Source organism: Rhizobium favelukesii (assembly GCF_000577275.2).
Taxonomy (GTDB): Bacteria; Pseudomonadota; Alphaproteobacteria; order Rhizobiales; family Rhizobiaceae; genus Rhizobium; species Rhizobium favelukesii.
Window position 1 is genome coordinate 1,795,599 of the sequence record NZ_HG916852.1, and the last position, 56,555, is coordinate 1,852,153.

Below are 56,555 nucleotides of genomic sequence, written 5' to 3' on the forward strand. Positions count from 1 at the left end.
ATCGGAGATAGTCCATATGGCCCGGGAGACACTTCCGAAAGCCCTCACGCTCGTATTCGGGTCTGAGGGATGCTACAGCGATGCCCAGACCGACAGCGGTGGTCCAACCAAATATGGGATCACCCATAAGACGCTGGCGGCGCATCTCGGCCTTGCTCACGTACCGCCTGAACGCGTCAAGGCAATGACAATCAACGAGGCCGCCGAGATCTATGAACAGTCGGCGAGGTTGCGAACGTCATCTATGCCGCATTCACGCAATGGCGGATGATCGGCGGTGCGATCGAACCGGCTCGCCTCGGCACAAAGGCGGCGATCGAGGCTGCGGCTTCCGTCGAAGACGCTGAGGCCGCTGCCAACGCGGTAGTCTAGCCCTGACAACAGGAAGCCCGCCGGGGTCCGGGCGGGCTTCCGTACGCATTACAAGAGAAACTGACCGCATCCGGTCGGGTTGATAAAACCACAACCATCCATTGCTCGCACTTCGTCCATTGGGCGTAGATTGCCTACCTTTCGGTGAAAAAAATCGACGCTACGGATGCGTCACTCGCAATTCTTCCTCGCTAATCAAAATGAGAAAGTGTTCTTCATCTAGACGAGTGACGACGTCCCCGTCGTCTGTCAAATAGTCAACTCTTCCCATTCTAAAGTCGCCAAATCTGGATTGATCGGTCCTGATCTGCTCGATGACCGTGCATAGCTTTCCGGCTCGGCTGGCGCATTGGAATCGCCTCGTCTCTTCATATCGTGCCATTGGCCTACTCCCAGTTTGCAGGGGGCGAGATAGTGCGGCGGCTCCGAATCTTCAATTTCGCTAATAGGCGTATTAAAATGGGCGCTTGCGCGGAAAAGAAAGGGGTAAGCGTCCCATTCCAAGCTGGTGGTTGCTCGCGCCCGGCTTGTTCTAACATCGGCTGATGACGGCCGGTTCGTCCGGGAAGCCATTTGCCTAGGGCAAACGCCCACACAACACGAGCGCTAGGAGAGCGCCCTTACGAGTTGCGCCAAAACCGAAGGGCTAAAAATCGCCAGCGCTAGAAGAAGAAACAAAGCGGCCAAGCCGAGTCTTGCGCTGATCATACCGATAGCCCCTGTGGTCAAGACAAGAATCGACGGTCGGTGCATCTCGTAGCCGTTGCGAGGATTAGCAAAAGCGCGATGAAAGCGTAAGCCGCGCCACGAGCGAGTCTGAGAGAGACGCGGCGCATGAAGCCGTAAGCTTGGCCCGTTTCGTCCGGCGGTAGATTTATTTGGTCTGCCATGCCCCCCTCGTAGTCACGGTGCGGTAACTATTGCACTTCAATCGAGAATAGCAAAGTACAATTAGCGCTCGCCTTCGGCAGGCTTTTTCTTTTCCAACAATCTGGAGCGTCCCATGGACCGCAAGGCGTTTTACGACACGCTGCGAGGCAGCGTGCTATTCCCGAATGGCTTCTCGACTGATCAGGTGAAAGGCATAGAGGCGCTTCTAGACGCGGCCAAAAGCCTCGCTGCAGACGAGATGGCGTATGTCTTGGCGACCGCCTATCACGAAACCGCCACCACGATGGAACCCATCGCCGAGTACGGCAAAGGGAAGGGGCGCAAGTACGGCGTGCCTGGTCGCAATGGCGGACAAGTTCCTTACGGTCGTGGCTTCGTCCAGACGACGTGGGACCCGAACTATGAGCGCACCGATCGCGAGCTCGGGCTCGGCGGGCGGCTGATCGCCAGCTACAACCTGCTACTTACCGATATAGCGATAGCCGCTCAGCCTCGAGCTTACAGCCCGCCGATACTTCCTCGAATCCCTCCTGAAGAATGAGCAGGGCTCTAGGTATGCCGGCCGGCGCAAGAACCTCGTATGGGTTCAGCCAACGCTCATTGCGGAGATCGAGTACCGCGCTTGGACCCATGACGGGAACCTGCGCCACTCCTCATACAAAGGGCTGAGAGACGTGCAGGACAACGCTGCGGTTTATGATCTTCCAGGTTGAAGGCTGATGCGGTAAATGCTTCGTTCAATCCGGCAGCCGCCGAAAGGAATTCGAAGACGGAGCCGCCGGTCTCAGGGCATTCAAAAACATGCAAGTCGCGAACACAAATCCGATCATCGCTTGACTCTGACGATGGGTCTGTAACTGGGCGATGCTGACGTATCCGCGAGAATCCATAAAGAGAAGGCACGCACCAAATACCATCAACCAAAGCCAAATCGAGTAGTCGCCAACGAACTTTTCGACAACCTGGGCAACGGTTGAGATTATCCCGCCGTCTTTATCTGCCATCGCTCACGCCAATAGACTAAAAACCGCTCGGAAAGTCCTTTGGCAATGATAGCCAGCAACGTCGATATTAGATGTATATTTTCGACGCGCAGAAAAATAGTGCGCTCCAACGCGCATAGGAATTCTGGACAGATCGAGCGTTCGCCCATCTCATCCAAGCGCCTTACTTTAAGCCTGTGGAAGAACGTTCTGGAAACGCTTATTCAGAATGGAAAAAGGACATTATTCAGAATGGACCCCCTTGCGATTTATCTAGGATGGTTCTAAACGACCGCCACGGTTCGATTTTTCGACCGCGTGAGGCCTCGTGGCGGAGTGGTGACGCAGAGGACTGCAAATCCTTGTACCCCGGTTCAATTCCGGGCGAGGCCTCCAAATCTGTCTAGATATCGACAAGTTATTGATTTTGCGACCGCGTTTCTCCGGGCGCGGGCTGAACGTGGCCTATTCCGCCATGCCTATCCGGCCTGATCCGTTTTCGGGCCGTCGCCGCATCTGGCGTCAGAGCTTCTTGCTGCTTCTATCTGCGAAATTTCCAGCGTGACCTCGCCAACCAACCTACTCCAATCGGATTAGGACCTAGGTCCGTCTAGGCCGGCCCTGATCTCAGCGCTATTGTTTCTCTCGCTGGTCTGCCGAGGACAGTGGGGCTTTGAAGGTCGGACCCACTCCTGAATTAGCGCTTGCCGCCCACGGCAGACAGGGCGGGGGTAGTTTTCAGTCCCGACAATGCTGGAGGGGCCGGCCAAAGTGGCTGGTCCTCTCCCGGCTTCTAGTATCACCATCCCGACTAGGCCTCAGCGGTATGGACAGGACGCTCCTTCCTGCGTCACCAAAGTCAGCTTGCCGTGGCATTTGCTCCATCAACATGGTGAGAATCCATACGGCGCTAGCGTTGATGCATGCTTTTCATAGCCAAATCGTCGAATTGTCGAACTTTCGATAGGTCGCTAAGTTTCAGTTCCAGTTCTTAGGAGCGCCTCCGATGCCGGCGACCCAAATGCCGCAACTGATCTTTGCCTTGAGCGTGGCGCGGGAAATGGCGGAGCGCGAGCTGCACGCGGACATGCTTGTCATCCTGATCGATGAGGCTCTGAAAGAGGCGAAGGAAGAAGCGCTGCGCCACGGCATTCTGGTCGACATAGAAGAAGAAACGGAGCTGCAATAGCCCTCGGCGGCAAACCGGATGTGCCCCGGCCGCGGCTGTTTCGGGCCCCGGCCGGGTTGTCGACCTAAGAGGGGCTGGGGAGGCTCCGAGATCGACGCCGACAGGCTACAGATCTCGTCCGACGGCCGGAATTGGTGTTTAAAGGTATGTTTCGTCGTTTGTTCTTGCCTAAAAAGAACCTCGCGGCGAATGTCGACCCATCGCCGCACCGAAAAGCTAGGACCCGCGAAGCTTGGGACTTGCAGTCGCCACAACGGCAAGACAGGCCTATAATTCAATCGCCTCGTTCGCCGCAATTCGGCGTTCAGTTGATCCGTTGTAGTGACGGCATTGGTGACACGCCGGTTGTCGCGACATTCGGGGCGCCGACGCTCACAAAGGGAATGAGGAGTATGAGGGCCAGCAGCGCGCAGATGAAAAAGCTGCCCAGCACGAGTGGTCTGATTGCCATTTCCCGTCCATCGAATCCCAAGGGAACGACACTATCCGGCGAAAAACTGACAATGGCCTGAAGGCAGGCAGTCAGCTCGTTTCACGATCAAAAAGCCCGCAGCAGAAGATCCCAACCAGCGTAGCGATGATGAAGAAGTCGAACAACGAGAGATATTCGATGATGTTCGGCATGGCCTGCTCCTCCTCAATTCCTCCGGTTGCAATAATATCACAGCACGCTCCTTTGTTCCATGAAGGATTGCGGTGGGGCCGCTTCGGCAGCCTTGGCACCCCGAATTCTTGCCGCAGCCATTCGTGAAGCCTTGAAAGGCCAGTGTGCTAAGATTAAGAGACGTGCAGACAAAGCCGCTTCCACCGGGCGAGAGGACATAATGAATTTCGAATCAGCACGCGCAAACATGGTCGACAACCAGCTCCGTACGACGGACGTCACCTCGCATTCCGTGCTGACGGCCTTCCTCACCGTGCCGCGCGAGGACTTCGTTCCTGAGAAGGCGAAGCCGCTTGCCTATATCGATCGTGACGTCGAAATCTGCCCGGCAGCTTCCGGCAGGCCGGCGCGCTATCTGATGCAGCCGTCGCCGCTTGCAAAGCTGCTTCAGCTTGCGGCGGTCACGAAGGATGACGTCGTGCTGGAGATCGGCGCTGGCAGTGGCTACGTATCGGCTCTTTTTTCGCACCTTGCTGGAACAGTGATCGCGGTCGAAGAGGATGAAACGCTCGCAGCGGAAGCCAAAACCAACCTTGCCGGCTACACAAACGTGTCGGTCGTCACGGGAACGCTCAATGCAGGCAACCCGGCCGGTGCTCCTTATGATCTGATTTTCATCAGTGGCTCGATCGAGGAAGTTCCTGCGGCCTTGCTCGCACAGCTTCGCGACGGTGCCCGTCTGGTCACGGTACAGGGTTATGGCGGCTCCGCACGCGCGAAGGTCTTTGTGAGCGAGCGCGGCACGGTTTCCGAAAACGTCTACTTCAACGCCTCCGTTAAGCCGCTTCCGGGCTTCGCCAAGGCGCGCGAATTCGTCTTCTAATCCTTGGCGTTCGGTCAGTCATTTTCAGCGGGCGCCTATGGCGCCCGTCTTTCTTTCTCGTCATCGAATGGTCACGCCGCGAAACGACGGCAGAAAGCTGTGCACTCCAGCATTCATTTGATTCCCGATGATTTTTTCAATCATCGGCTATCCTAAGCTATGGGTGATTCGGATGCCCATTCCACGCACTCCGGTCGTTTTTCGGAATAACGGGGATAGATATGGCTCAGCCAAGCGTAGCGCGTGAACCGTCCATGGAAGAGATTCTGGCGTCGATCCGCCAGATCATCGAGAGCAATGACCCGGGTGCGGGCAGGGCGCTCTCCGCGTCGCTGCCAGCGGTTTATGGCGCCGACGAGGACGATCGTGATTCGGACATCCATTTGACGGTGGACGAGGCCTACGCTGGCGTGGAATTCCCCGAGACCGCCGCCCAGTTCGATCCGCGTTTTGTCGCTGCCAACTCGGCAGGCTCGGCTCCTCTGCCGGAGGCGCCGCCGCGTGCGATGTCTCTCGCTGATGTCGCCGCGCGCGTCCGTGCGGCGTCGGAGCGGAACGCTGCGCAGTTGCAGCGCGAAGTGCCGCCGGCATTTAGGCAGCCGGAAGCAAGTGGCACGGAACTGAGGACCGAAGCGCCGGAAACTGTTGGCGAGGCGTCGACTCCTGCGCCCGCTTCGCGATCTGCGGACGCCCCTATGGCTCCCATTTCAGCTCCTGCGCCGAAAATCGTCGCCGTGCGCCAGCCCGTGGAAGTACCATTCGAAATGCCTCAGGTCGCTGCCATGGAGCCACGACCGGCTGTTGCTGACGCGGCTGAGGTATCCGTTCCCGCTATCGCCGCACCGACGGCGGAGGAGATGCTGCCAAGCCGCATTGAGGATGAGCAACAGCCAGTATTGCTCTCACATGATGCGGGCCTTCAGGTCGCCCGGTCCTTCGAGGAACTCGCTGCCGCCATCGATGGCGCCGAGCGTCGCTCTCTCGATGAGATCGCGGAAGACATGCTGCGCCCGATGCTGCGCGAATGGCTTGATGATAATCTGCCAACCCTGGTCGAGCGCCTCGTGCGTGAAGAGATCGAACGAGTGGCGCGCGGCCCGCGCCGCTGATCGGAAACGCCTTTCCTCAAAAAGCCGCTCCGGTCTCCGGGGCGGCTTTTTCATTGACTTGCCTGAAGCCATCCTATTTACAACCCGCATCTAAGAACCTCCAGATTTTGGTCCCCAAATGCTCGACAAGACCTACGATTCCGCTGCCGTTGAACCGAAAATCGCTGCAAAATGGGATGAGGCAGACGCCTTCCGCGCGGGCGCCAATGCCAAGCCGGGCGCCGAGACCTTTACCATCGTGATCCCACCGCCGAACGTGACCGGCTCGCTGCATATGGGGCACGCCCTGAACAACACGCTTCAGGACGTCATGGTCCGCTTCGAGCGCATGCGTGGCAAGGATGTGCTCTGGCAGCCCGGCATGGACCATGCCGGCATCGCCACCCAGATGGTCGTCGAGCGCAAGCTGATGGAACAGCAGCTGCCGGGTCGCCGCGACATGGGGCGCGAAGCCTTCATCGAGAAGGTCTGGGAATGGAAGGCGGAATCGGGCGGCCTCATCTTCAACCAGCTGAAGCGCCTTGGTGCCTCCTGCGACTGGTCGCGCGAGCGCTTTACGATGGACGACGGGCTTTCCGCTGCCGTTCTTGAAGTCTTTGTAACCCTTTACAAGGAAGGGCTAATCTATCGCGACAAGCGCCTTGTCAACTGGGATCCGAAGCTTCTGACGGCGATCTCCGACATCGAGGTCGAGCAGCACGAGGTCAACGGAAACCTCTGGTATTTCCGCTATCCGCTGGAGCCCGGCGTTACTTATCAGCATCCCGTTGCCTTCGACGAAGACGGTAAGCCGACGGAGTGGGAAACCCGCGACTACATCGTTGTCGCCACCACTCGCCCGGAGACGATGCTCGGTGACACCGGCGTTGCCGTCAATCCGAAGGATGAGCGCTACAAGCCGCTGGTCGGCAAGCATGTGATCCTTCCGATCGTCGGCCGCCGCATTCCGATCGTCACTGACGACTATCCGGATCCGACGGCCGGCACCGGGGCTGTCAAGATGACGCCGGCGCATGATTTCAACGACTTCGACGTTGGCAAGCGCACCGGATTGCGCGTCGTCAATGTACTCACGGCCGATGCGCGGATCACGATTAAGGACAATGAGGATTTCCTGGAAGGCATTCCTGATGCGGCAGCGCTGCACGGCGCCTGGGAAGAGCTCGAAGGCAAGGATCGTTTCGAGGCCCGCAAGATCATCGTCCGCATCTTTGAAGAGGGGGGTCTGCTCGACAAGGTCGAACCACACAAGCACATGGTTCCGCATGGCGACCGTGGCGGTGTTCCGATCGAGCCGCGCCTGACGGAGCAATGGTACGTCGACGCCAAGACGCTCGCAGCACCGGCGATCGCGTCGGTTCGCGAAGGCCGCACCAAGCTCGTTCCGCGCAGCTGGGACAAGACCTATTACGAGTGGATGGAAAACATCCAGCCCTGGTGCGTCTCGCGCCAGCTCTGGTGGGGCCATCAGATTCCGGCCTGGTACGGTCCGGATGGTCAGGTCTTCGTCGAAAAGACGGAAGAGGAAGCCCTGCAGGCGGCGATCCAGCACTATCTCTCCCACGAAGGCCCGATGAAGGCCTATGTCGAAGACCTGCTTGAGAACTTCAAGCCAGGCGAAATCTTGACGCGTGACGAGGATGTTCTCGACACCTGGTTCTCGTCTGCGCTCTGGCCGTTTTCGACGCTCGGTTGGCCCGACAAGACGCCGGAACTGGAACGCTACTACCCGACCAACGTTCTCGTCACCGGCTTCGACATCATCTTCTTCTGGGTCGCCCGCATGATGATGATGGGCCTGCACTTCATGGAGGATGACGACGGCGTTCCGGTCGAGCCGTTCCACACGGTCTATGTTCACGCGCTGGTTCGCGACAAGAATGGCCAGAAGATGTCGAAGTCCAAGGGCAACGTCATCGATCCCTTGGAACTGATCGACGAGTACGGCGCCGACGCACTGCGCTTCACGTTGGCGATCATGGCAGCCCAGGGTCGCGACGTGAAGCTCGATCCGGCCCGCATCGCCGGCTACCGCAACTTCGGCACCAAGCTCTGGAATGCGACGCGCTTTGCCGAGATGAACGGCGCCAAGAGCGATCCGCATTTCGTGCCCGAAGCCGCCGAGTTGACGATCAACCGCTGGATTCTCACGGAACTTGCCCGTACGGAACGTGACGTAACGGAAGCTCTGGAGTCTTACCGCTTCAACGATGCGGCAGGCGCTCTCTACCGCTTCGTCTGGAACCAGGTCTGCGACTGGTATCTCGAACTGCTGAAGCCGGTCTTCAACGGCACGGATGAGGGCGCCAAGAAGGAAGCGCAGGCTTGCGCCTCCTACATCCTCGAAGAGATCTACAAGCTCCTGCATCCCTTCATGCCTTTCATGACGGAAGAGCTGTGGGCACACACTGCAGGCGAAGGCCTCGAGCGCGACACGCTGGTCTGCCATGCCGAATGGCCGGCGCCGTCCTATGCCGACGACGCCGCAGCAGACGAAATCAATTGGCTGATCGATCTCGTTTCCGGCATCCGCTCGGTTCGCGCCGAAATGAACGTGCCACCATCTGCGGTCGCGCCGCTGGTCGTCGTCGGTGCGAATAGCCTGACGCGTGAGCGCCTTGCTCGCCATGATGCAGCCGTCAAGCGCCTTGCGCGTGTCGACGGCATCTCGCTTGCCGGGGAGGCGCCGAAGGGGGCGGCGCAGATCGTCGTCTCCGAAGCGACTGTCTGCCTTCCGCTCGGCACGCTGATCGACCTTGCCGCGGAGAAAGCGCGCCTCGAGAAGGCGATCGCCAAGGCCGATGGCGAGATCGCGCGCATTAACGGCAAACTCTCGAACGAGAAGTTCGTCGCCAATGCCAATCCTGAGGTGGTCGCCGCCGAGCGCGATCGCCTGGAGGAACTGCAAGGCCAGATCGCTAGCTTGCGGGTTGCACTCTCCCGTGTATCCGAAGCTGCGTAAAATCAACGCTTAGTAGCATGGAATTTTACGACGCCCGATGCCGAATCGGGCGCCGTTTGTTGAAGGTCGACATGAATCTCCGGATTTGGCATCCGGATTTACCGATATTCCTGAGCCCCACCTTGATTCCACACGTTTTCTTGTCGCCGCTGGCGAAAAACATGAGTGTTGTTTCCCTGTTACAGGAGGCAGCTAATGTGGAATGGTCGACCTCAGCAGTATGGGTAATTTTACCATCCATAGAATTTTGTTCTAAATTGCCGAAATATTGACGTGCCCGTCAATTCTTTACGTAAAACATCCGTTAGCCCAGTTTCCAATCACGCCAGATCACAAAGTTGCCATTTATCGGCATCGCCTGCACAGTCCCGCCATTGCAATTGCCTGAGTGGGGGAGACACATTGGCATCTCGTATGATTTCGGCAGGCGTTCTGTCGCTTGCCCTATTTTCGACGCTGGCGCAGCCGTCCTTCGCGGGCGGCCTTGATCGCGGCGGGTACAATATCGATCTGCTGTTTGACCAGTCGCGTTTTTCCGCGCAGTCGGCTGTGATTTATGTCATGCCGCAGCGTGAATTGGAGAATGTAAAGGACAACACTGCTCGCCGCGGAAATCTGAGTGGTCGGCCGAATTCGGCAGATGAGACGGAAAACTATGCCGTGCCCTATGTAGGCTTCAAGGCCGGGTATGAGGCGGTTGATTGCCTGTTCGACTACTCCGAACCATTCGGTGTTCACACCAATCCGGGCGTGAACTGGGCTGGCGCAAACAGCAACGTTGAGACGAAGGTCGATACTGAGAACTACGCGGCCACATGTTCATACAAGTTTGATGTGGGTCCCGGTCAACTTCGGCTCATCGGGGGCGCTTTTTATCAGCGGCTCGATGGTTTTCAGGAGAAACTCGTAGCTGTTCTCCCGCCGCGGTTCGGCACCGGCATCGGTCGCCTTGACATAGCAGACGAGTCCGGAGGATGGCGTGCTGGCGTCGCTTATGAGATTCCGGAATATGGCGTGCGCGCAAGCCTGGTGTACAACAGCAGGGTGAAATACGACGACTTGACGGGCACGTTGAACCTTTCGCAGGTCGCAGGCGGTGCCATCATTCCAGTTGCCGGCTCTGCCGAGGCGCCTGACTCACTTGAGCTGAAACTTCAGTCCGGTATTGCACCCGATTGGTTGGCTTTTGGATCTGTGAAGTGGACGAACTGGAGCTTGCTGCAGTCGATCCCTTTTTGCCCGACGAACGGGCTTGCCTGTCCGGCTGGAGGGATAACGTCTCTCGATCTAGCCTATCGTGATGGATGGACAGTTGTGGGAGGCGTTGGCCATAAGTTCAATGACCAATGGACGGCTGCGCTTAGCCTTACATGGGATCGTGGTACGAGCGATGGCTATGGCTCACAAACGGACACATGGCTGGTTGGCGCAGGTGCGGCGTACAATCCGACTGAGAATGTCGAATGGCGCGTTGCTGGAAGCCTCGGCGTCATGACCAGCGGTGAGTCAGGAACTTTCACGAGGGATGGCGTCACCTACGGAAATGATGCCACTTACACCTTCGGCAATGATCTTGTGGCTGCCGTATCGACCAGCATCAAGGTGAAATTCTAAGTTACAAAGATGAGCCTCAGGAAAGCCCGGCAAAATTGTCGGGCTTTTCTTTATGTACGGGTCGTTAAGCATGCCGTTTCCACGTCTCATTTTGTGACGATTCAGCAACAGTTTTTTACCAGCATTTGAGTAAGATGATCCCACGGTGAAATTGTCCATTTCCCGCCACAAACTAGGCGCAGCGCTATAGGCAGGCGAGGGAATGACAGGCGTAGGGTGCGCGTAAAAGAGTACGATGAGCGAGTTCGTAACGGGTACAGTCAAGATGGGTGAAGCGTACGGCGAAGATGCCGCTGCCGACGCCATTTTCCTTTTCCCGCAAGGCGATGCCGCCCCAGAACTTCGCTCTGACGTTGCGCTTCCGAACCTCTCTTTCTTCTCGTTTTCAAACCGATCGGCATTATCGGAATCGGCTTCCGGTAACATCGACACAGGTTTGGTCACAATTGGTGATTACCCTTTCTTTGACGGCGGAAAGGCGCATAGCCGGGCCGCGGGAGTGAGGCAGATGGCATCGCGCCGGACAGCGGGCGGAGAGTGTCGATGCGCTGGGAATTGAGGCTCTCGCGGGAGGGCGAAAGGCTAGATGCGACGCGGGCAAGCGGGCCCTTGAGCCCACCGCGGGATCGCTCGCCGGGAGGAATGCATCCGCGGATAGAAAGTCCGCACGGGTGGAAGCGAAAGAAACCGAGTGAAATGCTGACGTCCGAGTTCAGACCTTTCAGACGAATGCTCATGGGGCTTTCCATTGCCTGTTGCGCGGCAATTGCATCGCCCGCGAGCGCATTCGACATCAAGTCAGGCGTTTCGAAGGAGTCCGGTCCCTTCGATCTCTTCAAGTTCGGCTTCAAGGCTTATAAGAACGGTCAGAAAGAAGAAGCGGTCGAGGCTTACAAATATGCCGCCGAGAAGGGCCATACGGGCTCGCGATGGGCACTTGCCAACATGTATGCCGATGGCGATGGCGTCGCGCAGGATGACTTCGAAGCCTTCAAGATCTATAGCGAGATTGCCCAGCAAGGGGTGGAGCCCGGCTCTGAAGACACTGGCTTCTTCGTCAACGCGCTGCTGTCGCTTGCCAACTATTACAAGCGCGGTATTCCTGGCAGCCCTGTTAAGACCGATCTCAACCAGGCGCGTCAGCTTTATTTCCAGGCTGCTTCCACCTTCGGTGTGCCCGAGGCGCAGTTCCAACTGGCACAGATGATGCTAGCGGGCGAAGGCGGCAGCACCAGCACGCAGCAGGCAAAGAAGTGGCTCAACCAGGCTCGCAAGAGCGGCCATCCAGGTGCCATGGCCGTCTTCGGCAATATCCTCTTCCAGGAGGGGCAGGCAGCCAATGGGCTGGCGCTGATGACCGCCGCTCTCGATCGCTGCAAGCCGAAGGACTGTGGCTGGATGGAGTCCCTGCAGGAGCAGGCCTTCTCCGTCGCGACCGAAAGCGACCGCCGCTCGGCCGTCGCACTTTCTCACAAGATCGCCGTCAACGGCGCCGACTAGAGAATGCCTCCCGAAAATTGGGAGCCGGCGACAAGCAATCCGAAGGATCGCGACGCGCTCTAGGCGCCGGTTGTGAAATCGAAATACGCAACGACAGGCACGTGGTCCGACGGCTTCTCCCAGGCACGGACATGCTTTTCAATCGCAGATGATGTCATGCGGTCTGCAGCCTCGGGCGAAAGCATCAGGTGGTCGATGCGAATGCCGTTGTTCTTCTGCCAAGCGCCCGCCTGATAATCCCAGAACGAGTAGAGTTGAACGGCATCCGTCGTCGCGCGCACGGCATCGGTCAATCCAAGGCCTTCAAGTCGGCGGAATGCCTGCCGTGTCTGCGGCAGGAACAACGCGTCGTTCTCCCAGACCTTGGGTTCGAAGCAGTCGTGCGGCTCCTGGATGACGTTGTAGTCGCCGGCAAGGATCAGGATTTCCTCGTAAGCCAAGCGCTCGGCTGCGAATGTGCGCAGCCGCTCCATCCATGCGAGCTTGTAGGTATATTTCTCGGTCTCGACCGGATTGCCGTTTGGCAGGTAGAGGCAGCAGACGCGCGCGACGCGATTGCCGGGCAGCGAAAACACGGCTTCGAGGAAGCGGGCCTGCTCGTCAAGCGGATCGCCTGGCAGCCCGCGGCTCACCTCGTCGGGCTTGGTTTTCGAAAGAATCGCCACACCGTTGAAGCCTTTCTGGCCGTGCGTCTCGACATGATAGCCCATCGCTTCGATTTCGAGCCTGGGAAAACCCTCGTCGATCGTCTTGATCTCCTGCAGGCAGACGATATCGGGATCCGAGTCCTTCAGCCATTGCGTCAGGTTATCGATGCGCGCCTTGACGCCGTTGATGTTCCAGGTCGCGATCTTCATGGGGTGTCCTGTTCCGCTTCGTCGGTCTCTTGTATCGTGCTCCGTCGAGCGCGGACAAGACTATAAACCGGCCGCAAGGGATTCTTCGGCCGGTTCAATGTGGATACCTGGAGAAGGATCAGATCGAGAAGCTTGTGCCGCAGCCGCAGCTTGCAACCGCGTTCGGATTCTTGATCTGGAAGGACTGTCCGAGCAGGCTGTCGACGAAATCGATCTCGGATCCCGCCATATAGACTAGGGAGAGGCTGTCGATTAGCACCTTGGCGTCGTTCTTTTCGACAACGGTATCGTCGTCCTGCGCGTCATCGGCAAGGTCGAACTTGTAGGAAAAGCCCGAACAGCCGCCGCCTTCCACGGAAACACGCAACGCGCTCTTTCCGGGTTCGGTGCCGACGATCGCCGCGATTCGTTTTGCCGCGGCATCGGAAAGGGTTACACTTGCGTCCGTCATGTTTGCTCCTGCCGGGGTCAAGAACCGGAGAGAATAACTGTTAGCCGCTAGTTTCAAGCGACTGATTTCAAAGCTACTTACGCTTCATACCACGAAAGCGCATGTTTGGCTAAAGTGGCAGCGAAAGCGGCGCTTTGCCGTTTATGCTCTCTATAGGTATGAAGAGCGCAAGGCGGCGTCAATGGGCGGCTGCATATCGAGTAACGGTGACAAATGACGATCGACAGGCATGCTTTGGGATATGGCAATAGCGACAGGGCGGTTTATGCGGCCGATCCCTGGGCGACGCGCGGGAGGCTCTATCCCGAGGACCTTAGCCCCACCCGTTCCGATTTTCAGCGCGACCGCGACCGCATTGTCCACACGACGGCATTTCGCCGGCTGAAGCACAAGACGCAGGTGTTTATCGCTCAGGATGGCGATCACTATCGCACCCGGTTGACGCACACGATCGAGGTTGCGCAGGTGGCCCGCGCGCTTGCCAGGGCACTGAAGCTCGACGAGGACCTCGCCGAAGGCGTGGCGCTCGTCCATGATTTCGGCCACACGCCCTTCGGCCATACGGGCGAGGATGCGCTGCACGAAATGCTGCTGCCATACGGAGGCTTCGACCACAACGCCCAGTCGCTGCGCATTGTAACCAAGCTGGAGCGCCGCTACGCCGATTTCGATGGCATCAATCTGACGTGGGAAAGCCTGGAAGGGCTCGTCAAGCACAACGGCCCACTCCTGACCAAGGAGGGTGCTGGCACGCGTGGGCCGGTTCCGCAGCCGATCCTGGACTATTGCGAGATCCACGACTTGGAACTGGATACCTATGCAAGCCTCGAGGCGCAGGTCGCCGCGATCGCAGATGATATCGCCTATAACACGCACGACATCGACGATGGGCTTCGCTCCGGCTATCTGACCTTCGACATGCTGGAGGAGATTCCGTTTCTGGCTGGTCTGATGGCGGAGGTGCGGGAACGCTACCCAAACCTCGAGTCCAGCCGCTTTACCCACGAGATCATGCGGCGCCAGATCACCCGTATGGTCGAGGACGTCATTTCCGTCGCGCAACAGGGCCTTGCGGAGATCGAGCCGAAGAACGCAACGGATATTCGCCAGGCCAATCGCGTGATTGCGACATTTTCCGACGACATGTTTGAAACCGACCGGCAGATTAAGGCGATGCTTTTCAAGCGCATCTACCGTCATCCGGACATCATGCGCATCCGCGCCGGCGCAGCGCAGATCGTGACCGATCTCTTCGGGGCCTATATGGCCAATCCGAAGGAGATGCAGAGCCACTATTGGGTGGATCACATCGCCGGCCTTGCCGAAGCCGCGAGGGCGCGCCATGTCGGCGACTATCTGGCGGGGATGACCGACACCTACGCGATCAGCGCCCACAGGCGATTGTTTGACCACACTCCGGATTTGCGATAGGCAGCGGTCGCCCGGCGGGACCGGACAAATGCCTTGTGGCAGAGCCTATGCATGGAAGAGTGCGATGAACCTTTTTACCGATTTCGACGCCAGGATTAAAACCGCCCTTGAACAGATCGATCTGGTCAAGGAGAAGCGATCCGAGGTGGATTTCGGCCGCATCGCGATCGAGCCGCCGCGCGACCCGAGCCACGGTGACGTTGCGACCAACGCAGCGATGGTGCTGGCAAAGCCGCTCGGCACCAATCCGCGCGCTCTGGCAGAGATCATTACGGCGAAGTTGAAGGAAGACGCCGACGTCGCGGACGTCTCGGTAGCTGGCCCCGGCTTCATCAACATCAAGCTTTCCGTCGGCTACTGGCAGCGCCTGCTTGCCTCGATGATCGACGCTGGCACGGACTACGGCCGCTCGGCGCTTGGCGCCGGCAAGCGCGTCAACGTCGAGTATGTGTCGGCGAACCCGACCGGTCCCATGCATGTCGGCCATTGCCGTGGCGCCGTGGTCGGCGACGCGCTCGCCAACCTGCTTTCCTTTGCCGGCTTCGATGTCGTCAAGGAGTACTACATCAACGACGCCGGCTCGCAGATCGACGTGCTGGCGCGGTCGGTTTTCCTGCGTTATCGCGAAGCTCTCGGCGAGAAGATCGGAGAGATTCCGCCAGGACTTTATCCGGGCGACTATCTCATTCCTGTCGGTCAGTCACTGGCCCGTGACTACGGCGTCAGGCTGCACAACATGACCGAAGATCAGTGGATGCCGATCGTCAAGGATCGCACGATCGATGCGATGATGGCGATGATCCGCGAGGATCTGGACGCGTTGAACGTGCATCATGACGTGTTTTTCTCTGAGCGCACGCTGCACGCCCATGGCGCTGCCGCGATCCGCACCGCGATCAACGATCTGACGTTCAATGGGCATGTCTATAAGGGCACGCTGCCGCCACCGAAGGGCCAGTTGCCCGAGGACTGGGAGGACCGTGAGCAGACGCTGTTCCGCTCAACGGAAGTCGGCGACGATATGGATCGGCCGCTGATCAAGTCGGACGGCTCCTACACCTATTTTGCTGCCGACGTTGCCTACTTCAAGAACAAATTCGACCGTGGCTTCAACGAGATGATCTATGTTCTCGGCGCCGACCACGGCGGCTACGTCAAGCGCCTTGAGGCGGTCGCCCGCGGTGTTTCCGAAGGTAAGGCGAAGCTGACGGTCCTCCTTTGCCAACTCGTGAAGCTGTTCCGTAATGGCGAGCCGGTGAAGATGTCGAAGCGCTCGGGCGACTTCGTCACCCTCCGCGAAGTTGTCGAGGAGGTCGGCCGCGATTCGGTGCGCTTCATGATGCTATATCGCAAGAGTTCGGAGCCGTTGGACTTCGATTTCGCCAAAGTAACGGAGCAATCGAAGGACAATCCAGTCTTCTACGTACAGTATGCGCACGCGCGCTGCATGTCGGTTTTCCGGCAGGCGAAGGAGGTGTTTCCGGACCTTGACGTGACGCTTGGCGAGCTTGCGAAAGCGGCAGCGCGGATCGCGGATCCCGCGGAATTGCAGCTGGTTGCGAAGGCAGCAGAATTTCCCCGGTTGGTCGAGTCTGCGGCACAGTCACAGGAGCCGCACCGCGTCGTATTTTACCTCTATGACCTGGCAAGTTCTTTCCATGCGCACTGGAATAAAGGCAAGGATCAAGTAGACTTACGATTTATTAACGATAAGAACCGAGAATCGAGTATAGCCAGATTAGGGCTGGTGTACGCCGTTGCGTCGGTTTTGAAGTCGGGACTTGCCATTGCGGGTACCGCTGCGCCGGATGAGATGCGGTAGCGTCACCATTTACCCACAATGCTCTGGCATAAACCTTAGCAGTTGCGAGTGGGATGAGTATGGCAGACAAACAGCGGGCGTATGACACGCGTAAGAATACGGACCACTTTGCCGACGATGACCCTTTGGCGGAACTTGCCCGTATCGTTGGCTTTGAACCGCGGGTAGCAGCCAATACCGTTGAAGATGCACCCCGACAGGAACCAGCATTCAATCTCGAAGATGAGTTGCTGCGCGAGTTCGAGCGCTACGACGAGCCTCAGTCCGCAGCTTCCTTCGATCGGCTGCCTGAGCCCGTGTTCGAGCAGCCGACTGCCTATGAGGCTTCCGCCGATGAAGCTGGTGTCGCGCCCGCTGCCGAGGCCGAACCTGATTTTGTCATCGAGCCCGAAGGTTCCCCCGAAGTTGCCGTTGAGCCGGAGGTTCTTCAGCCGCCGGAAGTGGCTTCCAACCTGACCGCCGCCGCTTGGGCGTCAAGCGCCCTGCGTGAGGGTGAACCAATCTCCGGTGGCGCTCGTGATCTGATCGAAGAACTCGAGATGTCGATCGGCGCATCGCCCGCTTCGGCTGCGCCCGTCGTGCCGGTGGCGTCTGCCAAGGCTCCGCAGTGGTCTGCGGCCAGCATCCGGCTGCCGATCGCCAACTTCCATCCGGCGCGCCGCGATGAGCCTTTTGCCCCGGTCGTTCCCGTGGCTGTTTCTGCGCCTGAACCGGCTGCTGCGTCGGAGGGCATTGCCGCTTTTGAAGTGCCTGTTGCCGCGGGCTTCCCCGCTGAAATCGATCGTCACGAAGAGCCCGAGGTGGTCCACGATGAGCGTGAGGTGCTTCCAGAAGCGCCGGTCGTTGAACCTCTCATCGATCACCGCGCCTTCGATCTGGCTGCTGCCGCGAAGGATGATGGTGCCGTTCAGGCCGATGCTGCGCTGACGGAAGCAGCGCCGACTGAGATCGACGATATTGCCTTCGATATCGATGCACTCCTCGCCGACGTGTCGCATTACCCCGTTCCGGAGCGCCAGATCACGCCTGCGACAGACGTCGCCGAGATGCCGCGCTCGCCGGAGCCGGTCCGCGTAGCGGCACCTGTCGTGGCTCCGATGCCGAAACCGGTCGAGCCGCCTGTGCTCGCCTCCACTGCCAAGGCTGAACCGGAAGGTGATGATCCTTTCGCCGGCCATGACTTCGAACTCGATCTTGAAGGTATCGAGCTGGAATTGGCCGATTTTGACTTTGCTGAGCCAGTGAAGGTGCAGCCGCACGCGGCCGAACCACCGAGAGTTCAGACACCGCATGTCGAGGCCGTTGGACTGCAGCCGGTCGCCCCAGTGCCCGCTTTCCAGTCGGCGCCCGCTCCGGTTGTTGCCGCCGCGCCGATCCGTCAGGCCCCGGTAGAGGCAGCTTTCGTCGAAAAGGCGCCCGCTACGCCCGTATTCTCGGCCGATGCCGGAGACGACCTCCCGTTCGATCCGTCGATGATCTCGGATGCGGAGTATCATCCGGAAGCCGTCGAAGAAATGCACGTGCCCGTGCTGCCGCCCGTCGAGCAGCGGGAACCGGTGGTGACGACCTCAGACTTCGATTTCGACGTCGACGCCGAGATCGCCAACCTGCTTGCGCCGGCCAAGCCGGTGGAAACGCCTGCGAAGCCAGTCGTCGAGGAATGGCGGACCCGTGCGCCGATCTCTGTCGCGCCGAGCGCAGCGCCAGCCGTGTCTGTCGCCAAGCAGGCTCCGTTACAGAGCTTGGACGAGTTCGAACGCGCCCTTGAAGAAGACTTCCGACGGAGCGTCAACGAGCCGGTCCAACGCCGCGAGAACGTTTCCCAGGTGCAAATCCAGTCGGCAGGTGAAGCCGAGGATATGAGCCGTGCACGCTCGATGAAACGGATGCTGGCTGCCGCTGCAGCGATCGTCGTGTTCGGCGGCGTCGCCTATGCAGGCTATACGTTCCTAGCCCGTGATGGAGGCCTTGGTATTGCCTCCGGCGAGCCGCGCGTGATCACTGCAGACAAGGACCCGGTTAAGGTCGTACCGGAAAATCCGGGCGGAAAGACCGTGCCGAACCAGGACAAGGCTGTTTACGACAGCGTCGGCGGTGCCGCGGCCGAAGCGCCGAAGCAGAAAGCACTGGTGTCGAGCGACGAGCAGCCGGTCGACGTCGTTCAGCGCACGCTGACGCCGGAGACGCTGCCCGAGGACAACGACAGCGACATCGCAACGCCACCAATGGCGACACCGGTCGGTGACACCCAGGATCCGCGCCTGCTGCCCAGCCAGGATACGGCCGCTGTCGACGAAGCTGACAATGCAAACCAGGCTCCGTCGGTTTCCGCCCGCAAGGTCCGCACCATGATCGTCCGGCCGGACGGTACTTTGGTTGCCCGCGACGAGCCGGCTCCGGAAGCAGCCCCGACGCTGCCGAAGGCAACTCCCGTTCAGACGCAGAAGATCACCGCTGGCTCAAAGCCGGCTGGCGGCACTGCTGCGAATTTCCCGGCATCGGGGCAGGTCGCCGCCGCCGACATTCGGTCGACCCCGGTTGAAGAAACCAAGCCGACAGCCGCGCAGGCTCCCTCGGAAAATGCGCTGGCCAAGGCGGCGGCCGCCTCTCCGGCGAACGTCGACCCGCCGGTGCGCGCGGTGAAGAGTTCCACGGTGAGTGACACCGCGCCGGCTCCGGCAGCGCGTCCGGCTAGGACTGAAGCGAGGAAGGCAACTACCGAGGCGCCCGCGGCACCTGCAGCACAGAAGCCGAAGGAAGTTGCCGCTGTTTCGCCGGCTGCAACCCAGGCCCAACCTGCTACGGCCGCTGGTGGCTACGGCGTCCAGATCGCATCGCTTCCTTCCGAGGAAGAGGCGAAGAAGTCCTACGCGAGCCTTTCGAAGAAGTTTGCAAGCGTGCTTAGCGGCCGCAGCTACGAGATTCGCAAGGCCGAGATTGCAGGGAAGGGCACGTTCTACCGCGTTCGTATCCCTGCGGGCTCCAAGGACGAAGCCGCGGCTATCTGCGAAAAGTACCGTGCCGCAGGCGGCAGCTGCCTTATCTCGAAGTAAGCTATCGGCAAGCATTCAATCGAAGCGGCGGGTCTCTGGTCCGCCGCTTTTTTTGTGAATGCCGGTTGACGCGGCTCGTATTTTTGCCGGGCACCTCTATGATTCGGGTATGACCGAATCAAAAGCAATGATCCTTGGCTGTAGCGGCCTTTCTCTTACTCCCGAAGAAAAGGCGTTCTTCAGCGCGGAGCGTCCTTGGGGCTTCATTCTGTTTGGACGCAATATTTCGGAGCCGCAACAGATCAGCGATCTCGTCGCGGAGATGCGAGAAGCAGTCGGTTGGCACGCGCCGGTTCTGATCGACCAGGAAGGTGGACGCGTCCAGCGCATCCGACCGCCGATCTTCCAGCACTATCCCACGGGGCAACAGCTTGGCGATATCTATCGGCAGAACAGAGAAAAAGGCCTCCGCGCCGCCTGGCTGATGTCGCGGCTGCACGCCTTCGATCTTTCGAGCCTTGGGATCAATGTGGACTGCCTCCCGGTGCTGGACGTTCCCGTGGAGGGCAGCAGCAACGTGATCGGCAACCGCGCTTACGGTGGCGATCCGATGACAGTCACGGCCATGGGACGTGCCGCAGCCGAGGGTTTGAAAGCGGGCGGTCTTCTCCCTGTCATGAAACATATGCCGGGCCACGGTCGCGGCTTTGCGGATTCCCATCACGAGCTGCCGGTCGTCGCGGTTTCGCGTGCAGAACTCCAGGTGCATGATTTCCCTCCGTTCATTGCCATGAAGGACGAATTGATGGCGATGACGTGCCATGTGGTCTTTGCAGCCGTCGATTCCGAGCACCCGGCAACCACCTCGCGCAAGGTCATCGCCGGTATTATTCGCGAGTACATCGGCTTCAAGGGTCTGTTGCTTTCCGATGATACATCGATGAACGCCCTTGCCGGCACGATCGGAGAGCGCGCCGCCAACATCATCGCGGGCGGATGTGATATCGTGCTTCATTGCAACGGCCACATGGACGAGATGCAGCAGGTTGTCGAAAATGTGCCGGTCTTGCAGGGCCAGTCGCTCTTGCGCGCACAAGCAGTGCTGAAGGGCTTCCCGAGCGCTGACAAGGCCGAGCAGGCTTCGATCCGCGCCGAATTCGATGAGATGTTTGCGACTGTCTGATCGCAGAAGGGACAGGGCAGGGTGGATACGGTCAAAGGCACGGAACGGCTGCTGACGGCGACGCCGATGGACAAGTTGTGGCAGGAGAACGGCGCCGAGCGCGCGAGCTCCGATCCCGCGCTGCTGATCGATGTTGCCGGCTTCGAAGGCCCGCTCGACCTTTTGCTCTATCTCGCCCGCAATCAGAAGGTCGATTTGTCCCGCATCTCCGTTCTTGCGCTGGCGGAGCAATATCTGCAGTTCATCGAAAGCGCGAGGCGGATCCGGATCGAGCTGGCAGCCGATTATCTCGTCATGGCCGCCTGGCTTGCCTACCTGAAATCGCGCCTGCTGATCCCGCAGCAGGCCAAGGACGACGGCCCTTCCGGCGAGGAAATGGCGGCAACGCTCGCCTTCCGCCTGAAGCGTCTCGAAGCGATGCGCGAGGCTGCGAGCGGTCTCGTCAACCGGAACCGCCTGGGCCGCGATATCTTTGCTCGTGGTGCGCCGGAGCACATCCCGGACAGGCATCCGTCGGCGTACACTGCCAGCCTCTACGATCTGCTGACGGCTTATGCGTCGCTCCGTCAGCGTCAGGCGGTAACGCAGGTGACGATCGCACGTCGCACTGTCTGGTCGCTGACCGACGCCCGCGAGCTTCTGACCCGCATCATCGGCGAGATCAGCGACTGGACAGCATTGGAATCCTACCTCCTGCGTTACATGGCGTCGCCGGAAGACAGGGTGACAGCAATTGCCAGTGCGTTCGCAGCTTCCCTCGAGCTCGTTCGCGAAGGTAAGCTCGAGATCCGTCAGGATGGAGCTTTCCAGCCGCTCTATATGAGACGAGGCCCTAAACATGGAACGCTGCAGGTCGTCGAACAGGAGCGACCGGCGTGACCGATCTGGAAGACGAACACATCGATAGTGCAATGGTGGAAGAGACAGAGGACGACGTTCGTGCAGAGACTGAGGCGGAGCGCATTGCCGAGGCATTGGTCTTCGCATCTGCGCAGCCCGTCTCCGAAGGGTTCATTGCCGATCGCCTGCCGCGTCCGTTCAACGTCCGTGGGATCATGCTGCGCCTGAAGGAGCAGTATGCCCATCGCGGCGTCAATCTCGTGCAGGTGGATGATGCTTGGGCCTTCCGTACGGCGGCAGACCTCTCCTTCGTCATCCGGCGCGACGAGAACGAAGCCAAGAAGCTGTCGCGAGCGGCCTTGGAGGTACTGGCGATCATTGCATATCACCAGCCGGTGACGCGCGCCGAAATCGAGGATATCAGAGGCGTCCAGACCTCCCGCGGCACACTCGACGTCCTGATGGAGGCAGGCTGGGTTCGGTTTCGCGGTCGCAGGCGTACGCCGGGTCGTCCCGTTACGCTGGGCACGACGCGCGATTTCCTTGATCATTTCGGCCTGGAAGAACTGCGCGATCTGCCAGGACTTGAAGAATTGAAGGGCGCAGGGCTGCTCTCCGGTCGCATCCCGGCCAACTTCAATATACCATCGCCGACAATGAACGACGAGTTGACCGAAGACGAAGATCCGATCACGCAGCTCGATCTCGAGGAACTCGGCCTGCTTGCGCCCGGCGGCGCGTCCGAAGACTAATCGGATTTGTCTTGGTTCCGCCACGCATCGCGAAAACAATGCCGATCACAGTTTTTCGAATGTGTCTTCTCTTGTCACAGAGGGCGATACCGTGACATTAAGCGACAATCCAAGGGGAACTTTGATGTTGGAATTGGTGTAGGAAGCTCTTACATCTGGAAACATCGCAACAGGGAGTTAGCGTAATGGGTTCATTTAGCATGTGGCACTGGCTGATCGTTCTGGCCATCGTGCTTCTGTTGTTCGGTCGCGGCAAGATTCCGGAACTGATGGGCGACGTTGCCAAGGGCATCAAGAGCTTCAAGAAGGGCATGAACGACGAAGACACCACGCCCGAGTCCACGACTGCCAAGACCGTCGATCACAAGGCCGACGAAACGAAGTAATCACCTCCGGGCAAACGTAGCCCCCACGTTTCCCGCTCAGGAGCCTTGAATGTTCGATATTGGCTGGACCGAGCTGCTTGTCATCGCGGTCGTACTGATCGTGGTGGTTGGTCCCAAGGACTTGCCGCCGATGCTGCGTGCGTTCGGCAAGATGACACAGCGTGCCCGCAAGGTTGCGGGCGAGTTTCGCGCCCAGTTCGACGAAGCATTGCGTGAAGCCGATCTGGACGAAGTACGCCAGACGCTGACGGACGCGCAGAAGCTGAACCCCGTCAACAGCTTGCGTGAGGCAATGAACCCGCTTCGCCAGATGGGCAACGAAATCAAGGCCGACCTGCAGAAGGCGACGACGGTCGAGAACAAGACCGAGGTTCCGTCCGCTGCGGTATCGGTGCCTGACCCGTCGATGAGCCTACCTGAGACGCCCCCGGTCATGCCGCCGCCTTCGCCTCAAGCCGCCGTAGCCGCTGAAATGCCTGGAGCCGCTGTTACCGAGAAGCCAAAGGCCGTGCGCAAGCCACGCGCCAAGGCTGCGGATAAGGCTGATGCCGCAGCGGCCATCGCCGTTGTTCCGGCCGAAAAGACGAAGCGCGCGCCTGCCAAGGCCGCGGCACCAAGCACGGCCACCGCAGCAAAGAAGCCGACGGTCGCCGCCGTTGAGGCCACAGCCGCTCCGAAGAAGACGGCAGCGAAAAAGAAGAAGGACGACGCATGAGCGGTGACATCGAGGACAAGCCACAGCCGCTGATCGAACACCTGATGGAGCTGCGCACGCGGCTCATGTGGTCGATTGGCGCGTTCTTCGTCGCTTTCATCGTGTGCTTCATCTTTGCCAAGCATCTCTTCAATGCCCTTGTCTATCCCTACAAGTGGGCCGTTATCTGGGCGCATCTCGATGTGTCCAAGGCACAGCTCATCTACACGGCGCCCCAGGAGTTCTTCTTCACACAGGTGAAGGTCGCCATGTTCGGCGGTCTGGTGATCGCCTTCCCGATTATAGCGGCGCAGATCTACAAGTTCGTGGCGCCCGGTCTTTACAAGAACGAGCGCGCTGCCTTTCTTCCGTTCCTGATTGCCTCGCCGGTTCTGTTCCTCATGGGCGCATCGCTGGTCTACTTCTTCTTCACGCCGATGGTCATGTGGTTCTTCCTGACCATGCAACAGGCGCCGGGTGAGGGCGATGTCGCGATCTCGCTGCTTCCAAAGGTCTCTGAATACCTCAGCTTGATCATGACGCTGGTGTTCTCGTTCGGCCTTGTCTTCCAGCTTCCCGTCGTTACCACGCTACTGGCGCGCGTCGGCCTGCTGACGTCGGACTGGCTTCGGGAGAAGCGCAAGTTCGCGATCGTGCTCGCCTTTATCGTCGCAGCGGTGCTGACGCCGCCAGATCCGATGTCCCAGATCGGCCTTGCACTGCCGACCATCCTTCTCTACGAGATTTCCATCTACGCGGCGCGACTCGTGGAGCGCCAGCGTGCCCGCGAGGCGGTCGAAGAGGCTGAAGGAACCACGGACGTTGCCAAGTCGGACAACGTCTGACCGATCTGCTTCAATGAGCGCTTCCAAGCATCCGGTCGAGGCCCAGCCGGGCTTTGGCCGGCTTATCTTTTTACAACGACCCTGGAACGACGATGCTCGATATCAAATGGATCCGTGAGAATCCCGAAGCGCTCGACGCGGCACTCGCCAAGCGTGGTGCCGAGCCTTTGTCCGAAAGCCTGATTGCGGTCGACGAAAAGCGCCGTTCGGCCATTCAGAAGGTCCAGGACATGCTGTCCCGCCGCAACGCCGCCTCCAAGGAGATCGGCGCTGCGATGGCGCAGAAGAACAGCGAACTTGCCGAAAAGCTCAAGCTCGAGGTGGCCGACCTGAAGGTGCTGCTTCCGGCCGAGGAAGAGGGCGAGCGTCAGGCGACGGACGAACTGAATGATGCACTGTCGCGCATTCCGAACGTCCCGCATGACGACGTGCCGGTCGGCAAGGACGAGCACGACAATGTCGTTGCCCGCGTCGTCGGCGAGAAACCGCGCTGGAACCATACGCCGAAGGAACACTTCGAAATCGGCGAAGCGCTTGGCTACATGGACTTCGAGCGGGCCGCAAAGCTCTCCGGATCGCGCTTCACCGTGCTGACCGGTCCGCTTGCGCGGCTGGAGCGCGCGCTCGGCCAGTTCATGATTGACCTCCATACGGGCGAGCATGGCTACACCGAAGTCAGCTCGCCGCTGATGGTGCGTGACGAGGCGGTGTTCGGAACAGCGCAGCTGCCGAAATTCGCGGACGATCTCTTCAAGACGACGGACGGCCGATGGCTGATCCCGACCGCCGAGGTGACACTCACCAATCTTGTCTCCGGTGAAATCCTCGACCAGGAGAAGCTGCCGCTTCGTTTCACCGCGCTGACGCCGTCCTTCCGTTCGGAAGCCGGCTCAGCTGGGCGCGACACGCGTGGCATGCTGCGCCAGCATCAATTCTGGAAGTGCGAGCTCGTCTCGATCACCGATGCCGAGAGCTCGCTTGCCGAGCACGAGCGCATGACCGCCTGCGCGGAAGAGGTGTTAAAGCGCCTCGGCCTGCATTTCCGCACGATGACGCTCTGCACCGGCGATATGGGCTTCGGTTCGCGCAAGACCTACGACCTCGAGGTCTGGTTGCCGGGCCAGAACACCTACCGCGAGATCTCGTCCTGCTCCGTCTGCGGCGATTTCCAGGCGCGGCGCATGAACGCGCGCTATCGCGGTAAGGAGGACAAGGCAACGAAGTTCGTTCACACACTGAACGGCTCCGGCACCGCCGTTGGCCGCTGCCTGATCGCCGTTCTGGAGAATTACCTGAACGAGGATGGTACGGTGACTGTTCCGGACGTTCTGCTGCCATATATGGGCGGTTTGAAGAAGATAGAACGGGCGGCCTGAGCCGATGCGCATCCTGCTCACCAACGACGACGGCATTCACGCAGAAGGCCTCGCGGCGCTGGAGCGGATTGCGCGCACGCTGTCTGACGATGTCTGGATTGTTGCGCCGGAGACTGACCAGAGCGGCCTTGCGCATTCGTTGAGCCTTTCTGAACCGCTGCGGCTGCGCAAGATCTCTGACAAGCATTTCGCGCTGCGCGGAACCCCGACCGATTGTGTCATCATGGGCATCAAGCAGGTCATGGACGTCAAGCCGGACCTCGTGCTTTCCGGCGTCAACTCGGGCTCGAACGTCGCCGACGACGTCACCTATTCGGGCACCATCGCAGGCGCTATCGAAGGCACGATGCAGGGCGTTCGCTCGTTTGCGTTGAGCCAGGCCTATTTCCACCAGGATGGAGCAAGGACTGTCCCCTGGGAGGTCTGCGAGGCGCATGCGCCGGCACTTCTCGAGAAGCTGATGTCACTCGAATTGCCCGAGGGCACATTCCTGAACCTCAACTTTCCGAATTGCCGACCCGAAGAGGTCGAGGGCGTGGACGTGACGGCGCAGGGCAAGCTTGCCTTCAACCTGCAGGTCGATGCCCGCGCCGACGGACGTGGCTTTCCCTATTACTGGCTCAGGTTTGGGGAGCGTGCCGGCGCCTTCGTCGAGGGCACCGATATCCACGCCCTGAAGCATCGCAAGATTTCGGTAACTCCTTTGAAACTGGATCTGACTGATTATTCCGTACGGGACCGCGTGGCGCGGGCGCTTTCGAGTACGGAGTAGATTGTTTTGACGGCACGGCTGGTCGAGAAGGAAGGGTTTGCGGCGCTCGTCTTGAGGCTGCGGGCCGAAGGCGTTTCCGATCTGGATCTTTTGACCGCGGTCGAGCAGACGCCGCGCTCTTTGTTCGTGCCGCCGCAGTTTGCGGAGCACGCCTATTCGAGCCGCACGATCCCGATCGAATGCGGCTCATTTCTCGAGGGCGTCGATCTGGCGGTCAGGATCCTTCACCACCTGAAGATCAAGCCGGGCCAGCGTGTGCTTGAGGTCGGCACGGGCAGCGGCTTCATGTCGGCCGTCATGGCCCGCATGGCCGAACGCGTGCTGACGATCGACCGTTACAAGACACTGACGACGAATGCGCAGCGCCGCATCGACTCGCTCGGGCTCCGAAACGTCATCATCCGCCAGGCTGACGGCAGCGCCGGCCTGCAGGGCGAGGGAACCTTCGACCGTATCGTGGTCACCGCTGCGTTCAATTCGATGCCGCGGTTCTACACCGACCAACTGGTCTCAGGCGGCTCGATGATCGCGCCGCTGATGATCTCAGAGAATGAATGTCGCCTCGTGCGGCTCACGAAGACGGGCAGCCGCTTCGAGCGCGAAGAACTGTTCGATACGCCCTATCTTCCCATTGTCCCGCGCCTGGCGTCTCAACTCTGAGGCGAGGCGGTGGCGTAGGCTGCTATGGTTAGCATTCTCTCAAAAAAATCTCGCAGATTTCGGTACCTTAACCGCGTGGTAATACTAACGCGCTTTAATAAACCCACAAATGGTTGCGTTCATCAGTGGGTCGAGTCATGCGTTTCAGTCTTTCGCCAAGAGTAGGCAAGTCTGCCGGTAATGTCCTGATAGCGGCTTTGCTGGCGAGTGCCGCAACGGGTTGCAGTTCCGATGTGACACGTTTCGGTGGTCTTTTCTCGTCATCCGGTCAGGATCAGATGACGACCAACTCAATCCCTCGCAGAAATATGCAGGCCGATCCGGTGCCGCAGGCGGATTTGGAGCAGGGCGGGTACTCGGCAAGCAATCAAGCGATGAACCAGCCGTATCCGGCACAGTCCACTTATGGCGCCTCCAGTGCTCGCATGGCCTCGGCACCGGTCTCTGTTCAGCGTTCCGACCTTGCTGCACCTTCGGCAGTGGCGCCTGCAGCGCCGTCCCGCGAAAAGCAGGTGGCTCTCGCGCAGCCCTTCCCAGCAGCCGCTGCTCCGAAGAAATCGGCGCCCATTCTCGCTCCGCCAAAGATGGCAACCGACTCGATCGTCACGGGCACGACCCCGAAGGTGTCCGGTTGGTCGGCAACCAACGCGCCATCTGTCACGCTTCGTCCGGGCGAGACCATCGCGACACTTGCCAATCGCTATGGTGTGCCGGAGAAGGAAATCCTTCGTGCCAACGGCTTCAAGACGGCGGCAGCCGCGAAGCCTGGCCAGATCATCCTGATCCCGACCTTCAACGGCGGCAATGCGGCCAAGGCATCCGCTCAGACGACCAACCTTTCCAAGGGCGGACACTTGCCTCAGCCGGGCAAGCAGCAAGAGCAGAACGTTGCCGTCGTTCCGGGCGCGAACTCCGCTCGCGACAAGTCGGTTGCAAGCGCAGATCCGGCGGGCAAGCTTGCGGCTGGTGCAGGCAAGGGGCCCAAAGGCGCTGGCGGCACCTATGTCGTCAAGCCTGGCGACTCGCTTGCCAAGATCGCCAAGGCGACAGGCAACAGCATCGACGACCTGAAGGCTGCCAACAACCTCTCTGCTGGTTCGATCCGCATCGGTCAGGAGCTCAATCTCCCGGGCGGTTCGCAGGATGGAATGAAGACAGCCTCCATTCCGGCAAAGGCAGAGCCGAAGCCGGTCGCTCAGCCCGCCGCCGCAACGACGACTGCCGCCGCGCAGCCGGCAACCTACAAGGCTCCGGTCGCGACCGAGACTGTGGACGAGGCTGCGAAGAAGGAAGTGGCTTCGGCGGCACCCGAGGCGACCGGCATCGGCAAGTATCGCTGGCCGGTTCGTGGTGCGGTGATTGCTGCCTACGGCGCCAACGTCAACGGCAGTCGTAACGATGGTATCGACATCTCCGTGCCGCAGGGGACGCCGATTAAGGCCGCCGAAAACGGCGTGGTCATCTACGCCGGCAATGGGCTGAAGGAACTCGGCAATACGGTTCTCGTCCGCCACGACGACGGTACGGTCACCGTCTACGGCAACGCTGATACCTTGAGTGTCAGCCGCGGCCAGAAGATCCAGCGCGGCCAGACCGTCGCCGTTTCCGGCATGAGCGGCAATGTCAAGCAGCCGCAGGTTCACTTTGAAGTCCGAAAGGATGCGACCCCGGTCAACCCGGTTACTTTCCTCGAGTAGGTTATGCGTTTGAGGATGCTCGAAAGCCCGGCCCAAAGCCGGGCTTTTGTCATTCGGCACGGTCGAGGGCGATGCGCATACGGCCAGCCAGATCCTGAATGTACTGCCAGGCAACGCGGCCAGAACGCGCGCCGCGCGTGGTGGCCCATTCCAGCGCCTCCGCATGCATCTTCTGGCGATCGACGGGTAGCTTGAAGTGGTCGGCATAGCCGTCGATCATCGTCAGATAGTCGTCCTGGCTGCATTTGTGGAAGCCGAGCCAAAGGCCAAACCGGTCGGACAGTGAAACCTTTTCCTCGACGGCTTCGGAGGGATTGATTGCCGTCGACTGCTCATTCTCCATCATGTGGCGTGGCAGCAGGTGACGCCGGTTCGAGGTTGCATAGAAGAGCACGTTGTCCGGCCGCCCCTCGACGCCGCCGTCAAGGGCTGCCTTGAGCGATTTGTATGCCGTGTCATCGTGGTCGAATGAAAGGTCGTCGCAGAAGACAATGACGCGATGGGGCGTATCCTTGAGAAGATCGAGCAGCGTCGGGAGGCTCGCAATGTCTTCGCGATGCACTTCCACCAGCTTCAGCGATACTCCGCTCTCACGCCGCACATCTTCGTGAACAGCCTTGACCAGCGACGACTTGCCCATGCCGCGCGCGCCCCAAAGGAGAACGTTGTTTGCCGGGTAGCCGTCGGAAAAGCGCACCGTGTTTTCGTGGAGGATGTCACGCACGTGGTCCACGCCTCGGATTAGCTTCAGGGCCACGCGGTTCGGTCGTGCAACGGGCTGAAGGTGCTGACGGGCAGGGGACCAGACGAAGCAATCGGCCGCGTTCCAGTCGTTGATCGCAGGCGCCGGGCCAGCCAACCGGTCGATCGCATCCGTCAGTCGGCGCAACTCCGCCAGAATGGTGTTGTTGAAGTCTTCGGCCATGGGCCTTCCTCCTGAATTCTGGTTGCAACCAGCGTACTGTGTCTTTTGCCTGCGGCCTAGCATGGCCTTTTGCGAGCGGAAAGGTTATGAGGCAGCGGAATCGGTACGGTTTCCGGCTGTTTCTGTTGCATTCGCAAGGACCATAATTATAGTCCGGCCACCCGAGAAAAGGCGGAGTTCCGCCCACGGAAAGTTTTGAGGAGTTTAGCATGTTCATCACCCCGGCATTTGCCCAGGCTGCCACCGATAGCGCGGCGTCGCCGTTCGGCTCCGGCTTCGAAATGATTATCCTGTTCGTGCCGCTGATGGTCGTCTGGTATTTCCTGTTGATCCGTCCGCAGCGCGCCCAGGCCAAGAAGCGCGAAGAAACGCTGAAGGCGATCCGTCGCGGCGATCAGATCGTCACTGGTGGCGGCCTTGTCGGCAAGGTCACCAAGGTTGTTGACGACAAGGAGCTCGAAGTGGAGATTGCAGACGGAGTGCGCGTTCGCATCGTCCGCACCGGCATCTCGGAAATTCGCGTCAAGGGTGAGCCGGTAAAGGCAGACGCTGCGTAGTATTGCGAACCCAGTTGTGAACCGGGCTGGGCCGGGTCGGAAATAGTCGAGAGAAAATGCATCGTTTTTCCCGCTTGAAGGCTGTTCTGATCTGGGTTTTGGTGGTGGCGGCCGTGGTAGTCGCGGCCCCAAATTTATTGTCAGACGGGCAGCGTTCTAAGCTGCCCGCATGGCTGGCTCACAGCCATGTTGCCCTCGGCCCGGATGTGCAGGGCGGTTCCCATCTGCTTTTCCAGATCGAACGCGCCGATATCGTCAAGGAACGGCTTGAACGCACCGTCGCGGATATTCGTGGCAAGTTGCGCGAATCTAACATTCGCTACACCGGCCTGACCGGCAACGACCAGGACGTCACCGTCAAGATTACCGATGCCGGCCAGGTGGACGCTGCAATCAATGCCTTGAGCGCGCTGACAGCGAGCAGGAAGAGCGGCTGGTTCGGCGGCTCGATCCAGAACTTGACCCTGGAGAGGGGCAACGTCGGACAGCTCACGCTGCGAATTTCCAAGGATAGTATCGACGAAGGCATCGCGGCTGCCCAGGCGCAGTCTCTGGAGGTTGTCGAGCGTCGCATTGCCGGCCTCGGGATCAAGGATTATTCTGTTCGCGCAGATGGCCGCGACCGCATCGACGTCAAAGCCCTGGGCTCGATCGACGTTGAGCGGCTGAAAAATATTCTGAACGAACCCGCTCAGCTTTCCGTCCGGATGATCGACGACAGCATGTCGGGTCAGCAGGCCCTTGCCGGTCGCTGGCCAGCGACCTCCGAGGTGCTCTATTCGCTGGACGATCCGCCCGTTCCTTACCTCGTCGATCGCACGGATTTCATAACAGGCAAGAATCTCGTCGATGTTCAGGCCGTCGTCGATGCGCAGACGAAAGCGGTTGCTATTAGCTACAAGCTGGATTCTGAGGGAGCCGAACGCCTCGCACAGAAGACGCGCCAGAACATCGGCCGACACCTTGCCATCCTCTTCGATGATCAGGTCATGGCGGCGCCGATGATCAATGCCCCGATCGTGGATGGCATGGGCACGGTACCGGTCAGCTTCAGCGAGGACGGCGCCCACGATCTTGCGCTGATGTTGCGAGCCGGCGCTCTGCCGGCGACGTTGACGACCGTGGAGGAGCGCACCGTCAGTACTGCCCTCGGCGCGGAATCGAAGCGCGCCGGTTTGGTGGCCGGCTTCGTCGCTGCGGTCCTTGTCATCGGTTTGATGTTTGCGTTCTATCGCAAACTGGGCATCATCACCGGCATCTCGCTTGTCTTGAGCCTCGTCCTCATTCTCGCCGTGCTGAGCGCAATCGGTGCGACCCTGACGCTGCCCGGCATCGCTGGCATTGTCTTGATCATAGGCATGGCTGTGGACGCCAACGTGCTCGTCTACGAGCGGATTCGCGAAGAGGCAAAAGCAGGTCACTCCTTCGCGGACGCGATCGACAACGGCTTTTCCCGCGCCTTTTTGACAATCCTTGATGCCAACGTCACGATCATCATTGCGGCCGTCATTCTCTACTATCTCGGCAGCGACACCGTTCGCGGTTTTGCTGTGACGCTTGCGGCCGGAATCCTGACGACGGTTTTCACGACGTTCACGCTGACCCGCTGGATCGTCGTCACCTGGCTTCACCGCAAGCATCCGCGGCATCTGCCGAGGGATGTTCAGACAGGCATTTTCGACCGTGCGAACATCCGTTTCATGGGCATCCGAAGGTACACCTTCACGGTGTCGGCCGCACTTTCGATCTTGGCTATGGTCGGCTTCGCGACCGTTGGCGCGAATCTTGGGGTCGACTTTGCCGGTGGTTCGCACGTGGAGGTCAAGGCGAAGCAGGGCTCTGCCGATCCGAATGATATCCGCGCGCGTCTTAGCGATCTGAACATCGGGGATATCGAGGCTCGTCGCCTTGCCGACGCCTCGACGGCATTGGTTCGCATTCAGGCGCAAGGTGGCGGCGAGAATGCCGAGCAGTCTGCAATGACCTTGCTGCGTGATGAACTGGCGGACGACTATGAGATCCGAAGCGTGGAGGTTGTCGGTCCTGCCGTGTCGGGCGAACTGACGAGGGCCGCGACGTTGGGCTTACTCGGCTCGCTCGCTGTCATCCTGCTTTACATCTGGCTGCGTTTCGAATGGCAGTTTGCGATCGGTGCGATCATCGCGACACTGCACGATATCATCCTGACGCTTGGCCTCTTCGTGCTGACAGGCATGGAATTCAATCTGACGAGCGTTGCGGCCATCCTAACGATCGTCGGCTATTCGCTCAACGACACGGTCGTCGTCTACGATCGCATGCGCGAAAACCTGAAGCGCTACCGAAAAATGCCGCTGCCGATCCTCATCGACGCCTCGATCAATCAGACGCTGTCACGCACAGTTCTGACGGCCGCGACGACGTTGCTGGCACTGCTGGCGCTCTGCCTGTTCGGTGGTGAAGTGATCCGCCCGTTCGCCTTTGTGATGCTGTTCGGCGTTGCCGTTGGCACCTTTTCCTCCATCTACATAGCTGCTCCCGTGCTGATCGCTTTCAAGCTCCGCCCGGACGCGGTCGATAGCGATCAAAACAAGAAAGTGGCCGAGCCGGGTACGAACTCCGGCAATCCGGCAGTGTGAGAATATGGCAAGAGGCATAGAAATCCGCGAGGCGCATTTCCCTGGACGCGCGCCCATCGATACCTACGGCAATGGCGGTTTCCGTTTCGCCGACATGTCCCATCGCGGATCGATCCTTTGCCTGCCGTCCGGCATCTATGGCTGGGACATGGATATGTCGAAGCCGCTGGCCGTCGAGAATTTTCAGAAGGTGCTCGATGAGGCAGCCGAGATCGAGGTCCTGCTGATCGGTACTGGCAACGACATGCGACCAATCCCGGCTGATTTGAAGGCTGCCTTGAAGGCAGCCGGCATTTCATCCGATCCGATGAATACGGGTGCTGCGGTTCGCACCTTCAATATCATGCTGATGGAATCGCGCGCCGTTGCCGCGGCACTGATAGCGGTCTGACAATGGCCGATCAGTCTTTGACGAACCAGGACATTTGCCTGGCGACGCTACGCGACAATGACCGCGACCGATACCTTGCCTGTCTGCTGTCGCCGGATGACAAACGCGGCGCCCTGGCAGCGCTTTACGCCTTCAGCGCCGAGCTCGCACGGATTCGCGATCTGGTGCATGAGCCGCTTCCCGGAGAGGTTCGCATGCAGTACTGGCGTGACCTGCTGGAAGGAAGTGCGCACGGCTCCACCCAGGCGAACCCGATTGCCGCCGCCTTGCTGTCGGCGATCGAAGCCCACCATTTGCCACAACAGACGCTCGTGAACATGATCGATGCTCGCATCTTCGATCTCTACGACGATCCGATGGAGACGCGCCTTTCGCTCGAAGGCTATGCCGGCGAGACGGCGTCTGCCCTCATTCAATTGGCCAGCCTGGTGCTTGCGCCGGAGGAGGCGGCAAGATCCGCCGAGGCTGCCGGCCACGCAGGCGTTGCGCAGGCGATTGCTGGCCTGCTGCTTTTGATGCCGCTGCATCGTCATCGCGGACAGCTCTACATTCCCGTCGAAATCCTATCCGCGACGGGACTTGATCGCGATGCGTTTCTTTCGGGCGAGGACAGGCCGCGCATCTCTGCGGCGATCGAAGCCTTTTCCGGACTCGGCCGCGACCATCTCGCCAAGGCGAGAAGTGTCGCGATATCACCAACCGTATTTCCGGCCTTTCTGCCTGTCGCTCTGGCGGAGCCGGTTCTCGTCAGTGCCCAGAGGGCTGGCGCAGGATTGTTCGAGCGTCAGCTGCAGCGCTCGCAGTTGCGACGCCAGGCGGTTATGTTGCTAGCGTTGATGCGCAAGAAAATCTGATCCTGTTTAAACTCGCGCAAGGCTCGTGCGGTATAAGGGCGCCGTTGCAGCTTTGATCGGAGAGCGATGTGAGCATTATCGTCTGGTGCGTTATTTTCGCAATCGTCATCTTCATCGCCTTTATGTCGACGCGCATGGCCGCGCAGAACAAGGAAGATGGCCTCCACGATACAGGACTGGCCATCATCGAGTTCAACCGTGCTTTCCCGAATGAAGCAATCCGCCAGTTGCAGGCGACCGCCAACGGCCAAGCGATGTTCGTGCGCCTGCATGACAACAAGGCGGGCTTCATGCGCAACATGCAGAGACATTATTCATGCCACATCATCGAGCCGGGCAGAGTGCGTGTCCTGAGTTCTGAAACTGGCAGCGGCCTCAGCATCGAGTTCCTTGATGCTCCGCATCAGAACGGCACGTTCGAATTCGCCTCCGCCAAGGAGGCATCAGAGGTCTCCCTCTGGCTGCTCGGCAACTACGTGGCGGAACCTGACAAGGCATTGCCGCCGCACAATTCCACGGCCGCACACGGCCAGTAGCGGAGCCCCTGGCGAACCGGCATATCCTTTCGCCGCGGCCATTCCGCATTCACGATCATCCTTATCGGCGTTGCCTCTCGCGGGACGCATGGCTACGGCCGTTTTGCCGTTGCCTGCCGGCCGAAATAGGCGCAAGATTTGCGCTCATCCGGCAAATGTTTGAGTTTGTGTTCACAAACGCGATGGAGGTGCGTGATGCTTGCGATCAATGATACCGCTCCGGATTTCGAAGCCCAGACGACCGAAGGCAAGATCAGTTTTCACCAGTGGATCGGCAATTCCTGGGCGGTGCTGTTTTCGCACCCCAAGGATTTTACCCCCGTATGCACGACCGAACTCGGTTACATGGCGCGGATCAAACCTGAATTCGACAAGCGTGGTGTGAAGATTATCGGCCTTTCTGTCGATCCGCTCGAACGCCACACCAGCTGGATGAAGGACATCGAGGAAACGCAGGGCTACCGTCCGAACTATCCGATGATCGCGGATGTCGATTACGCGGTATCGAAGCGCTACAACATGCTGCCTGCCCTGGTGTCCGGCGATCCGACGGACCGCACCCCAGCCGATAACCAGACCGTCCGCAACATTTTCGTGATTGGGCCCGACAAGAAGATCAAACTGGTTATGGTCTATCCAATGACGACAGGTCGTAACTTCGATGAGGTGCTGCGGGTGATCGATTCCCTCCAGCTTACCGCCAAGCACAAGGTCGCTACGCCGGTGAACTGGAAGAATGGGGAGGACGTGATCATCGCCGGCTCAGTCTCCGACGACGAGGCAAAGAAGCAGTATCCGCAGGGTTGGCGCGCACCGAAGCCCTATATCAGGATCGTGCCGCAGCCGCACGGATAGTCGATCGCAAACTGTGCCGCCACGCAGGAGGTAGGGATGATCTTCCGGCAGCTGTTCGATCCAGTATCGAGTACTTATTCCTATTTGCTGGCAAGCCGGAAGGGCGGCGAGGCGCTGATCATCGATCCGGTGTTGGAAAGGGTCGATCGCTACCTCCAACTCATCCATGAACTCGACCTGAAGCTGGTCAAGGCCGTAGACACGCATCTCCACGCCGATCACATCACAGGACTTGGCGCTCTGCGCGACAAAACCCATTGCATCACAGTGATGGGGGAGCAGACAAAAGCCGATGTCGTCTCGATGCGGCTTTGCGACAACGACAAGCTGACCATCGAGGGGCTTTCCCTGGACGTGATCTATACGCCAGGCCACACGGACGATTCCTACAGTTTCGTGCTGCCCGACCGCGTGTTCACCGGCGACACGCTGCTCATCCGCGGCACCGGCCGGACCGATTTTCAGAACGGTGACCCGAGAGCACAGTTCGAGTCGATATTCGGTCGGCTTCTAAAGCTTCCGGATTCAACGCTGGTTTTCCCGGCGCACGATTACAAGGGGGATACGGTCTCTACCATTGGCGAGGAGAGGGCCTTTAACCCGCGCCTGCAGGTGACGTCTGCCGATGAATATGCCGACCTGATGAACAATCTGAAGCTCTCGAATCCGAAGATGATGGATGTTGCCGTCCCCGCCAACATGAACGTCGGGATGAACCAGGCTAACGTCATGCGCCACGGCTGGGCACTGACGGCGCAACAGGCACTGAGTGTCGTCGGCCTCGGCGATGTCGCTTTGATCGATCTGCGCGAGAACGCCGAGCGGCAGCGAAACGGTACGATTCCGGGATCGCTGCACGTGCCGTATCCCTCGCTCGAGGAAAGCATAGGCGCGGGCGGAATGCTGCATGAACTGGCAAGCTCAACCCGCAAGAGGCTTCTCTTCTATTGCGCGTTCGGTGAGCGATCGGCAATGGCCGTGCAGGCAGCGCACGATGCCGGCCTTCCCCTGGCCTTTCACATTGAAGGCGGCATCGACGCCTGGAAGAAGGCGGAAGGACCGATCGGGCATTAGCGGGCAGCCTAGGTGAGCCATGCAATGGTGAAGCGGCGATCAATTCTGACCTGTCCCATCTGCTACCGATCGGCAGAGACGATGCCGTTAATGCCTGCGTTTGGTTCCACGAATGCCGAGGCTGCGGCGCGACGCTCAACGGTTCGCTGTCCACCGGTTCAGGCCGGGAACCCTCGCCGTATTGTCACGCGACTTGAAACACAGCCGCGTAGTGGTAGGGCGGGAGATCGACGATCCGCAGCATGGTAAGGCCGGCCGGCTCAACAACGGTGCGGACGGCTTCGATTGGCATGCGCGTCTCGGTTCGCGGTCCGCGCGGCTGACCAAGCACAACCGTTTCTTCCCGCGGCCGCGGATGCCAATTCACGATGCAGAATAACCCATCTGGCCGCAGAGCTGCCCGGACGGAACGCGCAAGGCCAGTCTGGTCAGGAACGCCGTGGAATGTGTTGGCGATCAGGACATAATCGACCGGCTCATCCAGGCGTTCGGCCAGGGAGGTGGCGTCCGCGCAGATCCACAGGCGAACGGACGCGTGCCTTCGTTCAACTTCGGCCTTCGCCAACTCGATCATATCAGGGTCAAGATCAAGCGCCGCAAGGCGTCCGTCGACCAACTCAGCGAGCGGGCCGGTGAAGTAGCCGTCGCCGCAGCAAAGGTCGAGCACGCTCATGCCGTGCCGAATGCCGACCTGCTGAAGCAGCCCTTCCGGATCGGGCCAGAGCGCGGACCACCAGTCCCGGTCCGGCATGGATGTGCCTTGAAACAATGCTGCCATCAGCGCACTCTTTTCGAGGACGTTACGCCGCACAACATCTTCGATTCTGACAACCGCCGACCGATGGCAGCATCGAGAATACTGATACGCGCGGCCCGATCATGCACTCTGCGCGAGTTTAATGTCGAGCCCAAGCCAGTTCGCACAATCAGCAAGGGCGCGCCTCGCGATAAGCTGCCGCTTCATGATGGTCTTATCCTTGCCGCGGAAGCGCTTCACGCCCTCGGGCTTGACGATCGAACCGGGCTCGAGTTCGGGGAAAAGGCCGAAGTTGATGTTCATCGGCTGAAACGACCGCTTGCCAGGCTCCTCGTCATTGACGATGTGACCGCCTGTGATGTGGGCGAGCAGTGAGCCCAGCGCCGTGGTTGCGGGCGGCAGCGATACCGTTTCTCCCTTCCGCTCGGCAGCGGCAAACCGGCCTGCCATAAGCCCGACACTGGCGCTTTCGACGTAGCCTTCACAGCCGGTGATTTGTCCGGCAAAGCGCAGGCCCGGGCGTGACTTGAGCGTCAGAGACGGGTCGAGCAGCGTCGGTGAATTGATGTACGTATTGCGGTGAAGGCCGCCGAGGCGGGCGAATTCGGCATTTTGAAGTCCCGGAATCATGCGAAAGATCTCTGCCTGGGCGCCGTATTTCAGCTTCGTCTGGAAGCCGACCATGTTGTAGAGCGTACCGAGCGCATTGTCCTGCCGCAACTGCACGACAGCGTAGGCCTTAACCGCCGGGTTGTGCGCATTGGTCAGGCCCATCGGCTTCATGGGGCCGTGACGCAGCGTTTCGCGACCGCGCTCTGCCATCACCTCGATCGGAAGGCAGCCATCGAAGTAGGGTGTCCCTTCCCATTCCTTGAACCCGACCGTATCACCGGCAATCAGGGCATCCACGAAGGCATTGTACTGCTCTTCGGTCATCGGACAGTTGATATAGTCCTTGCCGGTGCCGCCCGGGCCGACCTTGTCGTAGCGAGACTGGTACCAACAGGTATCCATGTCGATGCTGTCGCGATGAACGATCGGCGCAATCGCATCGAAGAAGGCCAGCGCATCCGCCCCCGTCTCGGCCTGGATGGCGCTCGCAAGGGAAGGCGCAGTCAGGGGGCCGGTCGCAACGATTGCAAGATCCCATTCCTTCGGCGGCAGACCGGTCACTTCTTCACGAACGACTGTGATCAACGGATGCCCGTGGATCGTCTTGGTGACGGCTTCGGAAAATCCGTCGCGGTCGACAGCCAATGCGCCGCCGGCCGGGACCTGGTGCTTGTCCGCACAGGCCATGATCAGCGATCCCGCCAAGCGCATCTCGGCATGGATGACGCCGACCGCGTTGCTGGTCGCGTCATCGGACCGGAAGGAATTGGAGCAAACGAGCTCGGCCAGATCGTCGGTCTTGTGAGCGTCGGTGCCTCGCACGCCACGCATCTCGTGCAGGATCACGGGCACGCCGGCGTTTGCGATCTGCCAGGCCGCCTCTGAGCCAGCGAGCCCGCCGCCGACCACGTGGATGGGAGAATGGGAAGAGGTTTTGTTCATGCGCGGCTGATTACCACGCTGGAGCGGCACAGGAAACCGAAGAATTGACGACCGTTCGATGCACGCGCCGACGCTCTTAGATATCCAGTTCCAGCCGAGCGCCTGTGTCGCTCGCTGCCGGCACGGCGCAGCAGATCAGAGCTTCCTCATCGGCGGCGTCGGCGGTCGGCTCCTTGAGATAGGCGACAGCGCCGGAGAAGATCTTCGTCCTGCAGCTCCCGCAATTACCGAGGCGACAGTTGAAATCAGGCGCCAAGCCATATGTTTCGGTAAGCTCCAGCAAAGTGCCTGATCCTGGCTCCCAGCGCGCTTCCTTGCCTGAGCGCATGAAATACACTGGCTGCGGTTCGCCAGCGGCGGCGCGCGCTGTCGGCCGCTTGGCTTCATCGCCCGATCGCTGGATAGACGCCGATCCAAACGCTTCGGCGTGGATGCGGTTATCGGCAATATTCAACCCACGCAGGCCGTCGTGCACGGACTGCATGAAGCCTGCTGGACCGCACAGATAAAAATCATAGTCGTTGAACGGCAATACTGTGCTCAGCAGGTTCATGTCGACGCGCCCCTGCTGTTCGTAGTCTTCGCCAGCGACGGTATCGGAGGTATCGCTGAGCAGGCGGACCAGCCTGACGACGCCACCGGATGCCGCGGCGAGTGCCTGCAGCTCGGTATCGAATGCGCGCTCCGACTTGCTATGTGCGGAGTAGACCAGCCACGTCGGTCGTATCCGGCGGGTGCGCAGGCCTTCGTAGACGACATGCCGGAGCATGGCGAGCAATGGCGTTATTCCAATGCCGGCGGCCAGCAGAACGGCAGGACGTCTCTCTGTGGCGTTGATCGTGAACGCGCCGACAGGGGCGCGGGCCTCGATGATGTCACCTTCTCGGATGGCGTCGTGAAGACGCGTCGAGACAAGTCCCTCGCGCTTGACGCTGATGCGATACGGACCATCGGAGGGCGCCGAGGAGATCGTATAGGTGCGCACGGCGGGTACCTGCGATCCCTCCACATTGATGCGGACAGGCAGATGCTGCCCGGAGACATAGGGAATGATCCCGCCTGCATCTGTCGGTTCGAGATAGAACGAGCGCACGCTCGCGCTCTCCTGGACGATCCGGGCGACGCGGAAGGGCCGCCAGCTCTTGGCGATGGCTGTCGCGCGAAGCCGCGCGGCGGCCTCATTCCAGCTGCCGGTCATCAGAGAATTGGGAGATGGACCATCGGTCCGCGAACGCCAGCGAAGCGGCGACGCTTCTTGTCTGTGGACGATCTGCGTCGGGCGAAAGCGCCACAGTCGCTCAGCACCCTGGAAGGCTGCTATCTCCGGCGATTCCAGGATGACCTGCGCGTCGCCCGTCAATTGCAGCAGATCGCCGTTCTCGAAATCCGCAAAGACCAACCCCGCCCGCGGATTGGCGAGGATGTTGCCGAGCGTGTTGAAGAAGAGATTGCCGGCAAAGTCCGGGATCGTCAGAACGCCGTCCTCGCCGATCCGTACGAAACCCGGCCTGCCGCCACGATGCGAAACATCGATCTGGCGCTCGCCATCCTCGCGATCGACGTAGGAGGCGACAAAAAACGTATCGGCCTTAGCAATCATTTCGGCGGGACGCCCATCAAGGCTGTTGAAATGGACAGGGTCGTACCCTGAGCGCTCCATCGGGTCCCGCACGAAGTCGAAATCGCGCAGCTGGATATATTGCGGGCAGTTTCCGTAGGATTGTCCCACGCGCACATCGAAGCCGTCCTGCTCCGTTCTATGGACGGTACCATTCAGGCGGTTGCGGCGGCGCGTGTGGAGTTCGATGCCAAGCATAGCGATGGCCTTGCCGTCGTCGATTCCCGCGTCGGCCGGATCAAGGTGTTCACGCGGAAGGGCGACGCTCAGCATATGGATGTCCGGGCTCTCAAGGAAACCCGGACGATTGGCACGTAGCGTTGCCCATGCATTGCCGTCCGCATCTACCGTTCCCAGGACGATGAAGGGCAACTGCGCATAGAACTGGCGGTGCTGATCGATCAGGTGATCTCGCAGCACGCGCCGGCCCACCTCGTCCATTCGCTTGGCGACGCCGACCTTTTCGTGCAGTGCGATCTCCCCGGCGTGCCAAGGAGAGGACTTGGTGCTTTGTGCCTCGATAGGCATAGCGGGCTCCCTATTGGAGTGTGGTCGGCCGCAGCGCAATGGAACGCCTCAAGCCGCCTCGACAATGCCGACTGGCGATTTCTGGAATGGTTGAAAGCCGGGCAGGGCTTCTATCCGCTCAAGCCATGCCGTCACATTGCGGTAGGCGGACCGGTCGACATTTCCTTCCGGTGCGCGGGCGATGTAGCTGTAAAGGGCGACATCGGCGATGGTCGACCTGTTCGCGGCGATCCACTCGCGATCAACCAGGCGGTCATCGATCAGTTGGAGGATTCGATGCGCTCTCGCGATCACGTCCTCGGAGTCGAACTTCGCTCCGAACAAGGTCACAAGCCTTGCCGCACACGGGCCATAGGCGATCTCGCCGGCAGCGACCGATAGCCAGCGCTGGACCGCCGCTGCAGCTGCCGGTTCCTCCGGGAGCCATCCCTCGGGCGCGTACTTCTTGGCGAGGTAGACGAGGATGGCGTTGGAATCGCTGATGATGACGCCTCCATCTTCCAGCACAGGCAACTGCCCGAACGGATTGAGGGCAAGGAAGCTGGCGCTTTTGTGCTCCCTGGCAGCAAGATCGACCTCTACGACATCGACGTCGACGCCAATAAGCGACAGGAAGAGGCGGGCGCGATGCGAATGGCCCGAGAGAGGATGCGAGTAAAGCTTCATCGGTCTAGTCTCCGTGTTGAGGTGACCAGACAATAATTGTTTCCGCCCGCGTGCTGAATTGCGATATCATGAAAAGAAACTATTTCATTTAGCGGAATATTACGGGTGAGCAGATGGATCGGCTTCAATGCATGAGGGTTCTGGTCAAGGTCGCCGAGACGGCGAGCTTTGCGCAGGCAGCGCGCCAGCTTCACATGAGCCCGCCGGCGGTCACACGCGCGATCGCTTTTCTGGAGGAAGCCACAGGGGCGCGGCTCTTCGTCCGCTCCACGCGCTCAGTAAAGCTGACGCCGTCGGGCAGCCGATATGCCGATGACTGCAGAAGGATCCTCAGTGATATCGACGAGGCGGAAGCCTCGGCTGGCGGATCTCATTCAACTCCATCGGGAACGCTAACCATCACGGCGCCGGTTCTATTCGGTCAGATCTATATCGTCCCGATTATGACGGACTTTCTCAGCATGCACCCGGCCGTCACCGGGCGCGTCCTTCTCTTCGATCGGATGGTCAATCTTGTGGAGGAGGGCATCGACGTGGCAATCCGCATCGGCCACCTGCAGGACTCGGATCAGCAGGCGATAAAGGTCGGCAGCGTGCGCCGCGTCGTGTGTGGAGCGCCGGCCTACTTCGAGCGTCACGGCGAACCGGCAACGCCAGCCGACCTGGCCCAACACGTCACGATCGTCAACACGGGCTCATCGGCGCCATTGGACTGGCACTTCTCGCCCAACCATACGCCCGTCAAGCTTCATCCGCGCATGTACTGCAACACTGTCGATGCATCGATTGCAGCGGCGGTGACTGGATGGGGCCTGTCACGGACCCTGTCCTATCAGGTGGCGGAGCATCTTGCCGCCGGTCGGCTGAGAATAGTGCTCGAGGATTATGAGGAAGAGCCACTGCCAATCCACGTCGTTCATGTGGAGGGCAGGCATGTCTCGGCCAAGACGCGCGCCTTCGTTGATGTCGCGGTTCAGAAGATAAAGACGCTCAGACTGTAACTGCCGGGATCCGATGCCACATTGGTGACATCCACGAAGTTCAAGCCATTGTCCTAGCGGAGGCTTCGTATCGTTTGGACATGAAGCTTATTCGATCGAGATTGTTCAGGATATCGACCATGTCGCATGCTTCGCGCCACGTCATCCGAGCCATCTGCACGTCGTTCAGTTCGGCCGGCTGCTGTGTCGTGGCGTCGACGACGGTCCACAAACCGTCCTCCATGCGAAGATTATATCGGCACATCACGCATGTCTCCCTTAGGCAACGGCGGGATACTTTCACAATGGTTAATATTAGTCCACCCTAAAAGAAAGGCCGAAATCACGGTATCAACAGGCAACCAAGATCGTACCTTGCCGCCGTGCCGCGTTCGCATCGTGCAGCGATTCGGGCCTAGGGATTTGGTTGCGCTTGTCTCGCGTTAACGGGGTGTCGCTCATCGCGAAAGGCCCGGAATCAAAAACGGCGCCCGAGGCGCCGTCTTGGAAGCTTCACGCTCGCCGCTATTAGCGGAACGAGCGGGAAGCGATGTTGCGAATGTCGTAGCGGCTAACGCCAATGTCGGCGAGCGTCTGGTTGGAGAGGTTACCAAGTTCGCTGAGCGTGCGGCGGTAGCTAATCCAGCTCTTTGCAATGCGGATCGGGTTCATGTTCGTCTTCCTCAGAATGATCGTCGAGGGCGGCGCCATCGCCGCCTCGTCGTTGACATTCATATAGGCGTTTCCTGTCGTATTGTGCAGTGCAAAGAAAAGGCATCTGCTATGCAATTGTGCATGCGATGCTCATTCCGGATGCAGTGATTACTCTCTGTGCGCGACAAGAAGGGAGGTCAAAACGACCGCAACCATTGCGGAAGCTGTGAGCCAGATAAAAGAAAACGCCCGTTGCCAAGGGCAGCGGGCGTTTTATCAAGGCGATCTGCTTGGGAGGATAGCGGACCGCTTGGATTAGCGGGCAGAAGCCTCGCGAGCAACGCGATGGATGTCAGAGCGGTCGATGCCGAGGTCGTGCAATTCGCGGTTGGTCATGCGGCCGAGCTCGGTAACGGTCTGACGGTACTTGCGCCAGTTGTTGAAAGAGCGTGAGAAGTTCATTTTAATCCCCTTTCGTAGGGCTTGTGATTTGCCAGCTGCCGCCGATCGGCGCTGACCTCTATTTGATGAGCAGAATATATGTTGCACTGCGAAGTCGCGCCAGACACAAGATTTCAGACCACCTATGCGTTGGATGCAGATCTCACGCCGCTATTTACGCAATGAAGCCGGAATTTGGTCAATCATTAGGCAGAATGGTTTGCCGCCGATCGGCTGGTGCCGGCCTTTTTGCCTCCAGCGACCAATCGACGACGGCCGGTATATGCGGTTGCCTCCCTCAAGGAGGACTCCCGCAGGTTTGGGGCTGTCGGCAGTGGCTGCGAACCGTTGCTGCATCCGGTCACTGCCACCAGGCCATCGGTCGGGCGCTGCATGCGGGGAGAGGCATCGGCGCTGCTGCCTTGAAGGCACTGGAAAACCAGACATGTGATATTTTCGGGTATGGAAAACCAAACGCCCACCGGGGGAGGATCCGGTGGGCGTCATGAGGGTGACTGACAACTGGGAGGAGGAGTGTTGTCAGTCCATCGGAGGGCGCTGGGAGGAGGAGTGCGCTTCTCCGAATTTTGTTACGAAGATCATCTTCGCAGGCTTCCCGAAAAGCGGGGCAGGGGCGCCATCCCCTGTCTTATGTCAAACATATAGGACGCCTGATCGAGATATTGCAGTGCAATATACTCATGTTGCCCATGCGCCGAGTGCATGGCTAGAGCGTTTCCGCATTTTTCTGAATCGGGTCAGATTGAACTAAGCCGCTACCGCGGCAATTGCGGCGGGCTTTGAGAAGAGCCTCCTGGCTGAGAGGATGAGGGTGTTGCAAACCCACCCTTCAGACAGGAGGTCCAGATGGCCGAGATAAGCCCTCTTCGCCGCCGGATGATCGAGGACATGACGGTCCGCAATCTGTCTCCGGCCACCCAACGATCCTATATCAATGCCGTCCAGAAGTTCAGCCGCCATTTCGGCCACTCGCCGGATCGGCTTGGGGCCTATGTCTACGGGCGCAGTCGCAGCGACGGCCGCCTACGGTTGCCCGGAAAGCCTCACAGTGGCCGGCGCATTATTGGCGATCGGCAAAAGTGGATGGTACTGCACCAAAATGCTCTTCCAGCCTATACATTGACTGGAAAACCTACGAGCGAAATCAGGACCAGATGGCGAAAAACCGTGCCCGATATCCAGGCGTCCCAAGAGGTGGTGCGGCGCTGCTCAGCGGACTTGTCTCTTGCGGTGTGTGTGGTCGTAAAATGGTTACGGGCTACAATGACGATGGCCGGGAAGCACGTTACAGCTGCAGCTGGGAGGCGACCACTTATGGAGGTCGTCATTGCCAATCGATCAGTGCTCGTCCCGTGGATGCCCGCGTTAGCGCGCTGGTGCTCGAAGCTATATCGCCATCCGCGATCGAAGTCAGCCTTCAGGTTGCCGAGGATATTGAACTCGAACGACAACAGATACACGATGGATGGAAGCAACGCCTGGAGCGGGCGGACTATGAGATCGCACTCGCCCGCCGGCGATATGAGGCCGTCGACCCTGATAACCGGCTGGTAGCGCGGACCCTGGAAAAGGACTGGGAGGCTGCCCTGGCGAGGGGGCAAACTCTCGCCGATGACCACCAGCGGACATTGTCGCAACAACCCGAGCGGTTAACGGAGGAGGACAAGAAGATTATCCGTTGTCTGGCAGAAGATGTGCCCTCTCTCTGGAAAGCGACGTCCACCACTGCACGAGACCGACAGACTATCGTCCGCATAATGCTAGATCGCGTCGTCATCCAGGTGTTCGGTGAAACTGAACGCGCCGAGATAAAATGCCACTGGGCGGGCGGGATCATAACAACGCACCCCATAATCCGAACCGTGAGGCGATTTGAACAGCTTGAACATCATGACGAGATTTTAGCCCGGATCACGGCGTTGCGTAACCAGGGTGCAACGGCTCAACAGATCGCTGACGATCTTAACGCTCAGGGCTGGTCACCTGCCAAGAAATCCAGGTTCGATGCGCTGATAGTGCAGAAGCTCCTCGTGCGAAATGGCCTTGGGAAAAAGCGGCCGATCTGGTCGGGTCACATCCCGCGTCGCAATGAGGATGAAGTGACGTTGCAAGAACTTTCCGAAAAGCTCGGCATTCATCGACAGACGGCTTACGGGTGGCTCAGGCGCGGAAAGCTCAAAGGGCGTATCGTTGAAGTAGGAACTCAACGTATCTGGCTTGTCAGCCTATCGCATGCCTCAACAGGAACCCGCACTGGAGAGTCATCATGACAAAGCGATTGAGCAGGCCTTTTCGAAGATCAAACACTGGATGCGGCACGCGCAGCGCCGAACAATTGACGAAACCTGGCGGCACATCGGCAGGCTAGTCGAAACAATCCAGCCCGACGAATGCGCCAACTATCTCGAAAACGCGGGCTATGCTTCTGTCAAAACATGAAATGCTCTAATGAGGAGGCGCTATACATTCGCGATTTGACGTTGTTGATCGGTTAATGAGCACTCCCAAATTCGCCCAGGGAGAATTCGTATGGGAATATTTCCCTCGCGCTAATCAGTGGCTATAAAGCAAAGAGGAAGCGCGTCATCGCGCGTTTGTCGGAGTAGCGCATGTACCGCGGTCGATTGGAGCGAGATCTTTCCGTTTGGGTGGAAAAGGGGCTTTTGCCGGAGGCGACCGCAGGAGCGCTGCTGAGTGAGTATGATGCACGCCCGGCAAGCTTCAGCCTCGGCAGCGTGCTGACGATCCTTGCGGCAATCTTACTTGGGGCGGCGATCCTGCTGGTCGTCGCTTCGAACTGGGAAGCCATTCCACGCCTTGTGCGCGTCGCCGTCATTCTTGTCATCATCTGGGCCGTGCATCTCGGTGCGGCGGTTATGCTGAGGCGCGGTGCGACGGCGGCTGCGGGCGGGCTGCTGGTGATCGGTACCTTGTCTTTTGGCGGAGCGATTTCGCTGGTCGGGCAGATGTATCATCTGTCGGGAGACGAGCTGACGGTGATGTATCTCTGGTTTGCCATGGCTGTGATTTCGGCGGTGCTGTTCGGCTCCGGCGTCGTCGCCGCGGTGGCGGGCTTTCTGTCCTGGGGCAGCTTTGCCGCCTATCTCGATACCTACGACACGCGCTGGGTCGGCCTCGATCCTTGGGTCGTGCCGCTCATGGCGGCAGTGGTCATTGGTCTCGTGCGCTTCACCGGCGCTGATCGTGTCCGTCATCTGGCATATCTGCTGCTCGTCGGCTGGCTCACCTGGCTCTACGCGGTGAACGAGAATTTCTGGCTCGCGCTCGTCTATGCCATTGCTGGCATGTTGGCTTTCGTGCTTGTCAGTCTGCCGCCGCCGCGCCTTTCCACGCTCATCAGAAGTGCCGGTTCCGCTCCTGCCTTCTACACCTTCCTCGTCGCCGTGATTGGCCTGTTCTTCCTGCATGTTGAACTCGAGCATGGCTGGCAGTTCGTAACATTGGCGCTCGTGACGCTGGGGGCCGCGGTCCTTGCGATTGCGCTCCAAGGCCGGAACAATGGCGCGGTGCGCTATTTGGCTTACACGGCGTTTGCCATTGAGATGCTCTACCTTGCATCGGTGACCGTCGGGTCGATTCTTGGCACATCGAGCCTCTTTTTGTTCTCGGGGCTTTTCGTTGCAGCCGTTGCGTGGATCGTCATTCGCCTCAAGCGCCGATTTGCCATTAGAACCCCGGAGGCAAGCCTGTGAGCATTTTTTCAATGCAAGGCTCAGGGCGCCGCTACATTGTCGCTGCAATCATCGTTGCTGCCCTGCAGACCGCCGTTCTTGGCTATGTGATTGAAAGTCGCGCATCGATCCTGCGAAGTGGCGCCGACGCACTCCTAAAAACTGCCCCCGTTGATCCGCGCGACTTTCTCCGGGGCGACTACGTCGTGTTGAACTACGAGATATCCTCGGTCCCGGTCGCGTCGATTATGGGTGGTGTGCCGCAGGATCAGGGCAAGAAGAGCCTTTGGGTGCGGTTGAAGGCTGGTGACGGCGGCTTCTGGGACATTGTCGAATCATCGTTCGAACGTCTGCCGGAGCAGCCGGGCACCGTGGTTCTCCACAGCAGACCTTTCTATAGTTATGGTGCCAATTCCGCCGACCATATCCGCATCGAGTACGGCATCGAACGCTACTACGTTCCGGAAGGCCAGGGCATGGCTTTGGAGAAGGCCCGCCAGGACGGTGACGTCTCTGTTGCCATTCGCGTCGCTACCGATGGGACGCCGCAGATACGCAGCCTGCTCGTGGACGGCAAGCCTGCTTACGACGAGCCTCTTTATTGAGCAGAGGCCGAATGGTGTGGAAGCCCGCCACTGCGGGCGAAATCACTGTCATTTGCCCTTCATTTTTCCTTTGCCTCTACCAAATCGGGTGTTATAGAGACGCCGCGCTCCGGAAGGCCTCATGTGCAGGCATATGCATGCGGTTTTTGAGAACGCGGGTATGGTGAAATTGGTAGACACGCCAGATTTAGGTTCTGGTGCCGCAAGGCGTGGGAGTTCAAGTCTCTCTACCCGCACCAAAAGCTGGCTTGCAGGCGGGGGGATCGGAAAACGGTGTCCCTCGATTACCCGGAAGCAAAGCGCCGTTCCGCCAGGGGCGGAATGAATAAGAATTGAGAACAAGCCACGCTCGGCAATTTCCCGGCGTCGTGCTCATCGAAACGAACGGCGTCTGGGCACGGCCGCCACGAAATGAAGGTAGGAAGACATGCAGGTTATCGAAACGCTCGCTGAAGGGCTGAAGCGCGAAATCAAGGTCGTAATCCCGGCCAAGGACATGGAAGTCAAGATGAATGAGCGTCTTGCCGACGTGAAGGACAAGGTCCGCATCAACGGCTTCCGTCCGGGCAAGGTTCCGGCCGCTCACCTCAAGAAGGTTTACGGCAAGTCCATCATGGCCGACCTCGTCAACGAGATTGTCCGCGAGCAGCCGACCGCCATCCTCGCAGAGCGCGGCGAAAAGTCCGCGACGCAGCCGGAAATCGCGATGACGGAAGACAAGGACGAGGCAGAGCAGATCCTCGCCGCTCAGAAGGATTTCGAGTTCACGCTCTCCTACGAGGTTCTGCCGCCGATCGAGCTGAAGTCCAGCAAGGGCATCAAGATCACCCGCGAAGTCGTCGACATCTCGGAAGACGAAGTCAACGAGCAGGTTCTGAAGGTCGCTGAAAGCGCCCGTTCCTACGAGACCAAGAAGGGCAAGGCCGCCAACGGCGACCGCATCACGATGGACTACGTCGGCAAGGTCGACGGCGTTGCCTTCGATGGCGGCACCGACCAGGGCGCAGAACTCGTTCTCGGCTCCGGCCGCTTCATCCCTGGCTTCGAAGACCAGTTGGTCGGCGCCAAGGCTGGTGACGAAAAGACCATCACCGTCACGTTCCCGGCCGACTACCCGGCCAAGAACCTGGCTGGCCAGGAAGCCACCTTCGACGTCACCGTCAAGGACGTTGCTGCTCCGGCCGAGGTTGAAATCAACGACGAGTTGGCGAAGAAGCTCGGTCTTGAATCGGCTGACCGTCTGAAGGAAATCGTCCGCGGTCAGATCGAGTCGCAGTACGGCTCGATGACCCGCCAGAAGGTCAAGCGTCAGATCCTCGACCAGCTCGACGAAATGTACAAGTTCGATACCCCGGCTTCGCTCGTCGATGCCGAGTACAACGGCATCTGGAACCAGGTCGCCAACGATCTCGCCCAGTCCGGCAAGACCTTCGAAGACGAAGACACGACGGAAGAGGAAGCTCGCGAAGAATACAAGAAGCTCGCTGAGCGTCGCGTTCGCCTCGGCCTCGTTCTCTCCGAAATCGGCGAAAAGGCCGGTGTTGAAGTGAGTGAAGACGAAATGCAGCGCGCCATCTACGAGCAGCTGCGTCAGTATCCGGGCCAGGAAAAGCAGATCCTTGACTTTTTCCGCAGCCAGCCGGGTGCGGCCGCCTCGATCCGCGCTCCGATCTTCGAAGAAAAGGTCATCGACCATTTGCTGACCGAGATCGACGTCACGGACAAGAAGGTGACCAAGGAAGAGCTGCTCGCCGACGAAGAGGGCGAAGCTTCTGACAAGGAAGCCAAGAAGGCCGCTCCGAAGAAGAAGGCTGCTGCCAAGGCAGAAGCCACTGAAGGCGAAGAAGCTGCCGCTCCGAAGAAGAAGGCCGCTCCGAAGAAGAAGGCTTCCGAGGACAGCGCCGAGTAATCTTCGGTTTGCCGAATTCATGAAAGCTCCGCCTCGTGCGGGGCTTAATACATTGCGAGGCCGGAACATTGTTATGATGTTACGGCCTCGTTTGTCATTGAGGTGGTTGCGACACCGCGATGACGGTGCGGCGCGACGGGGCTACGTCGAAAGTGGAGTTGTTACACGAATTAGTTGCGGTTTCGATTAAGCGGACGCAGACTGGAGCATTGCAAGAGGGGGATTTGGCAATGTCTTCCAATGATGACCTTAGGGATCTGGTGCGGCGGATCTATCCTGCGCGGGTGGAGGGCGATCTCGAGAGTTTGATGTCTTTCCTTGATGACGATTGCCTATTCCGAGTGGTCGGGAATCAGCATCTGGCGCCTTTGACGGATCCTGTTGTCGGCGCCGCCGCGCTTCGCGTGACGATGCAATACTTGATCGACAATTGGGATATGAGAGGGATCGATTTTGTGTCCATCCATGTCGACGGCGACGTTGCGTTGATTCACCGTATGGGACGCATGCGTTTTGGCGCGACGGAGTACGATACCGAGATCATGGACAAAATGACCTTCGAGAACGGCAAGCTGAAGGAATGCGTGGAGTTCATCGACACGCTGCAGGCCGCTGCGCTGCTGGACGTCGTGAAATTACCCACGCGAAACTAAGAGCGCCGGTCCGCCAATGGATCTCAACGCGCCCAACCAAAGAGCACGGGCGCGTCAAACTGCCTTGTGGGCATGGGTTAGTTCGGCGACACGGTGGATGTGCGAGACCGCAGCCCGTCCGCCCGCCGTTTTCGTGAAGAGTTCGAGCGTTTCATCCTCGTGGTCACCGACCGGTGTCAGTGCCTGATCCATGTAGTTCGCCGAGTTCTTGTCACGGGCTATGAAAAAGGCGCTCGTTGCGAGGCCGGCGATGGTGGCGCCCAGCGACAAATGCTTGGTGACGGTTTCCCAGATGAACCGTGGCCAGAAGGTAACGGCGCTTTCCTTGGGAAGATCTGGGCGGCGTTCGGATGGATGCTTGAGACGCAGCAGGCCGCTCTGCAGTGGATGCACGTTCTCCAGAGGTACAGTCGTGGCGAACGACACGAGCATCTTGACGAGGCTGGCGAGCGGCACGCCGGTAGCAACAGCCCGGCGCAGCAGCGTCTTCATATGCTCTGGCGAATAGTAGAGCGACCAGGCCTCCTGGTAGATGCTTTCCCACTCCTGCTTGCTCATCTTCGGATGCGCAGTGCAGACGTGCTCGACGTCGTAGATGTTGAGATCGGCGTCCATCTCGACGCCCTTCTTCCACAATGTCTGATGATCTTCCGAGCCCGGCAGCGGCGTCAGCACGAAGAACTCAATGACGTCGAGGGGAAGCTCATGCTGGATGATCGCGATGTCGCGCCGGATCGTCTCCGGCGTGTCTGCCGGGAAACCAAGAATGTAGCCGGCGAGCGTCATGATGCCTTGGGCTTTCCAGGCGAGCAGCATCTTCCGGTATTCGGTGATCTTGTTCTGGTTCTTCTTGGCCGCCGTCAGATTGTCGGGGTTTACATTCTCAAGCCCGATGAAGACGCGAGTGACGCCGGCGCGCTTGGATTTTTCGATGAAGTTCGGGATCTTGTGGCAGAGCGTGTCGACCTGGATCATCAATCCAAGTGGAATACCGTCCTTTTCCCGGAGTTCGATCAACCGGTCGAAGATCGCTTCCCAATCCCTGTTGCGCGCGAAATTGTCGTCGGTGATGAAGAACTTATGGATGCCTTGCGCCCAATTCATCCGCACTAGTTTTTCGACATCATCGGCCGATCGGAACCGCGACTTGCGCCCCTGCACATTGATGATGGTGCAGAAAGAGCATTGATAGGGGCAACCGCGGCCGGCGTCGAAGCTCGTGCTGAGGCCAAGCGTCTGTGCTACATTGGCTTTCGGCAGGAAGGGCACGGCCGCACCTTCGATACTCGGCAGGTCATTCATGAAATTGTAAAGCGGCTCAAGTTTGCCGCTGGCGGCATCCTGCAGGACGCGGTCCAGGCGGCCTTCGGCCTCGCCGGCAAACATCGAAATACCCATCTCGCGACATGCATCCAAGCCGACTGCCTTGCCGTCGAGCATGGCGAGGCAGCCCGACACGTGAAAGCCTCCCATCGAAACCGGCACGCCGGCCTTGCGGAAGGGGCGCGCAATATCCAGTGCCCGTGGATACTGGTTCGACTGAACGCCGACCAACGCGACCATCCCGAAATTGTCATGTTGCGCAAGTCGCTTGAGCAGTGCCGGGATGTTGACCCGCGTGTTTGTCTCGTCGACGACCGTGATCTCGATCCCGACCTCTGCCCCCAATACCTTACGCTCTGCGCAGTCAGACGCGATTCCATAGATTGCAGCCAAGGAGTTGGACGGGATCATCGCCCGCCACCAGCGGATCACATAGCCATCATCGTCATAGTGCGACGGCTTGATCAGAATCAGTTGGAAATTCCGTTCGGCAGTCTTGGACAGGTCTTGCACGGTCGCTCGCTGGTAAGAGGAATCCCCGAAAATGGACGCTACCAGACGCGGTGGATTATACAAGCAAAGCTTTTACCGGTGCTATCCGACACAAATAAGTCGGGTCGCGCAGATTTTGTTCGATTCGTATATCATTGCTTTCGTTAAGAAAACCGTCAGGAGATCGGCGCTGTCACCGTTTGAGGCAACATCAAAGCTCCGACTTGATATCGCCCATCCGGTTCCACGCATCCAGGCCAGCAATCTTATAGGCTTCGGCGAGTGTCGGGTAGTTGAACGTGTTCTCGACGAAATATTCGACGGTGCCTTTGAGGTTCAAAACTGCCTGGCCGATGTGCACCAGCTCGGTCGCCCCTTCACCGACGATATGCACGCCGAGCAGCCGGCGCGTCTTCAAAGAAAAGATCAACTTCAGAAGTCCGGTGTCGAGCCCCATGATGTGTCCGCGCGAGGTCTCCCGGAAACGCGCGATGCCGCACTCGTAGGGAATGCCGCGCTCCTTCATCTCTTCCTCGGTCAGGCCGCAGGTAGAGATCTCCGGCACCGCATAGATGCCGTAGGGGAAGTATTTCGGCGGCTCCTTCGCGACCGCGCCAACGGCAACGCGCGCGGCAATGCGGCCTTGTTCCATCGAGGTGGAGGCAAGGCTCGGAAACCCGACAACGTCGCCAGCAGCGTAGATGTTCGGCACGGATGTCTGGAAGGTTTCCGGGTTGACCTTGAGGCGGCCGCGGTTATCGGCGTCGAGCCCGGCTGCGTCCAGATTGAGCGTGTCGGTCGCGCCCATGCGCCCTGCGGCAAACAGAACCATGTCTGTCACCATGTGGCGGCCATTGTCGAGCTTCAGTTCAACTCTGCCGTTGTCGAGGCGCGTCACTGTGTCGGCCTTGGTGCCGAGCAGGATCTTCATGTTGCGATCACGCAGCTGATAGGTGAAATCTTCGACGATTTCCCGGTCGATGAAATCGAGCATCGTCGGCTTCGGATCGATCACGGTCACTGCGGTATCCAGCGCGCTGAAGATCGTCGCATATTCGATGCCGATGACGCCTGCGCCGATCACGGCCATCGAGCGTGGCAGTTCTTCGATGTCGAGCAATTCGTCGCTGTCGAGTACCGTTTTGCCGTCGAAGGGGATGTAGTCCGGGCGGAACGGCTTGGTGCCGACCGCAAGCAGGATGCTGGCCCCGGTGACCTTGACGACTTCGCCATCGTCCTTGACGACTTCGAGCGTCGACGGGTCGACAAAGCTTGCCTTGCCTCTGATGTGCTGGACGCGGTTTCGGGCGAACTGATGTTCAAGCACCTCGACTTCGTGATCAAGGGTGATCAGCAGGCGGCGCCGAAGGTCATCCGCGCTGATCTCTTCCTTCACGCGATAGGACCGGCCGTAGAAACCACGCTCGCGCCAGCCGGAGAGATTGAGCGCCGTTTCGCGCAGCGTCTTGGAGGGGATGGTACCGGTGTGAACCGAAACGCCGCCGACGCGCTTGCCTTGTTCGATGACCAGAACCTTCTTGCCGAGCTTGGCGGCCTGGATTGCGCCGCGGCGGCCCGCCGGACCGCTACCCACAACAACGAGATCGTACTGGAACATTAAGCTGGCCCCGATTGGAAAGCTGGAATCATTTGTGCGACGCAGTATGTCGCGCGTCCACGGGTAGCAGGTCAATGTTGCAGAATATTTTAAGGGAGAATATCAGGATTCACGGAAGCCAAGCAGGGGTTCCAGCTTCTCGAAGGTGCGGTCCATGGCGAAGGCGCGGCTAATCGGCAGCGCAATATGGCCATAGATGATCGACATTTGCTCCTCCGCGACGTTCTCGTTCGTCTTGCTGATCGCCGCCAGATAGAGGGCCGATGCGAGCCCGGTGCGATCCGAGCCCGAGAGGCAATGGATCAACAGCGGCTTTGGAGCGTCTTTCATGACCTGGATCAATTCCTCCGCGCGTTCTGGAGAAAGCTCCTTGTAAGCAGACATCGGGAAATCGATATGCTCGATTCCAAGCGTCTTCGCTTGCTCGACCTCGCCGTGCCATGCCGAGCTGTTGGTCGGGCCGCGCAGGTTGATGATGGTCTTGATCCCATACCGCTGCGCGAAATCCGCAATAGCTTGCGGGGATGGTTGCGACGAACGGTAGACTTCGCCGGCGACGACCGTGTGGAAGTTGTTCGTGGCTTTCAAATAGAGAGCATAGCTGCCAACGATAAGAAAGAGCGGCGCGAGAAAGCATAGTGCTGCCTTCCTGAAGCGAGGAAATTGGCGAGAAGCAATCGTCGTCGTCATGAAAGTCTCGGAGCAGGATGGTTGCAGCATCGTCGCTTTGCCACCCAAACCTGACGGACACCTGAAGCCGATTTGGCTCCTATATGAGACGCAGCCCCTTGAGGCTCGCGTGACCGTCCTTGCCGATGATGATGTGATCATGAACTGTGATGCCGAGCGGTTTTGCCGTATCGACAATCATCTTTGTCATATCGATATCGGCTTGCGACGGCGTCGGATCGCCCGAGGGGTGGTTGTGCAACACGGGGGAGAATTGGAATTGCGCGCGCTTCTAAACCAAGCGTTGGCATTTGCGGGTCTCGCGGTCGACCCGACGGGCGAACTCAAGATTGCCGAAGTCGCACAAACCCTCCCGGAGGCCAGCGCCGGGCCCGCGAACTCCGGGCAGATCTCGAAGGCCGCGGCGTTCATCCCGACGTGCTCAGGTTCTGCCGAGCGGAGCTGCTTGCCGACAACTATTTTCACGCAGTACAGGAGGCGGTAAAGAGCGTTGCGGACAAGATGCGGACGCGAACCGGCCTTATGGACGACGGAGCAGCCTTGGTGGATCGCGCTCTCGGGGGCGAGTTTCCCGTGTTGGCCATCAATCCGCGCAGCACCGTCAGCGACGCAGTGAGCAGAGCGGCTTTGCCAACCTCGTTCGAGGCACATTCGGGATGTTCCGTAATCCGACCGCTCACGACGCTCGAATCCATTGGACTATGTCGAAGGAGGATGCTGAGGACCTCTTGACCATTGTCTCGCTCATTCATCGTCGTCTCGACAAGGCGCACATGCCGCCCCGCGTCTAGGTAAGGCCAAGACAAGTCAAAAAATTAGGTAGAAGGGAAGTCACTATTGGGTTTCATCATGCCGACGACGTGGCGCTTCCGCTCAAATGGCGCAATGCCACTGGCCGCTGTGAACGCCTTCAATTCACTTGTTCGCAGGATCTCCGGTCAGTCGGACTCGTCATGTTCAATTTTTGAAACCCAAGACAAAGTTCAGTGGTGGTTATTAGCAGCAGATGACTGGCGCGACTATGCTGAGCCGCGCCAGAGAGATGTCGTCGAAGCCGGTTGGATCGACGGACTATTTCGGAGCCCAACTCGTCAGCGCCCCAAAGAACGCTTCCGTCTCGACGTAGGGGGTGTCGTCGCCCGGTGGGAAATAGCTAAGCTTGACCATGACGGTTTGCGTGTCAGGGTCTACGTAGACGTATTGTCCTTGCAGACCTACGGCTTTGTAGGCCTCCGATCCCTCGCGAGTCCAGAATTGAAAGCCGTATCCGCCGTCGACGCCCGCTTCGGAACCCAAGGGCGTGCGCGCCGTTCTGATCCACTCAGCGTCAACAACCCGACGCCCTTCAACAGTCCCTTCATTCAGCAGCATTTGTCCGAACCGGGCCCAGTCGCGCAATGTCGCGTTGAAACCGGCGCCACTGAATTCACGGCCAACTCCGGGCTTTCCGTCCATGATGTAGAAGCCATCCGCCTCAGCGCCCATTGGCTCCCACAGTTTTCCGGTGGTATAGGCTGCAACGGTTCCGCCAGTGACGCGCTCGATCAGCCAACCAAGAATGGCAGTGTCAATGGTTTTATAGGCGAATACCTCCCCCGGCTTGGCGGCAGTGCCAATATCGAGCCCAGCATCGGCAAATCGCGCCACGTTTTTAACAAGCGCATTGATGTGGTTGCTG

General features: G+C 59.4%; 51 protein-coding genes, 2 tRNA genes and 5 pseudogenes (1 of these 58 only partly in view). 41 read left to right on the forward strand and 17 right to left on the reverse strand.

The window, feature by feature from the left end; genetic code table 11:
* The first annotated feature begins 16 nt into the window (after nt 1-16).
* The 3 genes and pseudogenes from LPU83_RS47440 to LPU83_RS47450 form a co-directional block, all read left to right on the forward strand.
* Nucleotides 17-271, forward strand: a complete 255-nt coding sequence (locus LPU83_RS47440; RefSeq protein WP_024317458.1) for a glycosyl hydrolase 108 family protein — start codon at nt 17-19, stop codon at nt 269-271.
* A 1,104-nt stretch (nt 272-1,375) separates the two neighbouring features.
* The gene (locus LPU83_RS47445; protein WP_024317456.1) at nt 1,376-1,804 is read left to right on the forward strand and encodes a hypothetical protein; all 429 of its coding nucleotides are present in this window, start codon (nt 1,376-1,378) and stop codon (nt 1,802-1,804) included.
* Nucleotides 1,805-1,817: 13 nt separating this feature from the next.
* A pseudogene (locus tag LPU83_RS47450) lies at nt 1,818-1,976 on the forward strand (ATP dependent DNA ligase); the annotation flags it as partial.
* Between the two features lie 24 nt (nt 1,977-2,000).
* On the opposite strand, the gene LPU83_RS47455 reads toward LPU83_RS47450, so the two are convergent.
* The gene (locus LPU83_RS47455; RefSeq protein ID WP_024317455.1) at nt 2,001-2,267 is read right to left on the reverse strand and encodes a hypothetical protein; all 267 of its coding nucleotides are present in this window, start codon (nt 2,265-2,267) and stop codon (nt 2,001-2,003) included.
* 301 nt (nt 2,268-2,568) lie between these two features.
* On the opposite strand from LPU83_RS47455, the gene LPU83_RS47460 reads away from it, so the two are divergent.
* Nucleotides 2,569-2,642 (forward strand) — tRNA-Cys (locus LPU83_RS47460).
* A gap of 625 nt (nt 2,643-3,267) precedes the next feature.
* Entirely contained in the window at nt 3,268-3,435 is a 168-nt protein-coding gene (locus tag LPU83_RS47465; RefSeq protein ID WP_307145436.1) for a hypothetical protein, read from the forward strand.
* 304 nt (nt 3,436-3,739) lie between these two features.
* Here LPU83_RS47465 and LPU83_RS73035 read toward each other — a convergent pair whose 3' ends face one another.
* Nucleotides 3,740-3,886 carry a hypothetical protein gene (locus LPU83_RS73035; protein WP_167546206.1) on the reverse strand — a complete coding sequence of 49 codons (147 nt, stop codon included), beginning with the start codon at nt 3,884-3,886 and terminating at the stop codon, nt 3,740-3,742.
* A gap of 373 nt (nt 3,887-4,259) precedes the next feature.
* Here LPU83_RS73035 and LPU83_RS47470 point away from each other — a divergent pair, with 373 nt between their 5' ends.
* The 6 genes from LPU83_RS47470 to exoR all read left to right on the forward strand — a co-directional run bounded on the left by LPU83_RS47470 (nt 4,260) and on the right by exoR (nt 12,107).
* Nucleotides 4,260-4,922 carry a protein-L-isoaspartate O-methyltransferase family protein gene (locus LPU83_RS47470; RefSeq protein WP_029710312.1) on the forward strand — a complete coding sequence of 221 codons (663 nt, stop codon included), beginning with the start codon at nt 4,260-4,262 and terminating at the stop codon, nt 4,920-4,922.
* Between the two features lie 221 nt (nt 4,923-5,143).
* Nucleotides 5,144-6,031 (forward strand): PopZ family protein, encoded by an 888-nt coding sequence (locus tag LPU83_RS47475; protein ID WP_024317452.1) that lies wholly within the window; start codon nt 5,144-5,146, stop codon nt 6,029-6,031.
* A gap of 118 nt (nt 6,032-6,149) precedes the next feature.
* Nucleotides 6,150-8,993 (forward strand): valine--tRNA ligase, encoded by a 2,844-nt coding sequence (locus tag LPU83_RS47480; protein WP_024317451.1) that lies wholly within the window; start codon nt 6,150-6,152, stop codon nt 8,991-8,993.
* Between the two features lie 402 nt (nt 8,994-9,395).
* Nucleotides 9,396-10,607 (forward strand): OmpP1/FadL family transporter, encoded by a 1,212-nt coding sequence (locus LPU83_RS47485; RefSeq protein ID WP_024317450.1) that lies wholly within the window; start codon nt 9,396-9,398, stop codon nt 10,605-10,607.
* A 235-nt stretch (nt 10,608-10,842) separates the two neighbouring features.
* A complete protein-coding gene (locus tag LPU83_RS47490) occupies nt 10,843-11,166 on the forward strand; it encodes a hypothetical protein (RefSeq protein ID WP_024317449.1) in 324 nt (107 codons plus the stop codon).
* A 137-nt stretch (nt 11,167-11,303) separates the two neighbouring features.
* The gene (gene exoR, locus LPU83_RS47495; RefSeq protein ID WP_024317448.1) at nt 11,304-12,107 is read left to right on the forward strand and encodes an exopolysaccharide production regulator ExoR; all 804 of its coding nucleotides are present in this window, start codon (nt 11,304-11,306) and stop codon (nt 12,105-12,107) included.
* A gap of 59 nt (nt 12,108-12,166) precedes the next feature.
* Here the strand turns inward: exoR and xth are convergent, their stop codons facing one another.
* Nucleotides 12,167-12,964, reverse strand: a complete 798-nt coding sequence (xth, locus tag LPU83_RS47500; protein WP_024317447.1) for an exodeoxyribonuclease III — start codon at nt 12,962-12,964, stop codon at nt 12,167-12,169.
* A 118-nt stretch (nt 12,965-13,082) separates the two neighbouring features.
* Nucleotides 13,083-13,415, reverse strand: a complete 333-nt coding sequence (gene erpA / locus LPU83_RS47505; protein WP_024317446.1) for an iron-sulfur cluster insertion protein ErpA — start codon at nt 13,413-13,415, stop codon at nt 13,083-13,085.
* A gap of 213 nt (nt 13,416-13,628) precedes the next feature.
* On the opposite strand from erpA, the gene LPU83_RS47510 reads away from it, so the two are divergent.
* From LPU83_RS47510 to LPU83_RS47570, 13 genes are all read left to right on the forward strand, one after another.
* Entirely contained in the window at nt 13,629-14,846 is a 1,218-nt protein-coding gene (locus LPU83_RS47510) for a deoxyguanosinetriphosphate triphosphohydrolase (protein WP_024317445.1), read from the forward strand.
* Nucleotides 14,847-14,910: 64 nt separating this feature from the next.
* Nucleotides 14,911-16,668, forward strand: coding sequence for an arginine--tRNA ligase (gene argS / locus LPU83_RS47515; RefSeq protein WP_024317444.1), 1,758 nt, complete (start codon nt 14,911-14,913; stop codon nt 16,666-16,668).
* Nucleotides 16,669-16,727: 59 nt separating this feature from the next.
* A complete protein-coding gene (locus LPU83_RS47520; RefSeq protein WP_024317443.1) occupies nt 16,728-19,721 on the forward strand; it encodes an SPOR domain-containing protein in 2,994 nt (997 codons plus the stop codon).
* A 109-nt stretch (nt 19,722-19,830) separates the two neighbouring features.
* On the forward strand, nt 19,831-20,844 hold the full coding sequence (nagZ, locus tag LPU83_RS47525) for a beta-N-acetylhexosaminidase (RefSeq protein ID WP_024317442.1): 1,014 nt from the start codon (nt 19,831-19,833) through the stop codon (nt 20,842-20,844).
* Between the two features lie 21 nt (nt 20,845-20,865).
* On the forward strand, nt 20,866-21,723 hold the full coding sequence (locus LPU83_RS47530) for a segregation and condensation protein A (protein WP_024317441.1): 858 nt from the start codon (nt 20,866-20,868) through the stop codon (nt 21,721-21,723).
* 32 nt (nt 21,724-21,755) lie between these two features.
* On the forward strand, nt 21,756-22,436 hold the full coding sequence (scpB, locus tag LPU83_RS47535; RefSeq protein WP_051166727.1) for an SMC-Scp complex subunit ScpB: 681 nt from the start codon (nt 21,756-21,758) through the stop codon (nt 22,434-22,436).
* 185 nt (nt 22,437-22,621) lie between these two features.
* On the forward strand, nt 22,622-22,822 hold the full coding sequence (locus tag LPU83_RS47540) for a twin-arginine translocase TatA/TatE family subunit (protein WP_024317439.1): 201 nt from the start codon (nt 22,622-22,624) through the stop codon (nt 22,820-22,822).
* Between the two features lie 49 nt (nt 22,823-22,871).
* Complete coding sequence (tatB, locus tag LPU83_RS47545) at nt 22,872-23,537, forward strand: Sec-independent protein translocase protein TatB (protein WP_024317438.1); 666 nt, start codon at nt 22,872-22,874, stop codon at nt 23,535-23,537.
* A complete protein-coding gene (gene tatC, locus LPU83_RS47550) occupies nt 23,534-24,361 on the forward strand; it encodes a twin-arginine translocase subunit TatC (RefSeq protein WP_024317437.1) in 828 nt (275 codons plus the stop codon). The genes tatB and tatC overlap by 4 nt, the downstream gene beginning before the upstream one ends.
* A 92-nt stretch (nt 24,362-24,453) precedes the next feature.
* On the forward strand, nt 24,454-25,737 hold the full coding sequence (serS, locus tag LPU83_RS47555) for a serine--tRNA ligase (RefSeq protein ID WP_024317436.1): 1,284 nt from the start codon (nt 24,454-24,456) through the stop codon (nt 25,735-25,737).
* A 4-nt stretch (nt 25,738-25,741) separates the two neighbouring features.
* Nucleotides 25,742-26,509 carry a 5'/3'-nucleotidase SurE gene (surE, locus tag LPU83_RS47560; RefSeq protein ID WP_024317435.1) on the forward strand — a complete coding sequence of 256 codons (768 nt, stop codon included), beginning with the start codon at nt 25,742-25,744 and terminating at the stop codon, nt 26,507-26,509.
* Nucleotides 26,510-26,515: 6 nt separating this feature from the next.
* The gene (locus LPU83_RS47565; protein WP_024317434.1) at nt 26,516-27,169 is read left to right on the forward strand and encodes a protein-L-isoaspartate(D-aspartate) O-methyltransferase; all 654 of its coding nucleotides are present in this window, start codon (nt 26,516-26,518) and stop codon (nt 27,167-27,169) included.
* A 137-nt stretch (nt 27,170-27,306) separates the two neighbouring features.
* Nucleotides 27,307-28,866, forward strand: coding sequence for a peptidoglycan DD-metalloendopeptidase family protein (locus tag LPU83_RS47570; RefSeq protein WP_024317433.1), 1,560 nt, complete (start codon nt 27,307-27,309; stop codon nt 28,864-28,866).
* Between the two features lie 49 nt (nt 28,867-28,915).
* Here the strand turns inward: LPU83_RS47570 and LPU83_RS47575 are convergent, their stop codons facing one another.
* Entirely contained in the window at nt 28,916-29,791 is an 876-nt protein-coding gene (locus LPU83_RS47575) for an ATP-binding protein (protein ID WP_024317432.1), read from the reverse strand.
* 209 nt (nt 29,792-30,000) lie between these two features.
* On the opposite strand from LPU83_RS47575, the gene yajC reads away from it, so the two are divergent.
* The 7 genes from yajC to LPU83_RS47610 all read left to right on the forward strand — a co-directional run bounded on the left by yajC (nt 30,001) and on the right by LPU83_RS47610 (nt 36,676).
* Complete coding sequence (yajC, locus tag LPU83_RS47580) at nt 30,001-30,348, forward strand: preprotein translocase subunit YajC (protein WP_024317431.1); 348 nt, start codon at nt 30,001-30,003, stop codon at nt 30,346-30,348.
* A gap of 56 nt (nt 30,349-30,404) precedes the next feature.
* Nucleotides 30,405-32,966 (forward strand): protein translocase subunit SecDF, encoded by a 2,562-nt coding sequence (gene secDF, locus LPU83_RS47585; protein ID WP_024317430.1) that lies wholly within the window; start codon nt 30,405-30,407, stop codon nt 32,964-32,966.
* Nucleotides 32,967-32,970: 4 nt separating this feature from the next.
* Nucleotides 32,971-33,357: an Mth938-like domain-containing protein gene (locus tag LPU83_RS47590; protein WP_024317429.1), complete on the forward strand. Its 387-nt coding sequence runs from the start codon at nt 32,971-32,973 to the stop codon at nt 33,355-33,357.
* 2 nt (nt 33,358-33,359) lie between these two features.
* Entirely contained in the window at nt 33,360-34,211 is an 852-nt protein-coding gene (locus LPU83_RS47595; protein WP_024317428.1) for a phytoene/squalene synthase family protein, read from the forward strand.
* Nucleotides 34,212-34,279: 68 nt separating this feature from the next.
* Entirely contained in the window at nt 34,280-34,747 is a 468-nt protein-coding gene (locus tag LPU83_RS47600) for a hypothetical protein (protein WP_024317427.1), read from the forward strand.
* 195 nt (nt 34,748-34,942) lie between these two features.
* The gene (locus tag LPU83_RS47605; protein WP_082321189.1) at nt 34,943-35,602 is read left to right on the forward strand and encodes a peroxiredoxin; all 660 of its coding nucleotides are present in this window, start codon (nt 34,943-34,945) and stop codon (nt 35,600-35,602) included.
* A gap of 36 nt (nt 35,603-35,638) precedes the next feature.
* Nucleotides 35,639-36,676 carry an MBL fold metallo-hydrolase gene (locus tag LPU83_RS47610; RefSeq protein WP_024317425.1) on the forward strand — a complete coding sequence of 346 codons (1,038 nt, stop codon included), beginning with the start codon at nt 35,639-35,641 and terminating at the stop codon, nt 36,674-36,676.
* Between the two features lie 184 nt (nt 36,677-36,860).
* Here LPU83_RS47610 and LPU83_RS47615 read toward each other — a convergent pair whose 3' ends face one another.
* The 4 genes from LPU83_RS47615 to LPU83_RS47630 form a co-directional block, all read right to left on the reverse strand.
* Nucleotides 36,861-37,454: a class I SAM-dependent methyltransferase gene (locus tag LPU83_RS47615; RefSeq protein WP_024317424.1), complete on the reverse strand. Its 594-nt coding sequence runs from the start codon at nt 37,452-37,454 to the stop codon at nt 36,861-36,863.
* Nucleotides 37,455-37,553: 99 nt separating this feature from the next.
* On the reverse strand, nt 37,554-38,987 hold the full coding sequence (trmFO, locus tag LPU83_RS47620; RefSeq protein WP_024317423.1) for a methylenetetrahydrofolate--tRNA-(uracil(54)-C(5))-methyltransferase (FADH(2)-oxidizing) TrmFO: 1,434 nt from the start codon (nt 38,985-38,987) through the stop codon (nt 37,554-37,556).
* A 76-nt stretch (nt 38,988-39,063) separates the two neighbouring features.
* A complete protein-coding gene (locus LPU83_RS47625) occupies nt 39,064-41,133 on the reverse strand; it encodes a 2Fe-2S iron-sulfur cluster-binding protein (RefSeq protein ID WP_037069560.1) in 2,070 nt (689 codons plus the stop codon).
* 48 nt (nt 41,134-41,181) lie between these two features.
* On the reverse strand, nt 41,182-41,799 hold the full coding sequence (locus tag LPU83_RS47630; RefSeq protein WP_024317421.1) for a glutathione S-transferase: 618 nt from the start codon (nt 41,797-41,799) through the stop codon (nt 41,182-41,184).
* Nucleotides 41,800-41,912: 113 nt separating this feature from the next.
* Between LPU83_RS47630 and LPU83_RS47635 the strand changes: the two genes are divergently transcribed.
* Entirely contained in the window at nt 41,913-42,800 is an 888-nt protein-coding gene (locus LPU83_RS47635; RefSeq protein ID WP_037069563.1) for a LysR family transcriptional regulator, read from the forward strand.
* 40 nt (nt 42,801-42,840) lie between these two features.
* Here the strand turns inward: LPU83_RS47635 and LPU83_RS47640 are convergent, their stop codons facing one another.
* From LPU83_RS47640 to LPU83_RS47650, 3 genes are all read right to left on the reverse strand, one after another.
* Nucleotides 42,841-43,044 (reverse strand): hypothetical protein, encoded by a 204-nt coding sequence (locus tag LPU83_RS47640; protein WP_024319258.1) that lies wholly within the window; start codon nt 43,042-43,044, stop codon nt 42,841-42,843.
* Nucleotides 43,045-43,307: 263 nt separating this feature from the next.
* A complete protein-coding gene (locus LPU83_RS47645; protein WP_065814346.1) occupies nt 43,308-43,451 on the reverse strand; it encodes a DUF1127 domain-containing protein in 144 nt (47 codons plus the stop codon).
* A gap of 297 nt (nt 43,452-43,748) precedes the next feature.
* A complete protein-coding gene (locus LPU83_RS47650; protein WP_003558908.1) occupies nt 43,749-43,895 on the reverse strand; it encodes a DUF1127 domain-containing protein in 147 nt (48 codons plus the stop codon).
* An 846-nt stretch (nt 43,896-44,741) separates the two neighbouring features.
* On the opposite strand from LPU83_RS47650, the pseudogene LPU83_RS74055 reads away from it, so the two are divergent.
* The 8 genes and pseudogenes from LPU83_RS74055 to LPU83_RS47690 all read left to right on the forward strand — a co-directional run.
* Nucleotides 44,742-44,882: pseudogene (locus tag LPU83_RS74055) on the forward strand (phage integrase N-terminal SAM-like domain-containing protein); the annotation flags it as partial.
* A 92-nt stretch (nt 44,883-44,974) separates the two neighbouring features.
* The gene (locus LPU83_RS47660) at nt 44,975-46,165 is read left to right on the forward strand and encodes a recombinase zinc beta ribbon domain-containing protein (protein WP_162392070.1); all 1,191 of its coding nucleotides are present in this window, start codon (nt 44,975-44,977) and stop codon (nt 46,163-46,165) included.
* A 4-nt stretch (nt 46,166-46,169) separates the two neighbouring features.
* Nucleotides 46,170-46,334: pseudogene (locus LPU83_RS47665) on the forward strand (IS630 family transposase); the annotation flags it as partial.
* A 170-nt stretch (nt 46,335-46,504) separates the two neighbouring features.
* Nucleotides 46,505-47,608, forward strand: coding sequence for a DUF2157 domain-containing protein (locus tag LPU83_RS47670; protein WP_024313978.1), 1,104 nt, complete (start codon nt 46,505-46,507; stop codon nt 47,606-47,608).
* Between the two features lie 11 nt (nt 47,609-47,619).
* Nucleotides 47,620-48,192, forward strand: a complete 573-nt coding sequence (locus LPU83_RS47675) for a GDYXXLXY domain-containing protein (protein ID WP_029709936.1) — start codon at nt 47,620-47,622, stop codon at nt 48,190-48,192.
* Nucleotides 48,193-48,346: 154 nt separating this feature from the next.
* Nucleotides 48,347-48,431 (forward strand) — tRNA-Leu (locus LPU83_RS47680).
* Nucleotides 48,432-48,619: 188 nt separating this feature from the next.
* Complete coding sequence (tig, locus tag LPU83_RS47685; RefSeq protein WP_024313980.1) at nt 48,620-50,101, forward strand: trigger factor; 1,482 nt, start codon at nt 48,620-48,622, stop codon at nt 50,099-50,101.
* 230 nt (nt 50,102-50,331) lie between these two features.
* Complete coding sequence (locus tag LPU83_RS47690) at nt 50,332-50,754, forward strand: nuclear transport factor 2 family protein (protein ID WP_024313981.1); 423 nt, start codon at nt 50,332-50,334, stop codon at nt 50,752-50,754.
* Nucleotides 50,755-50,808: 54 nt separating this feature from the next.
* Here the strand turns inward: LPU83_RS47690 and LPU83_RS47695 are convergent, their stop codons facing one another.
* From LPU83_RS47695 to LPU83_RS73445, 4 genes and pseudogenes are all read right to left on the reverse strand, one after another.
* Nucleotides 50,809-52,590, reverse strand: coding sequence for a B12-binding domain-containing radical SAM protein (locus LPU83_RS47695; RefSeq protein WP_024313982.1), 1,782 nt, complete (start codon nt 52,588-52,590; stop codon nt 50,809-50,811).
* Nucleotides 52,591-52,780: 190 nt separating this feature from the next.
* Complete coding sequence (gene sthA, locus LPU83_RS47700; protein ID WP_024313983.1) at nt 52,781-54,187, reverse strand: Si-specific NAD(P)(+) transhydrogenase; 1,407 nt, start codon at nt 54,185-54,187, stop codon at nt 52,781-52,783.
* Nucleotides 54,188-54,289: 102 nt separating this feature from the next.
* Nucleotides 54,290-54,877 (reverse strand): dual specificity protein phosphatase family protein, encoded by a 588-nt coding sequence (locus LPU83_RS47705; protein ID WP_051166643.1) that lies wholly within the window; start codon nt 54,875-54,877, stop codon nt 54,290-54,292.
* Nucleotides 54,878-54,956: 79 nt separating this feature from the next.
* A pseudogene (locus tag LPU83_RS73445) lies at nt 54,957-55,121 on the reverse strand (JAB domain-containing protein); the annotation flags it as partial.
* Nucleotides 55,122-55,294: 173 nt separating this feature from the next.
* On the opposite strand from LPU83_RS73445, the pseudogene LPU83_RS75790 reads away from it, so the two are divergent.
* Nucleotides 55,295-55,668: pseudogene (locus LPU83_RS75790) on the forward strand (TIGR02391 family protein).
* 280 nt (nt 55,669-55,948) lie between these two features.
* Here LPU83_RS75790 and LPU83_RS47720 read toward each other — a convergent pair.
* On the reverse strand, nt 55,949-56,555 hold the 3' end of the coding sequence (locus LPU83_RS47720) for a serine hydrolase domain-containing protein (RefSeq protein ID WP_024313986.1). 623 nt of this gene lie beyond the right edge of the window; 607 of the gene's 1,230 nt are visible here — the last part of the coding sequence; the start codon falls outside the window, past its right edge; its stop codon occupies nt 55,949-55,951.

Bases quoted from the DNA above. Each gene is read 5' to 3' on its own strand.
- LPU83_RS47440 (WP_024317458.1), top strand. From the start codon at position 17: ATGGCCCGGGAGACACTTCCGAAAGCCCTCACGCTCGTATTCGGGTCT.
- LPU83_RS47445 (WP_024317456.1), top strand. From the start codon at position 1,376: ATGGACCGCAAGGCGTTTTACGACACGCTGCGAGGCAGCGTGCTATTC.
- LPU83_RS47455 (WP_024317455.1), bottom strand. From the start codon at position 2,267: ATGGCAGATAAAGACGGCGGGATAATCTCAACCGTTGCCCAGGTTGTC.
- LPU83_RS47465 (WP_307145436.1), top strand. From the start codon at position 3,268: ATGCCGCAACTGATCTTTGCCTTGAGCGTGGCGCGGGAAATGGCGGAG.
- LPU83_RS73035 (WP_167546206.1), bottom strand. From the start codon at position 3,886: ATGGCAATCAGACCACTCGTGCTGGGCAGCTTTTTCATCTGCGCGCTG.
- LPU83_RS47470 (WP_029710312.1), top strand. From the start codon at position 4,260: ATGAATTTCGAATCAGCACGCGCAAACATGGTCGACAACCAGCTCCGT.
- LPU83_RS47475 (WP_024317452.1), top strand. From the start codon at position 5,144: ATGGCTCAGCCAAGCGTAGCGCGTGAACCGTCCATGGAAGAGATTCTG.
- LPU83_RS47480 (WP_024317451.1), top strand. From the start codon at position 6,150: ATGCTCGACAAGACCTACGATTCCGCTGCCGTTGAACCGAAAATCGCT.
- LPU83_RS47490 (WP_024317449.1), top strand. From the start codon at position 10,843: ATGAGCGAGTTCGTAACGGGTACAGTCAAGATGGGTGAAGCGTACGGC.
- exoR (WP_024317448.1), top strand. From the start codon at position 11,304: ATGCTGACGTCCGAGTTCAGACCTTTCAGACGAATGCTCATGGGGCTT.
- xth (WP_024317447.1), bottom strand. From the start codon at position 12,964: ATGAAGATCGCGACCTGGAACATCAACGGCGTCAAGGCGCGCATCGAT.
- erpA (WP_024317446.1), bottom strand. From the start codon at position 13,415: ATGACGGACGCAAGTGTAACCCTTTCCGATGCCGCGGCAAAACGAATC.
- LPU83_RS47510 (WP_024317445.1), top strand. From the start codon at position 13,629: ATGACGATCGACAGGCATGCTTTGGGATATGGCAATAGCGACAGGGCG.
- argS (WP_024317444.1), top strand. From the start codon at position 14,911: ATGAACCTTTTTACCGATTTCGACGCCAGGATTAAAACCGCCCTTGAA.
- LPU83_RS47520 (WP_024317443.1), top strand. From the start codon at position 16,728: ATGGCAGACAAACAGCGGGCGTATGACACGCGTAAGAATACGGACCAC.
- nagZ (WP_024317442.1), top strand. From the start codon at position 19,831: ATGACCGAATCAAAAGCAATGATCCTTGGCTGTAGCGGCCTTTCTCTT.
- scpB (WP_051166727.1), top strand. From the start codon at position 21,756: ATGGTGGAAGAGACAGAGGACGACGTTCGTGCAGAGACTGAGGCGGAG.
- LPU83_RS47540 (WP_024317439.1), top strand. From the start codon at position 22,622: ATGGGTTCATTTAGCATGTGGCACTGGCTGATCGTTCTGGCCATCGTG.
- tatB (WP_024317438.1), top strand. From the start codon at position 22,872: ATGTTCGATATTGGCTGGACCGAGCTGCTTGTCATCGCGGTCGTACTG.
- tatC (WP_024317437.1), top strand. From the start codon at position 23,534: ATGAGCGGTGACATCGAGGACAAGCCACAGCCGCTGATCGAACACCTG.
- serS (WP_024317436.1), top strand. From the start codon at position 24,454: ATGCTCGATATCAAATGGATCCGTGAGAATCCCGAAGCGCTCGACGCG.
- surE (WP_024317435.1), top strand. From the start codon at position 25,742: ATGCGCATCCTGCTCACCAACGACGACGGCATTCACGCAGAAGGCCTC.
- LPU83_RS47570 (WP_024317433.1), top strand. From the start codon at position 27,307: ATGCGTTTCAGTCTTTCGCCAAGAGTAGGCAAGTCTGCCGGTAATGTC.
- LPU83_RS47575 (WP_024317432.1), bottom strand. From the start codon at position 29,791: ATGGCCGAAGACTTCAACAACACCATTCTGGCGGAGTTGCGCCGACTG.
- yajC (WP_024317431.1), top strand. From the start codon at position 30,001: ATGTTCATCACCCCGGCATTTGCCCAGGCTGCCACCGATAGCGCGGCG.
- secDF (WP_024317430.1), top strand. From the start codon at position 30,405: ATGCATCGTTTTTCCCGCTTGAAGGCTGTTCTGATCTGGGTTTTGGTG.
- LPU83_RS47590 (WP_024317429.1), top strand. From the start codon at position 32,971: ATGGCAAGAGGCATAGAAATCCGCGAGGCGCATTTCCCTGGACGCGCG.
- LPU83_RS47595 (WP_024317428.1), top strand. From the start codon at position 33,360: ATGGCCGATCAGTCTTTGACGAACCAGGACATTTGCCTGGCGACGCTA.
- LPU83_RS47605 (WP_082321189.1), top strand. From the start codon at position 34,943: ATGCTTGCGATCAATGATACCGCTCCGGATTTCGAAGCCCAGACGACC.
- LPU83_RS47610 (WP_024317425.1), top strand. From the start codon at position 35,639: ATGATCTTCCGGCAGCTGTTCGATCCAGTATCGAGTACTTATTCCTAT.
- LPU83_RS47615 (WP_024317424.1), bottom strand. From the start codon at position 37,454: ATGGCAGCATTGTTTCAAGGCACATCCATGCCGGACCGGGACTGGTGG.
- trmFO (WP_024317423.1), bottom strand. From the start codon at position 38,987: ATGAACAAAACCTCTTCCCATTCTCCCATCCACGTGGTCGGCGGCGGG.
- LPU83_RS47625 (WP_037069560.1), bottom strand. From the start codon at position 41,133: ATGCCTATCGAGGCACAAAGCACCAAGTCCTCTCCTTGGCACGCCGGG.
- LPU83_RS47630 (WP_024317421.1), bottom strand. From the start codon at position 41,799: ATGAAGCTTTACTCGCATCCTCTCTCGGGCCATTCGCATCGCGCCCGC.
- LPU83_RS47635 (WP_037069563.1), top strand. From the start codon at position 41,913: ATGGATCGGCTTCAATGCATGAGGGTTCTGGTCAAGGTCGCCGAGACG.
- LPU83_RS47640 (WP_024319258.1), bottom strand. From the start codon at position 43,044: ATGTGCCGATATAATCTTCGCATGGAGGACGGTTTGTGGACCGTCGTC.
- LPU83_RS47645 (WP_065814346.1), bottom strand. From the start codon at position 43,451: ATGAACCCGATCCGCATTGCAAAGAGCTGGATTAGCTACCGCCGCACG.
- LPU83_RS47650 (WP_003558908.1), bottom strand. From the start codon at position 43,895: ATGAACTTCTCACGCTCTTTCAACAACTGGCGCAAGTACCGTCAGACC.
- LPU83_RS47670 (WP_024313978.1), top strand. From the start codon at position 46,505: ATGTACCGCGGTCGATTGGAGCGAGATCTTTCCGTTTGGGTGGAAAAG.
- LPU83_RS47675 (WP_029709936.1), top strand. From the start codon at position 47,620: ATGCAAGGCTCAGGGCGCCGCTACATTGTCGCTGCAATCATCGTTGCT.
- tig (WP_024313980.1), top strand. From the start codon at position 48,620: ATGCAGGTTATCGAAACGCTCGCTGAAGGGCTGAAGCGCGAAATCAAG.
- LPU83_RS47690 (WP_024313981.1), top strand. From the start codon at position 50,332: ATGTCTTCCAATGATGACCTTAGGGATCTGGTGCGGCGGATCTATCCT.
- sthA (WP_024313983.1), bottom strand. From the start codon at position 54,187: ATGTTCCAGTACGATCTCGTTGTTGTGGGTAGCGGTCCGGCGGGCCGC.
- LPU83_RS47705 (WP_051166643.1), bottom strand. From the start codon at position 54,877: ATGACGACGACGATTGCTTCTCGCCAATTTCCTCGCTTCAGGAAGGCA.